Raw genomic sequence first — 56,420 nt, forward strand, 5'->3', positions numbered from 1 at the left:
GTACTGACCATCGGCCTGAAGGCCAAGAACACCATGTTCAGCAGCATCGGCGCCGTGATCCTCGTGATGCTGCTCGCCCAGTCCGGCTGACCGGGCCCCAGTACGGCTGACCGGGCTCCCTTCCGGAGGGGAGCCGGGAGCCCGGTCACGCCTCAGCCCCCGCACACCACCTACACCCACGCCACGGTGTGCGGGTCAACGTGAAAAGAGGAGCGGTCAGAAGATGTCCGGGCACCACGGCCGCCTGGACGTACGGAACAGGGCGTCGGCGACGGCGGCGGCGCCCGCCGCTACCTCCGTCACCCGGCCCAGGGCCGCCAGCCGCACCGCCGACTCGTCCCCCAGCCAGAGGGCAGCCAACTCCGCCACTCCCATGGCGAGTCCGGCGCTCTGCGTGGTCGGCGTGCACACGGCCCCGTCGGGTGACGCATCCAGCCGGTAGCGCCCGCCCACGAAACCACCGTCGTCGGCGATCTCCAGTACGAGGCTCGCCGACGACGCGTACGTACGCGCTTCCAGGGCCCGTACGACGTCCAGGATCCGCACCCACAGCCAGTCCGCCTGCGTGGTGATCGCGGCGGCCCGCGGGTCGGGCAGGACGTGGGGCAGCAGATCGTCCGGGGCGCGGTAGCCGCTCTTGACCGTGGTGATCCAGTCGACCGAGCAGACGTACTGCCATAGGGCGCGTTCGGCCGCCGGCGTCACCGCGATCAGGTCGCGCACCTTGGCCGTGTTCAGCGGCTGCTTGGCGTCGCCCCAGTGGTCGTCGGCCCGGTACGTGAGCAGGCCCTCCACCTCGCCGGCCGCCGAGCGGTACAGGGCGTGGAACGGCTCCGTCCACGAGACGCGGTCCAGGACGACGGCGCCCGTGTTGGCCTTCCACCAGCGCTCGTCGCGGTCGATCGCGCCCGGCTGTGCGCGGCGGAAGCGCTCGTGGAGGTCGGGTCCCAGTTTGCGTACGTCCTCGCCGTCCACGAGGTCGATACGGCCGCCGTCGTCCGGGCCCGACCAGCGGGGGTCGAGTCCCGTGCGCGGTACGTCGACGGTCCACTGGGCTGTGGAGGTGGCGGGGCCGAAGCCGTAGCGGCCGTAGATGGGGTACTCGGCGGCGATCAGCGTGGCGACGGTGTCGCCGCGCTCCTTCGCGGCCGCCAGGTCCGCGGCCATCATGCGGCTGAGCAGGCCGCGGCGGCGGTGGGTGGGGGTGACGGTGACGTTCGATATGGCGTCGGCCTGGACTGTGGCGCCGCCTACCGCGGTGAGCTGCTGGGGGAACGAGCGGAAGGTGGCCACGCAGCGGCCGGCGTCGAAGGCGCCCTGGGTGCGGGACGGGATGAAGTAGGAGTTGCGGTCCTCGATTTCCCTGTCGCTTACGGCCGGGGGGCGCAGGAAGCCGGTGTTGAGGGCGCGGATCCAGTCGGGGATGTCGTCTTCGGTTACGGGGCGGACCACTACGTCTGCGGGGCGGCTCATGCCGCCACGCTACGGTTGGCCACCGTGGCTGTCGCCCCAATTTGGGCGCCCCTACGTTTGACGGCACCCGCCGTCGTGGGTTGTGCCCACCCTCCCCCAGCTACCGCTGGGAGGTGCCCCCAGCCCTGCGGAACGCCTGCCCACAACGGGAACGGTCCGTGCCGCCACAACCCGCCCACCGACAATGGGCGAACCGACGACCAGCCGCAGGCTAGGCGCTCAGAACGCCGCGCGCACCGCCCCCACCTCGCGCCCCCCGCCCCACAGCGGCGCGTGGCCGATGCGGTCGAGTACCGGGGCGTCCACGCCCGCCAGGGTCAGGGCCCGCGCCAGTACCGGCCCCAGGGCTCGCGTCGCGCCGTCCTCGACCTTGAACGCCAGCGCGCGGCCGTCCGGCAGGGCGACGGCCTGGACGGCCTCGGCGCCCATCTTCGACAGGGCCCCGGGCACCTCACGCATCAGCCAGGTGTCGGGCCGGCGCGTACCGGCCACGTACTCGGGGTGGGCCCGCATCGCGTCCGCGACCCGCCGCTCGGCGGACCCTTCGGGCGCCAGCACGAAGTGGCGGAAGGCGCGCGCCAGACCGGCGAGGCTGATCGCCATCAGCGGCGCCCCGCACCCGTCCGTACCGACCGCGGCGACGGACTCCCCGGCCGCCTCCTCCACGACCGACAGCACGAGCCGCTGCAGCGGATGATCGGGGTCCAGATACGCGTCCGCGGACCACTCGTTCAGCCCGCACGCCGCCAGCATCGCCGTGTGCTTGCCGGAGCAGTTCATCGTGACCGGGTCCCGGACGAGGCCCGCGGCCAGATACGTCTCGGCCTCCGCCGGATCCAGCGGCAGATCGGCGGGACACTGCAGCTGCCCGGCCGTCAGCCCGTACTCGGCCAGCATCTTCTGTACGAGGTCGCGGTGGAACTCCTCGCCGGAGTGGCTCGCGGCGGCCAGCGCCAACCGCTCCCCCGACAGGTCGAGCCCGGCCCGCAGTACGGCCGCGGCTTGCATCGGCTTGTTCGAGGAGCGCGGGAAGACGGGCGCCGTCACATCGCCCAGCGCCAGCTCCACGCTGCCGTCCGCCGCCAGCAGCACGAGACTGCCCCGATGGTGGCCCTCGACGAAGCCGGACCGTACGACTTCGGCGAGGACCGGGGGTATGGCGGGCGCGGACGACGTGCCGGCGGCAGGCGAGGAGGACATGGGGTACGGCCTTCCAGGGCTGGACCGACCCGCCCCGGCCGAGGCCGCCGGGATCTCCGGCGGCCTCACGTTCACGCGAGCAGGTCGTCTACTTGTGCTTCGCCCTCACGGTACCTGCGGGCGATCTCGGCACTGCAATCGTCGGTCGTACGCTGGAACTGCCGGCGGCGCCGGGAGACCTCCTGCTCGTACTGCACCAGGCGGCTCATGGCGGTGTGCAGTTCCAGGTCGGTGCGGGCTTCCAGGTCCGAGAGCGCGACCTCGGCGAGCATGTCGGCGGCGAGCTGCCGGTACTCCTCGCTGTGGGGCGTGCCGAGTGTCACATGCCGGGCGGAGGAGCGGTTGCGGGCGGGCTGGTCGGTGAGGATCTCCGCGAGCCGGTCGACGATGGAGGACGAGGCCAAAGGGTCCGGCGCGGGTGTGCCCGCTGGGCCGCCTGGCCGTCCGGCATCACTGGTACCGGCCGATGAGCCGCCGCCCGCACCCGCGGCACCGGCACCGGCACCACGGGCAGATCCCCCACGGCGCGCCAGCTCCGCCCGCAGGATGTCGATCCGTCCCTGCAGCAGCCTCCGCACATAGCTGAGGTCGGCCTCGTGCCGCTGTGCGTCACGGCGCAGGGCGCGCAGCTCTGGCAGCCGAAGCATGGTCAGCTCGTGCGAAGTGCGGACCTGGGCCTGGGCCTCCGCCGGGCCGGGAGCGTGGGCCTCGGCCGAGCCTGGAGCGTGGGCCCGGAACGATCCGGGGACCTCGGACTGAGGGCTGCTGCCACCCCCGACGGCGGAAGTCGAAGCGGAAGTGGAAGTGAAAGGGCTGCCGCTGCGTTGCATCGGGGGCCGGAACGCCCCGTCGCCGCCCAGCGCCGCGAGGGCATGGGCGATGCTCGCGTCGCCGCCGCTCCCCCCGTCGTCCTCATGGCGGACCTGCCCCGCGTACCCCCCGTGGTCGGCGGGCGGGCTGCTGCGGGTCAGTGGCACGGGCGCGGCGGGCTGCCCGGTGCTAGGTGTGCTCATGCGTCTCTACCGTCCCCTCGACCGGCGAGGTGAGCGCGTGCGGCGCTCCGCACGTCTCACTGCGTGTGAGCATCGTGCCACCCCAGGTGGCAGCCATGGGGGCGAGTGCGCCCGATCCGCCCCGGATGGGCGCTTCGGGAGCATGCCAAGCGGAGGCCGACAACCCTAAAGGGGGGCTCTGCCGGCCGCGCGGCATGATGGTCCGTATGCGTGCAGTGGTGCAGAGGGTGGACGGCGCGAGCGTCGTCGTGGACGGCGAGACGGTCGGCGAGATCAGCGGCGAGGGCCTGTGCGTCCTCGTGGGGGTCACCCACGAGGACACCAAGGAGAAGGCGGCCCAGCTCGCCCGAAAACTCTGGTCGATCCGCATGCTGTCCGACGAGAGGTCGTGCAGCGACATCGACGCCCCGCTGCTGGTCATCAGCCAGTTCACGCTCTACGGGGACGCCCGCAAGGGACGCCGCCCCACCTGGAACGCCGCCGCTCCCGGCGATGTCGCCGAGCCGCTCGTGGACGAGGTCGTGGCCCAGCTGCGCTCGCTGGGCGCGACGGTGGCGACGGGCCGGTTCGGCGCGAAGATGCGCGTGTCGCTGACGAACGACGGCCCGTTCACGGTGCTCCTGGAAATCTGACCGCCAGATCCGGCCACCCGCACACAGGCTTACGGTCAGGGCTCGACGACGACCTCCTGGGCCGCGGCCGTCGTATCGGCGACGAGCCGCGCGTCCACCGGCACGTTCCGCTTCACGAGCGCCAGCGCGATCGGGCCGAGCTCATGGTGGCGTACGGAGGTCGTGACGAAGCCGATCTTCCGGCCGTCGGGGCCCTCGTCGGCGAGGCGGATGTCGGCGCCGTGCGGCGGCAGGTGCACCTCGCTGCCGTCCAGGTGCAGAAAGACGAGACGGCGCGGCGGCTTTCCGAGGTTCTGCACCCGGGCGACGGTCTCCTGCCCCCGGTAGCAGCCCTTCTGGAGGTGGACTGCGGTGCCGATCCAGCCCAGTTCGTGCGGGATGGTGCGGTGGTCGGTCTCGAAGCCGAGCCGGGGCCGGTGGGCTTCGACGCGCAGGGCCTCGTACGCGAGGATGCCGATCGCCGGGCCGCTGCGCTCGGCGTACGACTCCAGCTCCGACCGCGGCAGGAAGAGGTCGCGGCCGTGCGCGGTCTCGCGTACGACGACGCCGTCGGGCACGGCGGCGATCGAGCCGGCCGGCAGATGGACCACCGCGAACTCGTCGGTCCGGTCGGCGACTTCGACGCGGTAGAAGAACTTCATGGACTCCAGGTACGCGATGAGCGCGTCCTGCGTGCCCGGTTCGACGTGCGCCCAGACCGTCTCGCCGTCGTCGACGAGGTACAGCGCGTGCTCGATGTGGCCGTGCGCGGAGAGGATCAGGGCCTCGGTGGCCTGGCCCGCCGGGAGTTCGCTCACGTGCTGGGTGAGCAGCAGGTGCAGCCAGCTGAGCCGGTCCTCACCGGTGACCGTGACGACGCCGCGGTGCGAGAGGTCGACGAAGCCGGTGCCGTCGGCGAGGGCACGCTGCTCACGGAACAGGTCGCCGTAGTGGGCGGCTACGCCCTCGTCCACGCCCTCGGCGGGGACGGCGCCGGGCAGGGAGAGCAGAGGGCTGCGCTTCGATAGTTGCTGCATATCCACTCACAGTACGACCCGGTGGTCGTCTTTTTTATTTCTCGGCCTGGTTCTCGGCCTGGTTCTGCGCGGGGTTCTCCGCCGCGTTCCCCCTCGCGCTCTCCGCCGTGCCGCAGTCCCTGCACCGCCCGAAGATCGCGAAATGCTTCATATCGGTGTCGAAGCCGAAGGTGTCCCGCAGCTTCGCGGTGAACTCGGCCGCGATCGCGACATCGGCCTCGATGACGTTCGTGCAGTCCCGGCACACCAGATGGATGTGGTGGTGGCGGTCCGCGAGGTGGTACGTCGGCGCTCCGTGCCCGAGATGGGCGTGGCTGACCAGGCCGAGCTCCTCCAGGAGCTCCAGGGTCCGGTACACCGTGGAAATGTTGACCCCCGACGCCGTCTTCCGCACTTCGCAGAGGATGTCGTCGGGGGTCGCGTGCTCGAGGGTGTCGACGGCTTCGAGGACAAGCTGCCGCTGCGGCGTCAGCCGGTAGCCGCGCTGCCGCAGATCGCTCTTCCAGTCGGTGCTCACCACACCTGAAGTCTAGGACTACTTGAAGAAGGCGATGCCGTCGTCGGGCATGTCGTCGGGGAGGGCCTTGGCCCAGCGCTCGACGTCCTCGGGCGTGACGACCTTCTTCAGCTGCGCCGACATGTACGGCCGCAGCGGCACCTCGGGGGTCTGCTTCTCGCCGACCCACATCAGGTCGCCCTTCACGTACCCGTACAGCCGCTTGCCGCCGCTGTAGGGGCCGGAGGCGGCGGTGCGCGCGACGGCGTCCGTGGCGAGGTCGATCTGCGGCTTCTTGTCGGCCAGCTCGCCGTACCAGACCTCGACGACACCGTCGTCGCGGACCATCACGACCTCGACCTTGCGGTCCTTGTCGATACGCCAGAAGCCGTGCTCGGACTCCAGCGGCTTGACCTTGTTGCCCTCGGCGTCGAGGACCCAGGTGTGCGAGTGGTACGCGAGGAAGTCCCGCCCGTCGTGGGTGAACGTGACTTCCTGGCCGAAGTTGGCCTTCTCGCCACCGGGGAAGTCGGTGACGCCCGCGCCCGCCCAGTTTCCGAGGAGGAAGGCGAGGGGGACGAGGTCCTTGTGGAGGTCGGACGGGATCTCGATCATGAGCTGCTCAGACGTTTCCGGAGTGGGTTACGGGGCTCAGCGCTGACCCTGGTACAGCTTCTTCACGGTCAGCCCGGCGAACGCGAGAACGCCGACGCAGACCAGAACCAGCAGGGCTTCGAAGAAAACCTCAAGCACGGGGTGCTCCTCGGGTGAGCGGTGGATGCGGTCCCCCACTCGGCTAGGCCGAGTACGGGGTAAGGACAGGGGCCCGGCCCCACTCTAGTCGGGTGGGGCACTGGCCTCACGGCGAGGTCCCTGCGGACCCGGTTCAGCCGAGGAGTTTCTCAGCCGAGGAGCTGGCTCTGCAGGACGACCGTCTGCTGGAAGGGGACGGCCGCGGCCTTGCCCTTCCGCGACTGCACGACGAGCCCCAGGACGTCCCCGGCGGTGATGTACGCCTGCCTTGTCTGCTCGGCGCCGTACGGCTTGGCCTCGTCGTAGGGGTAGCGCCCCACGTCGCTCTGGGTGCCCGCCTGCGGGAACTTCTCGTCGTGCTGGACCTCCGTGGCGCCGCGCAGCTCGTACGTCGGCGAGTCGTAGCCGAAGAAGTCCTCCCGGATCGTGTCCACCACGGCGGCGGTGTTGAACTGCAGCAGATAGATCCGCGTGTGCGTGCCGTCCGGGGTGGTCCAGCCGCGGGCCGCGATGTGCCGCAGGCCGTGGTCGGTGAACAGCTGCCCGACCGTCTTCCGGTCCTCCTTGTCGTCGTACTCGGCCAGGAGGGTCTTGGTGGCCAGCCAGCCGTCCTCGCCGCGCAGCGCCGCATCCGCCTTGGCGCCCTTGGGCGCGGGCAGGACAAGGGCCCTGAGGTCCGCGTAGTGGGCACCGGCCGTGTTGGCGTCGTCGAAGGGGCCCGGGCTGCCGTCGGGCAGCGGCGGCCGCACGATCTCGGGGTACTCCCAGCGCCCGTCGGACTCCGTCGCCAGACCCGGCACGTCCGTGCGCTTCATCTGCGTGATGCCGTACGCGGCGGACGTGCCCACCGCCGCGAAGACCACGGCGGCGGCGGTCCAGCGGAGGACGGTGCGCAGGACGCGGCGGTCCTTCTTGGGGCGGGCGGCCGGGTCCTCGGGGTAGCCGGCGGTCGGGGGCAGCGGGGGTATGGGAGGCGCGGGTGCGGGCGCCTGCGCAGGCCACTGGGCGTGGGGCTGCGGCTGCGGCTGCGGCTGTGGCTGTGCCTGCGCAGGCCACTGAGCCTGCGGCTGCGCTTGGCCCTGGGTCTGGAACTGCTCGCTCATACCGCCTCCCCCGGCTCGCTGATGCGGTCGAGCTGCTCGGCCAGCATCTTCGCCACACTGCCCTTGTCCAGCGGCTTGACGCCGTACGCGGTGGCGGTGACCTGTATGTCGCCCACGTATGCGGAGCAGAGCATCATGTCGAGCTTCTCGTCCTTGTCCGTGGGCGGCAGGAAGCACTCCGCGTTCTTGTGGCCCTTGATCTCCGGCCCCTTGCGGAAGATCTTCAGGGCGTTGAAGAACTCGTTCTGGAAGGTGACGATCTCGCGGACGGCCTGCTTGTTCTCCATCTGGGACAGCACGACGCTGACGGTGAAGGCGCTGTCGGCGTAGGCGGTGGAGTTGTACGCGGCGTCGGTGCTGAGGTAGCTGCGCATCGCCATGCCCTGGATGCGCTGCTTGTCTATCTCCTTCTCCAGCTGTCGCCGCTGGGTCCGGGGGAGGTCGCGTATGGACTCCTTGTGCAGGGCGGTGGCCTTACGCCCGTTGAGCTCCGCGTCCGCGCCGAACTCGTCGATGTCGGGCCCGCGCGTGTAGCCGTCGGTGCCGTAGGGCAGCAGCATGTCGCCGAGTTTCGACGAGGACCCGGCCTTGTCGTCGCCCTTCTTGCCGGCAGCCTTCCCGTCGCCGCTCTTCTCCTTCGGGAAACGCCAGACGGGCGCCCCTGCATCGCGGTCGGCGGCGTTGACGGTCACGGCCGTGTACCCGATACCGCCGACGACCGCGGCGAGCGCCACGACGGAAGCGGTCACCACCAGCAGGCGTCGACGCAAAGCCGGCTTCTCCGGCCTCTCCTGCGACTCCGGCCCCTGCGGCTGCGGTGGCTGCGGTGGCTGCGGCCATCCCAGCGGCGCCTGGCCTGCCGCCCATACGGGCTCCGCCGGCCGCTGCGGCTCGACCGGCGGCCCGGGCAGGGGCTCTGAGCCCCGGAACTCGCTCACAACCGCCCCATCTGCCGCTTGGCCAGGTCCATGATCTTCTCCTTGGGGATCGGCTTGGTGTCGTAGACCCAGATCTGCATGGCGATGTCACCGCGCCAGGCGATCGCCTCGGCCTCGTACACCGGGAGGTAGCCGGGCTTCTGGTCGGGCTTGTCGTGGGCGTACACCATTCCGTCGCCCGTGCCGGGAAGGGCCTCGCTGCTGCCGCCCTCCTTCTCCGCCCAGTACATCTGTCCCTCGGCGGCGTCCGCGGCGGCGGAGCCGTTCTCCTCACCCCGGTACTGCACGAGCCGGATCTCGACGGTGTACGTACTGCCGACCCGCCAGCTGGTGACGGCCGCGCGCCGGAACTCGTCGGCGACGAGGTCGCTGAAGGCCTGGTCCGGCTTGGTGTACGAGTCCGCGTCCTCGATCAGCGACAGCCAGCCGTCGTGGCCCGACGGGTAGACGGCGTCCCGCGCCCCGCTGGGCCTCATGAGCAGCAGCTTGCGCAGATCGCCGTCGGTCTTCACCTTGCGGTCCTGAGCGGCGGACAGCGGCTCGGGCGCCTTGCCCTTGGACTGCTCGACCACCGGTTGCGAGAGCGGCGGGAGCGGGGTCGGCTTCCGGTCGGCCTGGACGAGGTATCCGGTGCAGATGCCGGCGACGGCTCCCAGAGCCGCGGCTGTCGCGATCAGCAGCGTCGTACGCCCACGCCGGCGAGCGGGTCGTACGCGCTCAGGCCCAGGTTCTTGAGGCGTTTCCTGTGCTTCCTGGACTTCCAAGACATGTCCTCACAGAAGTGAATCGCAGCTTCCGTAACTGCGCGCACAGGAGACCCACAGGCAACAGCCTTGGTTGTGCGGATCTTGATTACGATTCGAACATGGCGAAGAAGCTCGTGATCAAGGTGACCGCCGGGGCCGATGCCCCAGAGCGGTGCTCGCAGGCCTTCACGGTGGCGGCGGTGGCCGTCGCCAGCGGAGTGGAGGTCTCGCTGTGGCTGACCGGTGAGTCGGCGTGGTTCGCGCTGCCGGGGCGGGCCGCGGAGTTCGAGCTGCCGCACGCCGCGCCGCTGCCCGATCTGCTCGACTCGGTGCTGGCCGCCGGCCAAGTCACGCTCTGCACCCAGTGCGCGGCCCGTCGCGACATCACGGAGAAGGACGTGATCGAGGGCGTACGGATCGCGGGCGCGCAGGTCTTCGTGGGCGAGGCGATGGCGGACGACGCCCAGGCGCTCGTCTACTGACCAGGAAGCCGATGGCCAGGAGGCCGACGGCAGGTACCAGGAGGCCGACGGCAGGTGCCGGGAGGCCTGCCCAGGCCGGCTAGCGGTGCCGCTTCTTGCCGTCGAGTTCGTCCCACCACTCGTCCGACGTGGGGTCCCCGGACGGATCGTCCCACCAGCGGTCGTCCGGGCCGCGCCGGTTGGCGATCATCGCGGCGACCGGCGGGATCACCATCGCCACGACGCACATCCCCACCGCCACGGGAATCGACCAGAGGCGCACGACTCCCCAGGCCAGGACGAACAGGGCCAGACACGTGCCCATCATGGCGAAGTAGATATGGCGCCTTCGGGCGTACATAAGTCCAGCGTAGTGCGGGTCCGGCCGCCTCGACCCCGCCCGGCGCGGCCGCATGGAGCTCCGCGCCGCTGACATGCCGACCGCGGACAAGCCGAAGGACCGCACCCCGTCCAGTGGTGGCGTCCAACCCCCTGGGGTGCGGCCCTTCAGCCGTTCAGCGACCTACTCGTGCGCCGAGTGGCACGTCGAGTGGCTCAGACGGCGATCGCGACCTCGGCGAGGCCACCCGTCTGGGCGACGACCGTGCGGTCCGCGGTCGCACCCGGCACCAGGGCGCGCACGGTCCACGTGCCCTCGGCCGCGTAGAACCGGAACTGGCCGGTTGCCGAGGTCGGGACCTCGGCGGTGAACTCGCCGGTCGAGTCCAGCAGGCGCACGTAACCGGTGACGGGCTCGCCGTTACGGGTCACCTGGCCCTGGATGGTGGTCTCACCGGGCTTGATCGTCGAGGCGTCGGGGCCGCCGACCTGCGCTCCACACATGCGTTCTCCTATGTAAGTGAAAGTAGGCCGGGCGGCCGGGATTGAGGTTGCTGGTTACTTGTTGGCGCCGAGCTCGATCGGCACGCCGACGAGGGAGCCGTACTCGGTCCAGGAGCCGTCGTAGTTCTTGACGTTCTCCACGCCGAGCAGCTCGTGCAGCACGAACCAGGTCAGCGCGGAGCGCTCACCGATGCGGCAGTAGGCGATGGTGTCCTTGGCCAGGTCGACGTTCTCCTCGGCGTAGAGCTCCTTGAGCTCGCCGTCCGACTTGAAGGTGCCGTCGTCGTTGGCGTTCTTGGACCACGGGATGTTGCGGGCGGACGGGATGTGGCCCGGACGCTGCGACTGCTCCTGCGGCAGGTGCGCCGGGGCGAGCAGCTTGCCGCTGAACTCGTCGGGCGAACGCACGTCGACCAGGTTCTGGTTGCCGATCGCGGCGACGGCGTCGTCACGGAAGGCGCGGATGGAGGTGTCCTGGGCCTTGGCCTTGTACTCGGTGGCCGGGCGGGTCGGGACATCGGCGACCAGGTCGCGGGAGTCGAGCTCCCACTTCTTGCGGCCGCCGTCGAGGAGCTTGACGCTCTCGTGGCCGTACAGCTTGAAGTACCAGTAGGCGTAGGACGCGAACCAGTTGTTGTTGCCGCCGTAGAGGATCACGGTGTCGTCGTTGGCGATACCGCGCTCGGAGAGCAGCTTCTCGAAGCCGGCCTGGTCGACGAAGTCACGGCGGACCGGGTCCTGCAGGTCCTTCTTCCAGTCGATCCGGATGGCGTTCTTGATGTGGTTCTTCTCGTACGCGGACGTGTCCTCGTCGACCTCGACGATGACAACCTTCGGGTCGTCCAGGTGCTCCTGGACCCAGTCGGCGTCGACCAGGACGTCGCTGCGGCTCATGCTTCTTCTCCTCCGGGGCAGTTGCGGCGGGATGTTCGTCGGGTGGGCGTAAAGCGCGACCGGCGGGCCCGATGGCGGGCAGCGCTGGATGGCGGCGCGGATACGCGAAGGCTTCGAAGGGGCCTCGGGATACGGGAGTCGTGCTCCCGCTCAGAAGCTGCGACAGAGCATGGCGGCGACGCGGCACAGGTCTACTGCCCGCCGCTTCGTAAGATCCGCCTGGTGCTTCATGCGTCCGATCGTAGGGAGGTACGGGCGGACATGTCACCGGCGTGTCGGATAGTGAGACGCGATCGTCCGCATCGTGGATACACGAGTCGGTGAGAGGCGCTCGGCGCAGCCGGGGCGCCGGAGCGGGGAGCGTCGCATCTGCTGTACGGACGGCCTCGTCTCGCTCTTCGGACACCGGACACGCACGAGACGCACACGGGACACCACCCGTACGGAACGACGTCCGGTTTTCTCGCTACCCGGCGAGCTTCACATCCGAACCCGTCACGGAGATCTCGACGCCGTCCCCGGCCGCCTGCACCTTGTCCAGCTTGATGCCGCCGGGCAGCCCGTCGATCTTCTGCTCGAAGTCGGTGATCTCGCGGACGCGATCCTCGGCGACGGAGAAGGGCAGATTGGGCAGCGTGGTGGCGTCCACCTTCACGCTGTCGCCGTCGACCTTGACCGAGCTGAGCACCGACACCGACTCGGTGACCTTCTTGCCGAGCAGACTGCCTGTGAGCTCGATGCCGACCTTGATCCTGCCGTTGCCACCGTCGGACAGGCGGGTCACCTTGGCGGTGAGGCCCGGCATCACCTGGACGGGCTCGACCTGCGCGGCCTTGAGCAGCTCGTCGTAGGAGATGAGGGCGGTTCCGGAGGCCGTGTCGGCGGTCGCGGAACTGTAGTCGCCGGAGAAGGTGACACCGCGCATATGGGCGGACAGCTTGGCGATACGGATGGTGTCCGCGCCGCTGTCGTTGCCGTTCCCGTTGCCGCTGCCCGTGGTGGAGGCCTCGAAGTTCTTGATCCCGATCTCCACGTCGTCGAGCTTGCCGCTCGCGAGCTGGGTGAGGAACGGGAAGCCGTTGATCGACACGTCGGGGGTGCTGTCCAGGCCCTCGCTCGCGCGCAGCCGGTCCGCGGCCTCGTTCTCCGCGAAGGCGACAGCGACCCGGTCGGCGAGGACGAACAGGCCGCCGAGGATGACGGCGATGATGACGAGTACTCGGAGTGCGCGCATGGCTCGGTCTGTTCCCCCTGCCTCGGCGACAGCGGACCACGGCCCGGTCGCTGGCCGTGTCCCACTACCGGGAGCCCCGGTTCCGCCGAGCCTAACGCGGGCGGGCCCCCGGTCCGGGGGCCCGCAGAGGACTTGTCGATCAGCTGTGACGATGGGCGCGAGGCCCGGGCGATGGGCCGGAACCCGCAGCAGGGATCAGCCGAGCCCCCGCCCCAGCAGGTACACGGCAGGTGCGGCCGCCGCCAGCGGAAGGGCGACCCCGGCGGTCATGTGCACGAACCGCGACGGATAGTCGTAACTGGCCACCCGGTGCCCGATCAGCGCACACACCCCGGCGCCGAGCCCCAGCAACGCGACCTGCGTCCCGTCGGCACCGCCGGACAGCGACGCGATACGGCCCACGGCGACTCCGGCCCCGGCTGCGGCCGCCGACGCCAGTACGACGGAGATCACGGTAGGCACCGAAAAGGCCCGCAGGAGCGCTCTCACAAGCACGGCGGCGGCCACCGCGATCCCGCCCACCGTGACGGCGTCCGGCGCGGCCGCCAGATGTCCGGCCGCGACGATCGCGAGCGCCGCCGATGCGACGGTCGCCATCAGCCCGTGCATCCGCTCGTCCGGCGCGGCATGGCTGCGCAGCTGCAGGACGAGGGCGAGCAGCACCCACACGCCGAGCGTGCCGAGGATCGCGGCCGGTCCGTTCCCGCGCCCGGCGACCAGCAGGGCCGCGTCGGCGGCGAGGGCGCCCGCGAAGGCGAGCGCGATGCCCTGCCGGGCCGGCCACATCCCGTTCAGCCGGAACCACCCGGCAGCGGTCACGGCCTGCAGCACGACAAGCGGTACGAGCAGCGCGTACTGTCCGACGGCCGCCGCCCCGGAGAGCAGCAGCCCGAGCACGGCGGTGAGCGCGGCGGGCTGCAGCCCGGGCTCGATGATGGGCGAGCGCCCTTCGGCCCGCGCCCGCTGAGCGGCGGTGAGACTCGTCGTGGGCAGGCGTTCCGCTGGGCGGAACGGGTGGGCACGACCCACGTCGCCGGGCACCTCGGCGTGAGAGGGAACCCCCGACGAGGGGGCGCCATACGGTGCCGCAGAGGTCGGCACCTCCGGCGGCAACGGCTGCGAAGCCGCCCCGTACGCCTGCGGCGGCAGATACGGCTCGTACGTCTCGTACGGCTGATTGCTCATACTGCGGGTGTCACCCTCCTGCGAACGGTGGGAGCACCTCAACCGTGCCGCCCTCGGCCAGCCGTACCGTCTCATGCCCGCGGGTGCCCACGGGGTCCCCGTCGACGAGGAACGAGCACCGCTGAAGGACACGGACGAGCTCGCCGGGGTGGCGCAGACGTGCGGCGTCCAGCGCCTCGGCGAGCGTCTCCGCCTCGTACGGCTCCTCGGCGGTACCGGCAGCGGCCTTGGCGGCGGCCCAGTAACGGATGGTCCCCGCTGCCATGTGCGGCTCCTCTCAGCGGTCCCGGCGATCGTCTGCGTCCATGATGGCGCGTCCCGGAACGGCATCGTACGCAAGGGCGGGCCGCCGGGAAGGGGAGCAACCCGGCGGCCCGCCTGTCAGGGGGTGGTGGCGTCAGCTGACGTCGTCGGCGTCCAGGCGGTAGAGACCGCTGCTGGTGGACGTGGCGTTGGACGAGGAGCCGGCGGAGCTGGAGGAGCTCGAGGAACCGGAGCTCGACGAGCCGCCGTACTCCGAGGCCGAGACCGCCGTGCCGTGCTTCTGGACCCACTTGGAGATCTCCGAGCTGGTACCGCGGCCGCCCTCGCTGCTGATCATGATGTAGTGCAGCTTGCCCTCCTTGACCAGCTGCTTCAGCTTGGCCAGCGTCATGGCGTTGTCGCTGCCGCTCCAGCCGCCCATGGAGATCACGGGTTCACCGGACTCCAGGATGATCGAGGCCGCGGTCTGGTCGGTGGCGACGGCCACCAGCCACTGGGCACCGTCCTGGTTCTTCTTCAGGTACGTGATCATCTCGGAGCTGACGCTGCCGCCGCCCATGCCGCCGCCCCCGCCGGGAGTACCGCTCTGCGTCTCTCCGGACGCCGAACCGGACTGGCCGTCGGTCGCCGAACCGGACGTCGAACCGGAAGCCGAACCCGACTCGCTGCCGGACTGCGACCCGCCCGGAGCGGCCGGCGGCTGCCCCATCTGCCCGCCGTCGGACGACGAGGACGAAGACGAGCTGGACGAGGAGGAAGAGGAGGACGTGCCCGGCCCGCCACTCGGCCGCTGGCCGCCCATACCGCCACCGCCACCCCCAGGACCGCCCATCCCCGAAGCCGAGGCCCCGGCCGTCGGGTTCGTGCCGTTCGTGGACGAGGCGGCCGCCTCGACGCTGTACGCGGCCGGTCCGGCCAGCAGCGCGACGACCGCGGCGAGCGAGGCGAGCCCGATCAGGCGATGCCGCTTGCCGATCCGCCCGGCGACGAGCCCGAGCACGGAGACCGCGGCGAGGACACCGATGCCGGCCTCCAGCCACCCGTATCCGCCGTCCCGCTCGAGCAGGACGATCGCCCACACCGCGCTGACCGCGATGGCGGCGGGCAGCACCCATCCCCACTTCACGGCGGGGCGCTCACGGAAGGCCTGGTACAGGGCCACGCCGCCCGCGCCGCACAGCGCCGCGATGCCGGGGGCCATGGCGGTCACGTAGTACGGGTGGAAGGTGCCCTCGGCGAGCGAGAAGGTCAGATAGTGGATGACGAACCAGCCGCCCCACAGCATCAGCGAGGCGCGCTGCAGGTCCGTACGAGGAGCGCGGCCGCGCAGGATCAGCCCGCCGACGAGGGCGACGATCGCGAAGGGGATCAGCCAGGAGATCTGGCCGCCCATGATCTCGTTGAACATCCGGGCGATGCCGGAGGTGCCGCCGAAGCTGCCGCCCTGGCCGCCGCCGTTCCCGGAGCTCGAGCCGAGGATCCGGCCGAAGCCGTTGTAGCCGATGACGAGGTCCCAGACCGTGTTGTCGGTCGAGCCGCCGATGTACGGGCGGGAGTCGGATGGCCACAGGTCGACGACGAACATCCACCAGCCGCCGGAGACGACCAGGGCGCCCAGCGCCACCGCCAGATTGCGGATCTTCCTGCCCCAGCCTGCCTTCGCCGCGAAGACGTAGACGAGGAAGAACGCGGGCAGGACGATCAGGCCCTGCATCATCTTGGTGTTGAACGCGAAGCCGATCGCGACGGCCGACCAGACCAGCGGCATCAGCTTGCCGGTCCGCACCGCCTTGAGCAGCGCGGCCGCGCCGAGCAGCATGAGCAGGACCAGGATCGGGTCCGGGTTGTTGTCACGGGTGATCGCGACCGTGATGGGCGTGAGCGCCAGCACCAGGGCCGCGATCGTCGCGGCGACGTGCCCGAAGGAGCGGCGCACCATGCGGTACAGCAGCGCCACGGACGCCACGCCCGCGGCCGCCATCGGCAGCATCATCTGCCAGGTGCCATAACCGAAGATCCGGCAGGACAGGCCCATCACCCACAGGGCGAACGGCGGCTTGTCCACCGTGATGAAGCTCCCGGCGTCCAGCGCGCCGAAGAAGAAGGCCTTCCAGCTCTGCGTACCGCTGTAGACGGCGGCCGTGTAGAAGGTGTTGGCCTGGCCGATCAGCGAGAAGTTGACGAGATAGAGCGCGGCCGCGAGGGCGAGGACCGCCCACAGGGCCGGGCGCGCCCAGCGCGGGTCCTCGGGGCGTCCCAGGAAGACCCGCTGGACGCGGGAGGAGGAGTCCGGTGCGCCGGACCTGGCGTGGCGGCGAGTGGTCTCCCGCGCCGACGGCGGCGGGGCGAATTGGGTCGTCATGGGCACGACTGTGACGGCCCTGATTGGGTGACCACTGGGTCCGCCATGTGGGTTGCCTGTGAATTAGCGGATGCACAGGCACGTCACAGGAACGGAGGCGTCACGCCTCGGTAGTCACACAGCCGGAGGCGTCACGCCTCGGCAGTCGCGGGAACGGAGGCGTCACCCTGTACGGGCCGCAGCGCGGCCGTCGCCCACTCCCCGATCCGCGCCAGCAGCGCGTCGTCCGATGCGTGCTCCGCATGGCCCATGCCGGGTTCCAGCCACAGCTCGGCCGCATCGCCGGCCGCCTCCGCGAGGGAGCGCGGATGATCCAGCGGGAAGTACCCGTCGCGGTCGCCGTGGACGATCAGCAGCGGCGCGGGAGCGATCAGCGGGACCGCCTCGACCGGTGAGAGCGGGACCGGATCCCAGTCCCGGTGGTGAATCCGCGTACGCAGGCCGAACCGGCCGACGGCACGCCCCATCGGCCGGGTGACCAGCCAGTGCAGCCGCCGCATGGGGGCGGTTCCCCGGTAGTACCAGCGGGCCGGAGCGCTTACGGCGACCACGGCGTCCGTACGAGCGTCAGCATCCATACGAGAGTCACCCCCTGCACCGGAACCCGCGCTCGCACCCGCCCCGTCGCCGTACAGCGCCGCATGCCGCAGCACCACCGAGCCGCCCATGGAGAAGCCCACCGTCGCGATGCGCGTATGCCCCAGCTCGCGGGCCCACTGCACGGCGGCCGCCAGGTCGAGCACCTCCCGGTCGCCGACGGTGGAGCGTCCGCCGGACGCCCCGTGGCCGCGGAAGGAGAAGGTGATGACGGGCGCGTGCCGGCCGAGGACACCGGCGACCCGGCGTACATGGGGTCGCTCCAGATCACCGGTGAAACCGTGCGCGATCACAATCGCGGGCTCCTGGAACGCGCCCGACCCCGGCTCGTAAAGCGCGTCGATGACCACCCCGTCATCCGTATGGAGGAGTCCGCGCTGCGTCCCTCCCGTGACCCGGTGCACAGAAGATCGCGTGACTTGACCTGCCGGAACGGAACGCATGTGGGCTATTCTGCTGGACAGAGGATCCGGGCAGCGACGCCCCCGGGTCCTTTTGCGCTTTCAGACGTGTCGTATACGAAGCCGTATACGACCTGGCCACGGACCCCGTGGCGGCATGGAGGCGCAGCGGTTTCCCAGGGACGCGGGGACCCGCACAGTACGAAGCAGTGCCGCGCGTAATACGTCCTCGCAGGGACCGAGGAGGGAACCGACGTAATGGGCGAGCTGACCGTGCACGACGTAACGACGACCCAGGCAGGTGGGGCGCGATGAGTTCTCTGCTGCTCCTGACGAACGCCCTCCAGCCGTCGACGGAGGTGCTCCCCGCCCTCGGCCTGCTCCTGCACAACGTGCGAGTGGCCCCGGCGGAAGGACCCGCTCTCGTCGACACCCCGGGTGCCGACGTGATTCTTATCGACGGCCGACGCGACCTGCCACAGGTGCGGAGCCTGTGCCAGCTGCTGCGGTCCACCGGGCCCGGCTGTCCGCTGATCCTCGTCGTGACGGAGGGCGGTCTCGCGGCCGTCACCGCCGACTGGGGCATCGACGACGTACTGCTCGACACCGCGGGTCCGGCCGAGGTCGAGGCGCGGCTGCGGCTCGCCATGGGCCGCCAGCAGATCACCGCGGACGACAGTCCGATGGAGATCCGCAACGGCGACCTGTCGGTGGACGAGGCGACGTACAGCGCGAAGCTGAAGGGCCGGGTCCTGGACCTGACCTTCAAGGAGTTCGAGCTGCTGAAGTACCTGGCCCAGCACCCGGGCCGCGTCTTCACGCGCGCCCAGCTCCTGCAGGAGGTCTGGGGCTACGACTACTTCGGCGGTACGCGCACGGTCGACGTGCACGTGCGGCGACTGCGGGCCAAGCTCGGCCCGGAGCACGAGTCGCTGATCGGAACCGTCCGGAATGTCGGTTATCGGTTCGTCACTCCGGAGAAGGCCGAGCGCGGCGCCGACGGTGCCGTTGCCAAGGCTCCGACGCCTCCTGTGGAGGACGAGGCGGCCGAGGCGCCGCCCGTTCTGGAGGCCGAACCGGAAGAAGCAGCAGTACGCCCTGCCCAGAGGTAGGTCCATCCGCGTAGACTCCGCGCGTGGCCAAGGTAACCAGGGATGACGTGGCACGGCTGGCGGGTACGTCCACAGCCGTCGTGAGCTATGTCATCAACAACGGACCCCGGCCGGTTGCCCCGGCCACGCGCGAGCGCGTTCTCGCCGCGATCAAGGAGCTGGGCTACCGGCCCGACCGGGTGGCGCAGGCGATGGCCTCGCGCCGCACGGACCTCATAGGCATGATCGTGCCGGACGCGCGCCAGCCGTTCTTCGGGGAGATGGCGCACGCGGTCGAGCAGGCCGCCGCCGAGCGCGGAAAGATGGTGCTCGTCGGCAACTCCGACTATCTGGACGAGCGCGAGGTCCACTACCTGCGTGCCTTCCTCGGCATGCGGGTCTCCGGGCTGATCCTCGTCAGCCAGGGCCCCAGTGAGACGGCCGCCGCCGAGATCGACGCCTGGGACGCGCGCGTGGTGCTGCTGCACCGGCGGCCCGAGGCCATAGAGGACGTCGCCGTCGTCACGGACGACATCGGTGGCGCGCAGCTCGCGACCCGCCATCTGCTGGAGCACGGCCACGAGTACGTCGCCTGCCTCGGTATCACCGAGGCGACCCCGGTCGTCGGCGACCCGGTCGCCGACCACGTCGAGGGCTGGCGCCGCGCGATGCGGGAGGCCGGCCGGCCGACCGAGGGCCGCCTCTTCCAGGCCCCCTACAACCGCTACGACTCGTACAAGGTCGCGCTGCGCCTGCTGGCCGGGCCCGACCGGCCTCCGGCCATCGTGTGCGCCACGGACGACCAGGCGATCGGCGTGCTGCGGGCCGCCCGCGAGCTGCGTATCGACGTGCCCGGCGAGCTGGCCGTGGCCGGCTTCGACGACGTCAAGGAAGCGGCGCTGACGGATCCGCCGCTCACCACGGTCGCATCGGACCGCCCGGCGATGGCCCGCGCCGCAGTCGACCTCGTGCTGGACGACAGCCTCCGCGTCGCCGGCTCCCGCCGCGAGCGGCTGAAGCTGTTCCCGTCGCGGCTGGTGGTACGGCGCTCCTGCGGGTGCGCCTGATCGGTTGACGGCTCGCCACCGGTTCTGTGGGCAGGCGTTCCGCAAGGCGATGGGGGTACCTCCCATGCCCACGGCGGTGCGCCCGGATCCGCCCGGGCGACACCAGGTGGCCGGACTAGTAGCCGGTCGGCAGCGCCTCGGCGGTAGCCGGAGGCGCGGTCGCCGCGCCCGGTAGCCGCATCGTCGCCACCGTTCCGCCGCCCTCGGCGGGGCTGAGCGTCACCTCGCCGCCGGACTGCTGCACCGTGCGAGCCACGATCGACAGGCCGAGGCCGGAGCCGGGGAGTGCGCGGGCCGACGGGGAGCGCCAGAAGCGGTCGAAGACGTGCGGCAGCTCGTCGGCGGGGATGCCGGGCCCGCGGTCGCGCACCGTCAGTTCGCCCCCGTCGAGCACGACGTCGATGGTGGCGCCCTCCGGGCTGAACTTCACCGCATTGTCCAGGATGTTCACGATCGCCCGCTCCAGGGCCGCCGGCTCGGAGCGCACGTACCACGGCTTGAGGTCGGCGGTGATCGTCAGCTCCGGGCCGCGCAGACGGGCGCGGCGCAGGGCCTCATCGGCGATGTCGTGCAACGCGACGACCTCGGCCTTGTCCCCCTGCTGACCCGAGTCGGAACGGGACAGCTCCTGCAGGTCGCCGATCAGCGCGGCCAGCTCCGACATCTGCGCCGTCACGGACGCGAGCAGCGCCTTGCGGTGCTCCGGCGGGATGGCCCGTCCGGTCTCCTCGCTGCGGACGAGCAGCTCGATGTTGGTGCGGAGGGAGGTCAGCGGGGTACGGAGTTCGTGGCCCGCGTCCGCGATCAGCTGCTGCTGCAGATCCCGTGAGGACGCCAGCGCGGACGTCATCGAGTTGAAGGAGCGCGAGAGGCGAGCGATCTCGTCGTCGCCCTCGGCCGGGATACGGACGGTGAGGTCCTCGGTACGGGCCACGTGTTCGACGGCTTCGGTGAGGGTGTCGACCGGGCGCAGGCCGGCCCGCGCCACCGCCAGTCCCGCTGCGCCGGCGCCGACGACACCGATACCCGAGACCAGGAGGAGGACGAGGGCGAGGTCGTTGAGGGTCTTCTCGGTGTCCTGCAGGGGCAGGGCGACCAGAAGAGCATGGTTGTCGACCAGTGACTGCCCGCCGGGGCCGTTGTCGGCGATCAGGGGCAGGATCAGCACCCGCACGTCGTTGCCGTCGCTGTCGGTGCCGTTGCGGAACATCCCCATGCCGCGGGTCGTGCCCTTCGCCACTTCCTTGTCGGCGCCGACGACGTTCACCTTGCCCGCGGAGTACGGGAAGACGCACGGGGTGCCGTCGGACTTGATCACCTGCATGTAATAGGTGGACGGCTGGGGACCGAAATCGCCCTGCTCGGGCGTGGACTGACTGCAGTCGCCCAGGACCTCGCCGAGGAGGGAGGCCCGAACCGGGGAGTTCGCCGCCCGCAGGTCGTCCTCGACCGCGTCGTACAGCTTGCCGCGCACGATGAACCAGCAGGTCATCGACACGGCCGCCACCGCGAACGCCACCGCGGCGGCGACCAGCAGCGCCAGCCGCGAGCGAAGTGGCAGGGATCGGTATCGCTTGATCACTCGGCGCCACCCGACCTCAGGACGTACCCCACACCGCGCACCGTGTGCACGAGGCGCGGCTCGCCGCCCGACTCGGTCTTGCGGCGCAGGTACATGACGTACACGTCGAGAGAGTTCGAGGAGGGCTCGAAGTCGAAGCCCCAGACCGCCTTGAGGATCTGCTCACGCGTGAGGACCTGGCGCGGGTGCGCGAGGAACATCTCGAGGAGCGTGAACTCGGTGCGGGTCAGCTCGACGGGCCGCCCGCCGCGGGTGACCTCGCGCGTGGCGAGGTCCATCCGCAGGTCGGCGAAGGTGAGCGCGTCGTCCTCCTGCGCGCCGACCGCCGTGGCGGCGTACGTGCTGCGGCGCAGCAGGGCCCGGATACGGGCGAACAGCTCGTCCAGTTCGAACGGCTTGACCAGGTAGTCGTCGGCGCCCGCGTCAAGGCCGGTGACGCGGTCGCCGACCGTGTCGCGGGCTGTCAGCATCAGGATGGGCGTCGTCGTGCCCGCGCCGCGCATCCGGCGGGCCGCGGTGAGGCCGTCCATGCGGGGCATCTGGATGTCGAGGACGACGAGGTCGGGCTGGTACGCGGTGGCCTTCTCCAGGGCGTCCGCGCCGTCGACGGCGACCTCGGTGTCGTATCCCTCGAAGACGAGGCTCCGCTGGAGAGCCTCCCGCACGGCGGGCTCGTCGTCGACGATCAGAATGCGCTGCGGTTCGCCTTCGGCGGGGCTCATGCGGGTTTCTTCCTCGGGGTCCGGTTCGTCTTGGGGACAGGTAACAGCGTCGCATGGCGTGCGGGGCGTGTACGCACATGCCGGGGCGTGGGCCGCCCTCTTGGGGCTGCACCCACGCCGTACGACGCCCTAAGCCATGTTCACGCGCACCCGCCGTGGTGGGTTGTGCCCGCGGCAGTCGCTGGCCTGCGGTTCAGCACATTGCCAGGGTGAGCCGCTTCAGCGGGACCTTGCGGCGGTGGGGGCGGGCGGAGCTGGTGCGGAGGCCCATCAGCTGGGGCTGCGGGATCGCCACCTCCGGCGCCCGCACCGTCGACTGCGTCTGCGTCTCCGTCTGCGGAGCGTGGAGTTCGTACGCCACGGCCAGGGCCAGGGTGACCCCGGCGGGGACGACGGGGCCGGTCACCTCGTGCACAACCTGCTTGATCATGTCGTACTCCTTACCGGTGGTGGTGCAAGCTCAGCTCTGGGAGCCGGAGCGCAGTTTGTCCAGGTCGGACTTGACGGTGTTGATCGGGATCGCGAAGCCCAGGCCCACGCTGCCCGCGCTGGACGAGCTGCTCGACGAGGTCGGCGAGTACATGGCGGAGTTGATGCCGATGATGTTGCCGTTCATGTCGATCAGCGCGCCGCCGGAGTTGCCCGGGTTGAGCGAGGCGTCGGTCTGCAGGGCCTTGTAGGTGGTCGTGGACGAGCCGGTGTCGCCGTTGAACTGCTGGCCGCCGAACTCGAAGGGCCAGCCGCCGTCGCCGCTGCCTGGCTGCTGCTGCTGCCCCTGGCTCTCGTCCGTGGAGACGGTCACGTCCCGGTCGAGCGCGGAGATGATGCCGCTGGTCACGGTGCCGGTCAGGCCCTCGGGGGAGCCGATCGCGACGACCTCGTCGCCGACCTTGACGTTGTCGGAGTTGCCGAGCGAGGCGGTCGTCAGACCGGAGGCGTTCTCCAGCTTGATCAGCGCGAGGTCCTTCTTGCTGTCGGTCCCGACGACGTTCGCGGTGTACGTCTTGCCGTTGCTCGTCGTGACCTTGATAGACGAGGCACCGGAGATGACGTGGTTGTTGGTGATGATCTCGCCGCCGCTGGTGACGATCACGCCGGAGCCGGTGGACTCCCCGGCGTTCGAGGTGGCGCTGATCTCGACGATGCTCGGGCTGACCGCCTCCGCGACACCGGCGACGGTGCCCTTCTTGCTGGCGGCCACCACGCTCGTAGTGGAGCTGGTCGTCGTGGTGTCGTTGCCGGTCAGCCTCTGAAAGGCGTACGCGGTGCCGCCGCCCACGGCCGCGGCCGCTATCGCGACGGCGGCGAGCAGGGCCAGCGGGCCCTTCGCGCGGCGCCGGGGCGCGGGAGCAGGCTCGGCGGCGGCGGCGAAGGCGTGACCGTCGCCGATGCCGTTGCCGTCATGACCGCCGGTACCGCCCTGACCGGAGCCCGGCCACACCGTGGTGCCCGGCGCGACGGCGACCGGCTGCGCGGGCTCGTACGCCGGCGGAGGCGGCCACTCGGCCCCCGCCGGAGCGGCCTGGTACGGGGCCTGCTGCCCGGCGTCCGGCCCGTACTGGTACCCGGCACCCGGCGCGGGCTGGTGCGCCGCCTGCGCGAACCGCTGCGTGGCGGCCTCGTCGGAAGAGTGCTGCTGCTCGGGGTACGCGGACTGCCGGCTGTCGCCCTGGGGGTACTCGCCGTCGCGGCGGATGCTCTCGGTCATGTATCAGAGTGTTTCCGCGCCGCATGAGAGCTCCCTGAGTGCTCCCTGAGAAGCCCGACAGAAGTGCGTATGCCCGATATAAGGGCGGGCTGCCCCCAGAAACAGGGGGTTGCGGGGCGGTGATGTACGGGAAGCGGCGGAAGAACACTTGGCTACCCGCTGTGAAGGCAGTGTGCAGAGAGGTTTCCGAGACCTACGATCTCCGGGCCGGAGGGGGGCTCCGCGATTCCGCCTGTGAGTGTCTGCCAGGGGGTGTCTGCGTCGTATGCCCTGCTCGGGCCCACGATCACAGCACACCACCCCCAGGAGAACTGAGTGATACGTGCCCTGCGCGGCCGCAGTGGACGCCCCGTAAAGGCGGCGTCCGCGGCCGTTCTCGCACTGGCGCTGAGCTGCGCCGGTGCCGTCGCGGCACTGCCCGCGGCAGCGGCTGACCAGCCGCACCTGCCGAAGGCGGAGGCCCTGTCCCAGGCCGCTACTCCCAAGCCGACCGCCTCCGCCAAGCAGCTCCGCAGCCGGATCGTCAAGGCCGCCAAGAAGGTGGCGGCGGCCGACGACCAGACCCCGGCCGCAGAGCAGACCCCGACCGAGGAGTCCGCCAGGACTCAGACGCCGTTCATCATCGGCGGCACCGAGACCACCATCTCCAGCGCCCCGTGGATGGTCCAGCTCGGTTACTACGACGACACGACCGGCGAGGGCTACTTCTGCGGCGGCACCCTCGTCGCCCCGAACAAGGTCCTCACGGCCGCCCACTGCGTGGCGGGCCTCGACTGGAAGACGAACGGCGCCGTCCTCGCGGGCACCGCCGACCTCGACGACAGCACCACCGGCACCGTCGCGGGCGTGTGGAGCCAGTGGAGCCACCCGCGCTACAACGCGTCGACCGTGCAGAACGACATCGCGGTCCTCACCCTCGACCGCCCGCTCGAGCAGGCCTGGCTGCGCCTGGCCGCCTCGAACGACAGCGCGCTGTACACCCCGGGCACCACCGGGACCGTCTACGGCTGGGGCGTGACCTCCGGCGCGGACGGCGCCGAGCTGTCGTCGAAGCTTCGCAAGGTCAGCCTGCCGCTGGTCGCCGACTCGACGTGCAACAGCGCGATGCAGTCGGTCCTGGGCAGCGACGCGTTCGTCGAGGGCTCGATGGTCTGCGCGGGCACCCCGGCGACCGGCACCGACGAGGGCACCAAGAGCCCCTGCAACGGCGACTCCGGCGGCCCGCTCGTGGTCGGCGGCAAGATCGTGGGCGTGGTGTCCTGGGGCGTCGCGGGCTGCACCGCCGAGGGCGCGTACCCGGTGTTCACCAAGGTCAGCTCGTACACCTGGGCGGCCCAGCCGCGCATCGACGACGCCGACCAGTCGTACGACGGCCGGGCGGACCTGCTGGCCCGCACGCCCTCGGGCAACCTGTTCGAGCAGGACAGCAAGGGCACCTCGCTCGCCCAGCGGCAGTACCTCAGCAACGGCTGGGAGGGCATCAGCTGGGGCATCCAGGCCGACCTGGACCGCGACTGGTTCCAGGACCTGATCGTCCGGGACAAGGGCGACGGCAAGCTGTACCGGAGCTACCTGGACCACAGCAGCGGCGACTGGGCGTGGATGCAGATCAGCTCGGTCTGGGGCGGCTACAAGTCGTACGCGGTCCCCGGCGACATGACCGGTGACGCGCTGCCCGACATGGTCGCGGTGGACGCCGACGGCTCGACCTATCTGTACCCGGGCAAGGGCAACGGCCAGTTCGGCGCGCGGATCAAGGTCGTCAGCGGGGCCTGGAAGGGCTTCAAGGTCCTGGGCCGCGGCGACCTGTCCGGCGACGGCAAGCCCGACCTGCTGGTCCGCGACACGTCGAACACCCTGTGGCTGTACAAGGGCACGGGCAAGGCCTCGGCTCCCTGGTCGCCCCGCATCAAGGCGCGTACGGGCTGGAACTTCACCGCGCTCGTCTCGAACGGCGACATGACCGGTGACGGCATCTCCGACGTCCTGGCCAGGTCGTCGGACGGCACGCTGTGGCTCTACCCGGGCACGGACAAGGCCTCGACGGACCTGTTCGCGTCGCGCGTGAAGCTGGGCACCGGGTTCAACCAGTACAACCTGCTGTTCTGACACGGCCTGCTGTTCTGTTCTGACACTCACTGCGGCGTGGGGGTCTGACACCTTTCGCGAGGTGTCAGACCCCCACGCCCTTTCTATGCGCTGCGCAGCCGTGCGTACGCCCCGCCCCGCGCGAGCAGCTCCCCGTGCCGCTCTCCACGAGCCGGCCGCCGTCCACGACGAGGATGCGGTCCGCGTCCGGTGCCAGCGCCAGATCGTGCGTGATCATGATGGTCGTACGGCCCGCCATCAGCCGGCGCAGCGGCTGCACCACGCGCCGGGCGGCGAGCGCGTCGAGACCGGCCGTGGGCTCGTCGAGTACGAGGACGGGGGCGCCGCGCAGCATGGCGCGGGCGATCGCGATGCGCTGCAGCTGGCCGCCGGAGAGGGCGGTGGTGCCGGGCGCGATGCGGGTGTCGTAGCCGTCGGGCAGGGCGGTGATGAAGTCGTGGGCGGCCGCGTCCACGGCGGCCTGCAGGATCTCGTGCTCGCTCGCGCCGGGCCGGCCGCAGGCGATGTTCTCGCGGACGGTGCCGTGCAGGATCAGCGTCTCCTGCGGCAGCAGGGCGACGTTCTCGCGCAGGAACTCGAGCGGTATGTCGGTGAGCGGCACGCCGTCGAGGCGTACGGTGCCCGCCGAAGGGTCGTAGAAGCGGAGCAGCAGCTTGGAGAGCGTGGACTTGCCCGCTCCGCTGGGGCCCGTGACCACGACGAGTTCGCCGGGTTCGGCGGTCAGCGACACATCGGTCAGCGATTCCGCGGGGGCGTCCGGGTAGCGGAAGGAGACGCCGTCGAAGCTGATGCGGCCGTGCACGGGCCAGCTCGGCACGGGCGAGACGGGGTCGGTCACGGCGGGCTCGGCGTCCAGGATCTCCTGGATCCGTTCGGCCCCGGCCGTGGCGGCGGTGAGGGTGAGGCCGAGCTGGCCGAGGTTGCGGATCGGCGGGTAGAGGTAGCCGATGAAGGCCGCGAAGGCCAGCAGCTCGCCCAGCGTCATGCGGCCCGCTGAGATCTCCCAGGCGCCGAACCCGATGACGGCCAGCACGCACAGCGTCTCGATGACCTCGACGAACTGCTCGTACAGCTCGCTCGCACGGGCGCCCCGCACGGAGGCGCACATCCAGACGCGGGCCTCCCGGTCGAGCCGGCGTTCCTCGTCGCGGCGGCGGTTGTAGGCCTGGGTCAGGACGACGTTGCCGAGGGACTCCTCGACGACCGACGTGATCGCACCGTCGGCGGTGCGCTCGTCGCGGGCCGCCGACTTGATCCGCTCGGAGAAGCGGCGGGCGGCGACGAGGAAGAGGGGGGCGAGCAGGAAGGTGACGAGGGCGAGGTCCCAGCGCAGCCAGAGGGCCGCGGCCGCGTAGAAGACGGCGGAGAACAGCGCGGACACGGTGCCGACCACGCCGGAGACCACCATCTGCTCGATGGCCTCGACATCGCCCGTGAGCCGCTCGACGAGATCGCCCCGGCGGTGCTTCTGGAAGAAGTGCGGCGGCAGCCCCTGCACATGACGGAACACACCGGCCCGCAGCCGCATGACGAATCTCTCGGCGGTCCATACGGCGAGCGAATTTCCGGCATAACCGACGGCGGCACCGAGCACGGCGACACCGAGCCACTGCCCGGCGGGTCCCCAGAAGGCCGAGAGCGAACCGGCGTTCAGCGCATGGTCGGTAAGATCGGCGAATATCAGGATCGAGGCGGTCTCGGCGAGCGCCGCGACCACGACGAAGAAAACAATCAGGACCAGCCATCTGCGGTCCCCCCGCGTCAGCGGCCAGAAACGCCGGAACACCTGAAGAGCGTTCGTGCCGTCCTTACGCTCCCTCAACTCCCCAACTCCCTTCATCCCAGACCGTGACACGGCCTTCATCCGGACCGATGACACGGCCGAGGCGGGCCCCCGACATGCACCGGGAGCCCGCCTCGATGGCAGCGATCAGCTGATCAGCAGTCCTTGGCGGCCTTGTTGCCGACCGGACGGCGGCGGGGCTTCTGCTTCGGCTCGGCCTTGTGCGCGGCAGCCGGCTTCACGGCGGGCTTGCGGGTCTGCTTGACGGGGGCGATCTTGTGGAAGCTCATGGGGTTGTCCCTTTCTCCGTGATGCTTTTCCGTTTGCCGTAAGCCCTGTTCGGCTTCGACACGGAAAACATTACGCGAGCTCGGGGCCGGAAAAGACCAAATCCGATGAGACCTCCATTAGTTGCCACTGAGTCGGTTTCTCATCGATTTTCAGGAACTGGACGGGTACTCACACAGAATTTATCCGTGATTACGCGACCCGCGTTCTTTCGCTATTCACACAGAACTTACCTATATTCGGCGACGGAAAGAGAGAGGGGCGGTCGGCGAACCCTCGGGTCCCGCCGACCGCCCCTCAGCCGTCGTCAGTTCTTGCTTGTCCTTACTTGACGATCGTGATCCGGTTGGCGGCCGGCACCGGATACGGCGTCGCGGCCGAGGAGTTCGCCGTCAGATACGACTCGAACGCCGCCAGGTCGTCGCCGCCGACGAGTACGTTCGCGCCCTTGCCGAGCTCGGCGAAGCCGTCGCCGCCGCCCGCGAGGAAGGAGTTCATCGCGACGCGGTAGGTGGCGGCCGGGTCGATCGCCGCGCCGTTCAGCTTCACGGAGTCGGTCACGACCCGGGCGGCGCCCGCCTTGGTCAGATCGAGGGTGTAGGTGAGGCCCGCGGACACTTGGAGGATCTTCGGCGATGCCTCGTTGCTGCCGCTGACCTGCTGCTGAAGTGCGGTGATCACCTGGGCGCCGGTGAGGTCCACCAGATTGACGGTGTTGGAGAACGGCTGGACCGTGTACGCCTCGCCGTACGTCACCACGCCGTCGCCCTCGCTGCCGGTCGCCGCGTACGTGAGCGGGGCGCGGATGCCGCCGGGGTTCATCAGCGCCAAGTCGGCCTCGGGATCGAGGGACTTGGCGTAGGCGAGCTGGGCGTCGGCGATCATGTCGCCGAGCGGGGACTCGGTGCCGGTGTTGCCGATCTCGCCCGCGATGTAGCCGATGGGCTTGCTCGCGACGGGGGCGGCGAGCGCCTTCCAGCGGTTGATCAGCTCCGTCATGTCCGCGGCCTTGGCGACGTCACGGGTCACGACGTGGTTCGCGGACTTCACGGCCGTACGCGCGATGTCGCCGGTCCAGCGGTCGTACGTCAGCGTGGTGTCCGTGTACAGCCGGCCGAAGGAGGCGGCCGAGGTGACCGTCCGCGGGTTGCCCGCCGGGTCGTTGATCGTGCACGCGTACGCCTGGTGGGTGTGGCCGGTGACCAGCGCGTCCACCTGCGGCGTGACGTTCTTGGCGATGTCGACGATCGGGCCGGAGATGCCGTCGCCCGGCCCCGGGCTGTCGCAGTTGTAGTTGTACGCCCCCGAGGCGGGCGCGCCGCCCTCGTGGATCAGCGCGACGATCGACTTCACGCCCTGCTTCTGCAGCACCTTGGCGTACTTGTTGATCGTCTCGGTCTCGTCACCGAACTTCAGGCCCTTGACGCCCTCGGCGGAGACGATGTCCGGGGTACCCTCCAGGGTCACGCCGATGAAGCCGATCTTGACGCCGTTCTTCTTCCACACCCAGTAGGGCTTGAGGATCGGCTTACCGGTCTTCTCGTCCGTCACGTTCGCGGCGAGGTAGGGGAAGTTGGCGCCCTCGAACTCCTCGCTGTCGTTGTAGCAGCCGTCCTCCGGGTGGCAGCCGCCGTTCTGCAGGCGGGCCAGCTCCTTGGCGCCCTCGTCGAACTCGTGGTTGCCGACCGAGGTGACGTCGAGGTCGAGGCCGTTGAGCGCCTCGATGGTCGGCTCGTCGTGGAAGAGCCCGGAGATCAGCGGCGAGGCGCCGACCATGTCGCCGGCGGCGGCCGTGATCGAGTACGTGTTGCCCTTGCGGGCCTCGCGCAGATGGGTGGCGAGGTACTCGACGCCGCCCGCGTCGATGGTCTTGGTGGTGCCGTCCTCGTTGAGATGCGTGACCCGGCCCGAGGAGCCGGCCGGGGGCTCCAGGTTGCCGTGCAGGTCGTTGAAGGACAGCAGTTGCACGTCCTGGTAGCGGCCGGTCTTGGCGGCGCCGGTGTGGGTCTCTCCCGCGTTCGCGGGGATCGCGGCGATCAGTGCCCCGCTGGTCGAGAGCACCGCCGCGGCGACGAGTATCCGGCGGGCGGCCCTCTTCTTCTGGGGTCTAGCGGACATGTGTCCCCTTGTTGGCTCAGTTGGCTCAGCGTGAAGGGTCTGGCGAGTGTGAGCCGCAGCCTAGGGTCAACGCGCGTAGCACAACAGGGGGTTCGTGGTTACGGACTGGTTTCCGAACCGCGTGCCTGCACGGTTCACTGCATGCGTCACGAGCGGAACCTGCACCCCTCACAAGCGGAACCTGACCACGCACGAGCAGCACCGGCACCCCGCACGCGAAGCAGGACCGCCCCGACGAGACGGAACACCCTGCCGGGAACCGTTTGCCGCCCGTCAGGACCGCCGTACTCTCGTATCCATGACCAGCGACGACGCCCTTCCGCCCGCCTTCCTCCGCCGCATCGAGACGCACAGCGCGCTCACTCCCGACCAGGCAGAGGCCGTGCTCGAGCTGATTGCGGAGGCCGCCCGCGCCGACGGGCAGCAGGCGGTGTCCGAGCAGGGCCGGCTGCAGCTCCGCGGCGGCCCCCGCGAGGGCGTACGGCATCTTCTGCTGCTCCTCGAGGACGAGCTCGTCGGGTACGCGCAGCTCGAGGACACCGACCCCGTCGAGGCACCGGCCGCCGAGCTGGTGGTCCATCCGGCGCACCGCGGCCACGGGCACGGCCGCGCCCTCGGCACCGCACTGCTCGCCGAGTCCGGCAAGCGGCTGCGCATCTGGGCGCACGGCGGGCACTCCGCCGCCCGTCACCTCTCGCAGGTCCTCGGCCTCACCCTGTTCCGCGAACTGCGCCAGATGCGGCGGCCGTTGGCGGACCTCCGTCTTCCGGAGCCGGTTCTGCCGGAGGGCGTCCGGATGCGTACGTTCGTGCCTGGCGAGGACGACGCCGCCTGGCTCGCCGTGAACGCCGCCGCCTTCGCCCACCACCCCGAACAGGGCTCCCTCACCCAGCGCGACCTCGACGACCGCAAGGTCGAACCGTGGTTCGACCCCGAGGGCTTCTTCCTCGCGGAGCGCGAGGACGGCGAACTGGTCGGCTTCCACTGGACGAAGGTCCACGCGGAGGAGCAGCTGGGCGAGGTGTACGTACTCGGCGTCGCACCCGAAGCCCAGGGCACCGGTCTGGGCCGCGCCCTGACCACCATCGGGCTGAACCACCTCGCGGCCTCCGGGCTGCCGACCGCGATGCTGTACGTCGACGCGGACAACAAGGCGGCGCTGCGGGTGTACGAGCGGCTGGGGTTCGTCACGCACGAGGTGGATCTGATGTACCGCACGGAGCTGTAACGGGCGGGCAGCGGAGCGCCCCTGACGGGACATCACCCGCTGCCCCTCACGTCACACCCCTCCCTGAGGCCACACACCCGGATCTTGACGCCACGGCCTCCGTACGTCACCCTTTCACTACTCAATTAGTGAAAGGGTGGTTGTACGAGTGGTCGAGTACCGCATCGACCGGCGCAGTGGCGTCGCCACCTATCTGCAGATCGTCCAGCAGACCAAACAGGCCCTGCGCCTGGGCCTGTTGGAGCCCGGCGACCAGCTCCCCACGGCCCGCGAGGTCGTGGAGGCCACAGCCATCAATCCGAACACTGTGCTGAAGGCCTACCGCGAGCTGGAGCGCGAAGGGCTGGTCGAGGCCCGCCGCGGCCTCGGCACTTTCGTACGCCGCTCGCTGGGCGCAGCGGCCGCCGGTTCGCCGCTGCGGTCCGAGCTCGCGGCCTGGGCGGCCCGGGCACGCGCGTCCGGGCTGGACAGGGACGACGTGGCGGCGCTCTTCGCCTCCGTACTGGACGAGCAGTTCGCCGAAAAGATCAACGAAACCGAGGGGGACAAGGCATGACGGACACCGCCATCGAGGCGGCCGCACTGGGCAAGCGGTTCGGGGGGCCGTCGCGGGGCGGCGGCTGGGCGCTGCGCGACTGCAGCTTCCGGCTGCCGGCCGGCCGCATCTGCGCGGTCGTCGGCCCGAACGGGGCGGGCAAGTCGACGCTGCTCGCCCACGCGGCCGGGCTGCTCGAACCCACCGAGGGCACCCTCGCCGTGTTCGGCGCCCACCCGTCCGCGGCCCGCGAACGCATGGCGTACGTCGCCCAGGACAAGCCGCTCTACCCGCAGCTCACGGTCGCCGAGACGCTGCGACTGGGCCACGAGCTCAACCCGGGACACTGGGACGCCGCCCTCGCCGCGAAGATCGTGACGGACGGCGGCCTCGACCCGGCGGCCCGGATACGGGACCTGTCCGGCGGTCAGCGCACCCGGGTCGCCCTCGCCCTGGCCCTCGGCAAGCGCCCCGAACTCCTCCTGCTCGACGAGCCGATGGCCGACCTCGACCCCCTGGCGCGCCATCAGCTGATGGGCACGCTCCTGGCGGAGGCCGCCGAGCACGGCACGACGGTGGTGATGTCGTCGCACATCCTCGGCGAGCTCGCGCACGCCTGCGACTTCCTCCTCCTCGTCGGCGACGGCCGCATCCGCCTCGGCGGCGCCATCGACGAACTGATCGCCGCGCACCGGCTGGTCACCGGCCACGGCCCGCTCACCGACGCGCTCGCCCCGCACACCATCGTCGAGTCCCGCGCCTCCGGCCGCGGCCTCACCGCCCTGATCCGTCCCGCGGGGCCGGTCGCGCCCGGCTGGGAAGCCGCGGAGCCATCTCTGGAGGAGATCTTGCTCGCCCATCTGCGCTCACCGGACGCACCGGCCCTGCTCACGCCGAGCGCGACCGCCCGTTCCGCCACTTCTGACATGTCCGCGGCGGTGACCGCATGAGCGCATCGGCAACCCTGCGGCGCAGCTCGGGCCGCCGCCTGCGCGGCCCGTACTGGACGACGGTCCGCCTCCACCGCTCCATCCTCTGGACGGGACTCGCACTGGTGATCGCGGCGGCGGCCGTCGCGGTCTTCCTGCGCGTCTCGGCGGAGGTGTTCCCCGAACAGACGGACTGCGTCGGCCCCTGCACCGACACCTTCCTCGGATTCGCCAGCGCCAGAGTTCTCCTCGGGAACTTCGCCGACTACTACGCCATAGCCCTGCTCTTCCTGCCGTTCCTCATCGGCGCCGTCGTGGCGGGCCCGGTGATCGCCCGCGAGTTGGACAACGGCACGTACCGGCTCGCCTGGACCCAGTCGGTCTCCCCGGCGCGCTGGCTCGCCTCGAAGCTCACGGTGGCCGCCGTCGCGACGACGGCCCTGGTGCTCGCTCTGGTGGGGATCTTCCAGTTCGCCAGGGCTCCCTTCACGGGCGCCGTCAACCAGCGCTGGGTGGACCGGGGCGTCTTCGAGGCGTACGGCCCCGTACTCATCGCGTACTGCCTACTCGCCGTCGCCATTGGAGCGCTCGTCGGCCTGCTGGTGCGCCGCACGCTCCCCGCGATGGCGATCGCAGGGGTGGTCTCGCTGTCCATGCCAATGGCCGTGGGCTCGGTGCGCTGGGACGTGTTCCCGGTACGCACGATCACGGCCACGGGCACGGGCACCTACCAAGAGCGGTGGACAACCATCGGACTGGACTCCTTCCTCATGCAGTCCGGCTACGTCACCGCCTCCGGAAAGCGCCTCCCTTACAACGCCTGCTGGGTGCGCACCCACGACTTCGACAAGTGCCCCGCCGACCTCAACATCACCGGCTGGTACGTCGACTTCCACCCCCACTCCCACTTGTGGTGGGTCCAGTTCGCCGAGACGGGGATCATGCTCGCGCTGGCCGCCGCAGCCGCCTGGGCCGCCTTCCGCCTGCTGCGCCGCGCCACCGCATGACGTAGTGTGCCGTCGCCCCGGGGAGGGGCATCGGCACACGGGCCCCCGGCGCCCCAAGTCGCCCGGGGGCCGCCCGCCGCTATCCCGCACGTCATGTCGCCGTAACCGACGATTCAGACGGGCTTGCGACGCTCGGTGAATGACGCCCGAGGTGCCCGACCCGCCCCCCAGCTCCCGGAACGGGAGGCTTCGCCTCACCTCCCCTTTGGAGCCCGCACTCTCTGACGCGCCCGTAACGCTCTCGGCGCGGAACAATGGTTCCATGAACCAGCCCGACACCAAGGCAGAGGTCCAGCACGCGCAGCCCTCCGTGGGCTCGATCGCCGCGCACCGCCCGCACACGCTTGCGGCTGCCGTCTCCGAACTGGAGCCGGACATCGACTCGGTCGATGCGGACCTGGATGCGTATGAGCAGAAGGGCTACGACGGCACTGCACTGCCGGAGGGCCGGTTCCTGGACCGCGAACGCAGCTGGCTCGGGTTCAACGAACGCGTGCTGGAGCTCGCCGAGGACCCCCACACGCCCCTGCTCGAGCGCGCCAACTTCCTCGCGATCTTCGCCAGCAACCTGGACGAGTTCTTCATGGTCCGGGTCGCCGGCCTGAAGCGCCGCATCGCGACCGGTGTCGCCACCCGATCCGCCTCCGGCCTGCAGCCGCGCGAGGTGCTGGAGATGATCTGGGCCCGCTCGCGCGAGCTCATGGCCCGGCACGCCGCCTGCTACCAGGAGGACGTGGCCCCGGCGCTGGCCGAGGCGGGCATCCACCTGGTCCGCTGGAGCGAGCTGACGGACAAGGAGCAGGCCCGCCTGTTCACGCTCTTCCGGCACCAGATCTTCCCCGTGCTGACGCCGCTGGCCGTGGACCCGGCGCACCCGTTCCCCTATATCTCGGGCCTGTCGCTCAACCTCGCGGTCGTCGTCCGCAACCCGGTCTCGGGCCACCGCCACTTCGCCCGCGTCAAGGTGCCGCCGCTGCTGTCCCGCTTCCTGGAGGCGTCGCCGCAGCGGTACGTCCCGATCGAGGACGTCATCGCCGCGCACCTGGAGGAGCTGTTCCCGGGCATGGAGGTGCTGGAGCACCACATGTTCCGCCTCACCCGGAACGAGGACCTGGAGGTCGAGGAGGACGACGCCGAGAACCTGCTCCAGGCCTTGGAGAAGGAGCTCATGCGGCGCCGCTTCGGGCCTCCGGTGCGCCTGGAGGTCGAGGAGTCGATCGACCGCTACGTCCTCGACCTGCTGGTGCGCGAGCTGAAGATCAGCGAGGCCGAGGTGTACCCGCTGCCGGGCCCGCTCGACCTCACCGGCCTCTTCGGCATCGGCAAGCTCGACCGGCCCGAGCTGAAGTACCCGAAGTTCATCGCGGGCACCCACCGCGACCTCGCCGAGGTCGAGTCCGCGTCGGCGCCCGACATCTTCGCGGCGCTGCGCGAGCGGGACGTGCTGCTGCACCACCCGTACGACTCGTTCTCCACCTCCGTGCAGGCGTTCCTGGAGCAGGCCGCAGGCGACCCGGACGTCCTCGCGATCAAGCAGACCCTGTACCGCACCTCCGGCGACTCGCCGATCGTCGACGCGCTGATAGACGCGGCCGAGTCGGGCAAGCAGGTGCTGGTCCTCGTCGAGATCAAGGCGCGCTTCGACGAGCAGGCCAACATCAAGTGGGCCCGCAAGCTGGAGGAGGCGGGCTGCCATGTCGTGTACGGCCTGGTCGGCCTGAAGACCCACTGCAAGCTGTCGCTGGTGGTGCGCCAGGAGGGCGACTCCCTCGTGCGCTACAGCCATGTCGGCACGGGCAACTACCACCCGAAGACCGCACGACTCTACGAGGACCTGGGGCTGCTCACCGCGGACCCGCAGGTCGGCGCCGACCTGTCGGACCTCTTCAACCGGCTGTCGGGCTACTCGCGCCGAGAAACGTATCGCCGCCTTCTCGTCGCTCCGAAGTCCCTCCGCGACGGCCTGGTCTCGCGGATCAACAAGGAGGCCCAGCACCACCGCGCCGGGCGCCCCGCCTACGTACGCATCAAGGTCAACTCGATGGTCGACGAAGCGGTCATCGACGCCCTGTACCGCGCGTCGCAGGCCGGCGTGCCGGTGGACGTGTGGGTGCGCGGCATCTGCGCGGTGCGGCCCGGCGTCCCGGGCCTGTCCGAGAACATCCGCGTACGGTCCGTCCTCGGCCGCTTCCTCGAGCACTCCCGTGTCTTCGCCTTCGGCAACGGCGGCGAACCGGAGGTGTGGATCGGCAGCGCCGACATGATGCACCGCAACCTCGACCGCCGGATCGAGGCACTGGTCAGGGTCTCCGACCCGGCCCACCGGGCGGCCCTCAGCCGGCTGCTCGAAACCGGAATGTCCGACACCACGTCCTCCTGGCACCTGGGGCCCGACGGAACCTGGGCCCGGCACTCGACCGACGGCGACGGCCAGCCCCTGCGGAACGTCCAGGAGATGCTCATAGACGCGCGGAGGCGCCGGCGTGGCACAGCAGCAACACCATGAGCGCGAGGCAGCTCCCGCAGGGGAGGTCCTTACGGCTTATCTGCAGGCTCAGGCAACGGAGTTCCTGCGCTCCCTGCGGCTGCACAGGGAGAGCGGCGGCTCCGGCGGAAGCTCGAACGGGGGTTCAAACGGGGGGTCCAAGGGGGGTTCCGGCGCGGCCGATGAAACGGTCGACGCGGTGCGCGCCCTGCGCCGCTCGGCTCGCCGCATCAGCGGCACCCTGCACACGTTCCGGCCGCTGCTCGACGTCGAATGGTCCGACGCCCTCCGCCCCGAACTGGCCTGGCTGTCCGGCACCCTGGCCCGCGAACACGCCTACGCCTCCCGCCTGAACCGCTTGCTGACAGCACTGCAGCGCTTGTCGGGGTCATCGCTGACGGCCGCGATGACGGGCAGCCGCGCCACCACCGCCGCGTCCGCTTCCGCTGTGGGCGGCCGCGCCACCGCCGCCGCCTCCGCTGTGGGCAGTCGTTCCGCTGGGGCGGAACGGGTGGGTACAGCGGACCCCGGCAACGTCGGCCCGCAAACGCCACCCCCGAGCACCCCGGACCGCGGCACCCTCACAGTGGGCGCAGCCAAAGCAGGCGCCCTACTGGAGCGCCAGCTCACCCTGGCCCGCACAAGGGCACACTCGGCAGCACTGGAAGCCCTGGGCTCCTCCCGCTTCCACGCCGTCGCGGACAGCGTCGCCGTACTGGCCAGCGAGGTCCCCCTCGCCCCTACCGCGGCACGGACCGACGCCCTCAAGCCGCTCGCCGCGGCCGCGGAGGACCGCCTGACCGAGGCGGTGAAGGCCCTGCCCCTGTACCGGGCAGGCCACCCCTACAACGCGGAGGCCCTGATCCACGGCCTCGCGGCCGACCCGTCGCCGCAGCCGCAGGACGCCCCCTGGCACCAGGTCCGGCTGCTGCTGCGCCTGCACCGATACGCACTCGAGGTGCTGCACGGCGAGGAGGGCGTCGACGTACGCCTCCTCGAAGCCGGGCAGGCCCTGGACCAGCACCGGGACGCGGCGGAGGCGGCTGCCGCCGCGGCCGCCGCGGCCCGGACTCCCCGGATCGCCCCGGCGACGGCTTACGCGCTCGGGGTACTGCACGCAGATCAGCGACACGAGGTCGAGGCGGCCCGGTTCGCGTTCCAGCGGGTCTGGCTGCGGGAGGCGGTGAGCACCACGTGAACAACGATGTCGTACGGGCGGCGGGCTGCGTCCTGTGGCGGCGCTCCCCCGCCGAGGGGGATCTGGAGATCTGCCTGGTGCACAGGCCGAAGTACGACGACTGGTCGCACCCGAAGGGCAAGGTGAAGCGCGGCGAGGACCTGGCGGCGTGCGCGGTGCGGGAGGTCGCGGAGGAGACGGGCCACGAGTGCGTCCTGGGTCCCCGCCTCCCCACCCTCCAGTACATCGCCAACGACCGCCCCAAGCTGGTCGCCTACTGGGCCGCGGAAGCGGGCGAAGGCCACTTCACCCCCACCCGAGAGGTCGACCGCCTCCTCTGGCTCCCCCCGGACCAGGCCCGCCCCCACCTGACCCACCCCCGAGACCAACACCTGGTAGACGACCTACTAGCGGCCCTACACCTCACGTAGAGACACGGCCGGTAGGCACCGCTGCGGGCAGCAGCCCTGTACTGCTGTGGCCCCGTGGGGCACCCGTGCCCCACGGGGCACCCCAAAACCGCAAAAGGCGCCCACGCCAGAAGAGCGCGCCCCTGCCAGAAGCCGTAAGCATTCCGTGACCTCACCGCACCGTCCACCGAGGTTCACCCCTCGTTCACTTACGCCCTTCGGCCACGTCACCTGTTCTGCCTAATTTCGGGCCTACCGGGTGCGTGCCGCTCACGCGAGTGGCAACCCGGCCCGCATAGCTGAACAGGACGCTGCGCAGCAGAAACCGCTGCCGGCCCCACCGGGCCCCACCCCGGAGCAGCCGCACCACCCGATATCGCACGCCGCCCCGGACGGGCGGCTCCTGGAAGGAACTCCTGAAAGTGAAGCTTCAGCGCAAGAACCGGCTTCGCGCCCTCTCCCTCGGTGCCGTCGCCGTCTCCGGCGCCCTGGCCCTCACGGCGTGCGGCTCCGATGACACGGGCAACACGAGTGGTGGCAGCACGTCGGAGACCACCGCCGCAAGCTCCAACATCAAGTGCGACGACGCCAAGGGCCAGCTGCTGGCCTCCGGCTCGTCCGCGCAGAAGAACGCGATCGACGCCTGGGTCAAGGCCTACACGGCCGCCTGCAAGGACGTGAAGATCAACTACAACCCGACCGGGTCCGGTGCCGGTGTCACCGCGTTCCTGCAGGGCCAGACCGCGTTCGCCGGTTCTGACTCGCCGCTGAAGCCCGAGGAGATCACGGAGTCCAAGAAGGTCTGCACGGACAGCCAGGCCATCGACATGCCGATGGTCGGCGGCCCGATCGCGGTCGGCTACAACGTGCCGGGCGTGGACAGCCTCGTCCTGGACGCCCCGACCCTGGCGAAGATCTTCGACAACAAGATCAAGACCTGGGACGACGCGGCCATCAAGAAGCTGAACCCCGACGCGAAGCTTCCCAGCACCAAGATCCAGGCGTTCCACCGCTCCGACGAGTCCGGCACCACGGACAACTTCACCAAGTACCTGAAGGCCGCGGCCCCGAGCAACTGGAAGTACTCGGGCGGCAAGGCCTGGCAGGCCAAGGGCGGCCAGTCCGCGCAGGGCTCCTCCGGCCTGGCCCAGCAGGTCACCCAGACCGAGGGCGCGATCTCGTACTTCGAGCTCTCCTACGCCGGTGACAGCATCAAGACGGTCGACATCAAGACCGAGGCCGCCGAGCCGGTCAAGGCCACCGTCGACAACGCCTCCAAGGCCATCGCCGAGGCCAAGGTCGTCGGCGAGGGCAAGGACCTCGCGCTGGAGCTGAACTACAAGCCCACCGCCGAGGGCGCGTACCCGATCACCCTCGTCACGTACGAGATCGCCTGCGAGAAGGGCAACAAGGCCGACACCCTGCCGGCCGTCAAGTCCTTCCTCACCTACATCGCCAGCGAGGACGGCCAGGCGCTGCTGAAGGACAACAGCTACGCCCCGCTGCCCACCGAGATCGCCACCAAGGTCCGCGAGACCGTCGCCGGCCTGAGCTGACGCAAGAGTGCGGGCGGACCGCCTGGTCCGCCCGCACCGTCCGGTGCACCGCCGCCTGGAGCCGCCCGAAAAGCGGCCCCGCAGACCGGAGATCCTGATGGACATATCAACTAAGAACCCCAAAGAAACCGCCGCGCCGGAACCTCTCCCGGCCGCGCAGAAGCGCGCTGCCCGCGGCGCCACCCGCCCCGGTGACCGGATCTTCCTGGGCATGTCCCGGGGCTCCGGCATCCTGCTGCTGGTGATCATGGCCGCCATCGCGGCCTTCCTCGCCTACCGCGCCTCGGTCGCCATCTCCAAGGACGAGGGCAACTTCTTCACCACCTTCGAGTGGAACACCAACGTCAACCCGCCGGTCTTCGGCATCGCGGTCCTCGCCTTCGGCACGGTCGTCTCCTCGGTCATCGCCATGGTGATCGCGGTCCCGATCGCCGTCGGCATCGCGCTGTTCATCACGCACTACGCACCGCGCAAGCTCGGCGGTCCCATCGCGTACGTGATCGACCTGCTGGCCGCTGTGCCGTCCATCGTGTACGGCCTGTGGGGCGCCCTCTTCCTCGTGCCGAACCTGACCGGCTTCTACAGCTGGCTGAACGACTACTTCGGCTGGACCCACATCTTCGAGTGGCAGCTCGGCGCCGCGCGCTCCCTGCTCACCGTGGGCATCCTGCTCGCGATCATGATCCTGCCGATCGTGACGAACGTGAGCCGCGAGGTCTTCCGCCAGGCGCCGCAGATGCACCAGGAGGCGGCGCTCGCCCTCGGCGCCACGCGCTGGGAGGTCATCCGCATGTCCGTGCTGCCCTTCGGCCGCTCCGGTGTGATCTCCGCGTCGATGCTGGGCCTCGGCCGCGCGCTCGGCGAGACGATGGCCGTCGCCACGGTCCTCTCGCCGACCTTCGAGATCAACGCCAGCCTGCTCGACCCGGGCGGCGGCACCTTCGCCCAGAACATCGCCAGCAAGTTCGGTGAGGCCACCGAGCAGGGCCGTGACGCGCTGATCGCCTCCGGTCTGGTCCTCTTCGTCATCACCCTGCTGGTCAACGGCGCGGCCCGGGCCATCATCGCCCGCCGCAAGGAGTACTCGGGGGCCAACGCATGAGCCACGCAGTCATGGACAAGCGCCCCGGTTCCCTGAGCGCTGCCCGCCTCCCCCGCTGGTCGCCGTATGCGATCGCCGTCGGCTCCATCGCCGCCGCCTGCGCCATCGGCCTGGGCGCCGGGCTCGACAGCCGCATCCAGTGGGGCCTGATCGCCGCCATCCTCTTCGTCCTCGGCTCGTACACGATCGCCGCCAAGGTGGAGGGCCGCCGCCAGGCCAAGGACCGGGTCGCGACCAGCCTCGTCTGGGTCGCCTTCCTCCTCGCGGTGATCCCCCTCGCCTCCCTCGTCTGGGAGACGCTCAAGCGCGGCGTGAAGGTCTTCGACGTCTACTTCCTCACCCACTCGATGGGTGTGGTCAGCGACAGGGAGCCGGGCGGCGGCATCTACCACGCCATCATCGGCACCTTGGAGCAGGTCGGCCTCGCCACCCTGATCTCGGTGCCGGTCGGCCTGCTGACCGCGATCTACCTCGTCGAGTACGGGCGGGGCAAGCTCGCCAAGGCCGTGACCTTCTTCGTCGACGTCATGACGGGTATCCCGTCGATCGTCGCGGGCCTGTTCATCCTCAGTTTCTGGATCATGATCCTCGGCTTCGACTTCTCCGGCTTCGCCGGGGCGCTCGCGCTGTCGATCCTGATGATGCCCGTGGTGGTCCGCTCCACCGAGGAGATGCTCAAGCTCGTCCCGAACGAGCTGCGCGAGGCCTCTCTCGCGCTGGGCGTCCCGAAGTGGCGCACCATCCTCAAGGTGGTCCTGCCGACCTCGCTCGGCGGCATCACGACCGGTGTGATGCTCGCGGTCGCGCGTATCACCGGTGAGACCGCCCCGGTTCTGCTCCTCGTCTGGGGCAGCAGCTTCATCAACAACAACCCCTTCGAAGGCGCTCAGGCCTCGCTGCCGCTGTACATCTACCAGCAGTACAGCGCCGGCAACGCCCCGGCGTACGACCGCGCGTGGGCGGCGGCACTGGCCCTCATCGCCTTCGTCATGATCCTCAACCTGGTGGCCCGCGGCATCGCCCGCTGGAAGGCCCCGACGACCGGTCGCTGACGCGGCCACAGCGACCCGAAAGAAGCAGTGATCCCCATGGCCAAGCGAATCGACGTATCGGGCCTCACCGCCTACTACGGCTCCCACAAGGCGATCGAGGACATCTCGATGACCGTGGAGCCCCGCTCCGTGACCGCCTTCATCGGCCCGTCCGGCTGCGGCAAGTCGACGTTCCTGCGCACCCTGAACCGTATGCACGAGGTCACCCCCGGTGGCCGCGTCGAGGGCAAGGTGCTCCTGGACGACGAGGACCTCTACGGCTCCTCGGTCGACCCCGTCGCGGTGCGCCGCACGGTCGGCATGGTCTTCCAGCGCCCCAACCCCTTCCCCACGATGTCGATCTTCGACAACGTGGCGGCGGGCCTGCGCCTCAACGGCTCGTACAAGAAGAGCCAGCTCAACGAGGTCGTCGAGCGGTCCCTGAAGGGCGCGAACCTCTGGAACGAGGTCAAGGACCGCCTGAACAAGCCCGGCTCGGGCCTGTCCGGCGGTCAGCAGCAGCGCCTCTGCATCGCCCGCGCGATCGCCGTCGAGCCCCAGGTCCTGCTCATGGACGAGCCCTGCTCGGCCCTTGACCCGATCTCGACCCTCGCCATCGAGGACCTGATCGGCGAGCTGAAGGAGCGCTTCACGATCGTCATCGTGACGCACAACATGCAGCAGGCGGCCCGCGTCTCCGACCGCACCGCGTTCTTCAACCTCTCGGCGGTCGGGCAGCCCGGCCGGCTCATCGAGATCGACGACACGGAGCGCATCTTCTCCAACCCGTCCGTCCAGGCGACGGAGGACTACATCTCGGGCCGCTTCGGCTGATCCCGCCGGACCCCTTGCGGTGCTGCATGGCGGTGCCACCGCAAGGAAACGGGCCCGCCCCCTGGCTCCCGGGGGGCGGGCCCATTTGCGTACTACCGCTGTTACCGCTGTGGGCAATCGTTCCGCTGGGGCGGAACGGGTGGGCACAGCCCACGACGTACGGACGAACTAGGGCACCCCGCAGGGGCCGTCACCCAAAGGCGAGCAGCACGACCCAATAGCTGAGCGCAGCAACAACGGCAGCCGCAGGCATAGTGATGAACCAGCCAAGAACAATGTTCTTGGCAACCCCCCACCGCACGGCATTAACCCGCTTCGTAGCCCCCACACCCATGATCGCCGACGTGATCACATGCGTCGTCGAAATAGGCGCATGAAAAAGAAACGCCGTACCAAACATGATCGACGCCCCCGTCGTCTCCGCGGCAAACCCCTGCGGCGGATCCAACTCGATGATCTTCCGCCCAAGCGTCCGCATGATGCGCCACCCACCGGCATACGTGCCAAGCGAAAGCATCACCGCACAGACGATCTTCACCCACACCGGAATCGGATCGCCGTAATCCTCGACATCGGCGATGACCAGCGCCATCACCACGATGCCCATGGTCTTCTGCGCGTCCTGCAGACCATGTCCGAGCGCCATGCCGGCCGCCGACACCGTCTGCGCTATACGGAATCCGCGCTTGGCCTTGTGCGGATTGGCCTTGCGGAAGATCCACATGATTGCGCACATCACGAGATAACCGGCGATAAGCCCGACGACCGGCGACAGGAACATCGGAATGATGACCTTGTCGACGACCCCGCTCCAGTACACGGTGATGCCACCCGCGAGCGCCGCGCCCACCATGCCGCCGAAGAGCGCGTGCGACGAGGACGACGGCAGCCCGAAGTACCAGGTGACCAGGTTCCAGATGATCGCGCCGACGAGCGCGGCGAAGAGGATGCCCATCCCCTTGTCGCCCTTGGGCGTCGAGATCAGGCCCTCACTGACGGTCTTGGCGACCCCGCTGCCGAGAAACGCACCCGCGAGGTTCATGACCGCGGCCATCGCGAGCGCCGCACGCGGCGTCAGCGCCCGCGTGGACACGGATGTCGCGATCGCGTTGGCCGAGTCGTGGAAACCGTTCGTATACGTGAAAAAAAGCGCGACCCCAATGGTCACGACCAGCACAAACGTGTCCACGAAGCCTCAGGACTCCTTGACCGCGATGGTCTCCACCGTGTTGGCCACGTGCTCGAACGCGTCTGCCGCCTCCTCCAACACATCCACGATCTGCTTGAGCTTCAGCACCTCGATGGCGTCGTACTTGCCGTTGAAGAGGTGAGCCAGCAACTTCCGGTGAATCTGGTCGGCCTGGTTCTCGAGGCGGTTGACCTCGATCCAGTACTCGGTGAGGTTCTCCATCGTCCGCAGATGAGGCATGGCCTCCGCGGTCAGCTCCGCAGCGCGCGCCAGGACCTCGATCTGCTGCTCGACGCCCTTCGGAAGCTCTTCTACCTGGTACAGCACGACCAGGTCGACGGCCTCCTCCATGAAGTCCATGATGTCGTCGAGGCACGAGGCGAGGGAGTAAATGTCCTCACGGTCGAAAGGTGTGATGAAGGAGGAGTTCAGCTGATGGAAGATCGCATGGGTAGCGTCGTCTCCCGCGTGCTCCGCGGCCCTCATCCGCTCCGCGATCTCGGCCCGGGCGGAGGCGTCCGCCCCGAGCAGTTCCATGAGGAGCTTCGAGCCCGTGACGATGTTGTCCGCGGAGGCGGCAAACATGTCGTAGAAGCTCGTCTCCCTGGGGGTCAGACGAAAGCGCACGTGGGATCCTCGGGGTGCTTTGGTTTCGGGTCGGTGCTCTGATGTCGGTCAGGGTGATGCTAGGCGCATCATCCGGCCACGGCGAACCGGCGTTTCCCAGTGTCGCCCATGAAGCACAGTGGTCAGCACGGGGTCCCGTCAACCGTTCAGTACCCAGGAAAATTCGGTACCATATACCCAGTAGGGGTATATGGAACAAGCCAGACCAGCAGGAGGACGCGATGACGACCGCCAAGGCCGACGCGACGACCGGCGAAGCGCCCTCCGCCTCCACCGCCGCCACCGGCGCCCCCACCGTGACGGACGCGACAGCCGCGAGTGGCCAGATCGTGACGGACCACGACCGCGGCATCCACGGCTACCACAAGCAGAAGGACGAGCACCTCAAGCGCCTGCGCCGCATCGAGGGCCAGATCCGCGGCCTGCAGCGCATGGTCGACGAGGACGTCTACTGCATCGACATACTCACCCAGGTCTCGGCGTCCACCAAGGCCCTGCAGTCCTTCGCCCTCCAGCTCCTCGAGGAACACCTCCGCCACTGCGTGGCCGACGCGGCCCTCAAGGGCGGCGAAGAAATCGACGCAAAGGTAGAAGAAGCCACAAAGGCAATCGCCCGCCTACTGCGGACCTGACTCAGACGCCCCGAAGTCAGAATCCCGCTCAGCGACCCGCAACACCTCATCGATGCGGTCAGAACTAAGCCGCTCCTCCCGCGAAGCGGACGCCGCAATGATGAGCTCCCCGCACAACTCGATCTCGGCAAGGGCAACGTGGTCCTGAACAGCCGTACCGCCGCACAGCGGAGCCACGTTCATCACCTCTTCCTGCCGCCCGCCGTCACCAACTTCCAAGAGTAGGGAGAGCCCTACTCCCCGCGCATGGCACGGAAGGACCATTTGCAGCCGCCCGAGCGGGGCACCGAGGCGGGGCACCGAGGCCGCGCCGGCCCCTACTCCTCGGCGATCTTCCCCGCGAAGATGTCCTCCGCGTCCGGCAGTTCCACACGCACAGGCGCCCCGAAGTCGTACAGCAACGTGGTCGACGCCACATCGACGTCGCTCTTCTTCCCGCCCTCGCCCCGGTTGTTGGCGAAGCTGAACTGGTGCCGGACCTTGCGGACCCGCCCCTGGTCGTCGAGGTACGCGTCGAACGGCACCTCCCCCTTGGGGAACCCTTTCGCCGCCGCCTTGAGCGCAGCACGGTGACCGGCCGACGCCCGCTTCGCGGCCCGCTCCAGAACAGCGGTGCCCCGGTAGTGCCGCACGGGAGTCCCGGCGACCTCCGATTCCCCCACATACTTCACATCCTGCGCACCACGCAGGAGTTCGGCGGCGGCGAGCGGATCGGTCGCCCCGCCGGTGACGAGATTGCCGTCGGACAGAGTGGTGGTGTCCACGCGCACCCACTTGTCCGCGGGCACGCCCGCGCCCCGGTTCTTCATATACAGCGCGCCGGGTGCGAGCAGTTCGGTGATCGGCCGGTGCTTGTCGACCCCGGCCGGGTCCTGCGGCAGCACCACCTTCAGCCGCCCCAGCCGCGCCCTGTAGTCGTAGACGCCCTCGCCACGGATGGTCACACGCGTGCCCCCGGTGGCCATCTCCATCGACGTACGCGCCTTGGAGGTGCCCTGCTGGACCAGGATGTCGGCGGCCTGGCGCATGGCGTCGACGGGATCGGCGGGGTGTTGGCTGTCGGCGGCGGCTCCGCTGCCGGAACAGCCGGTGGCGCCGGACACCAACCCCATCGCCGCGGCGGCCGCGGCGAACACCGTGCCCCTCCTCCTGTGCTGCTGCACCACCATCGCCTGCCGACCCCCAAGCCTGTCTGTGCGTGTCGGACCCCCTGTCGTTCCGCTTAACGACGGGTAGGAAAGGTCGTCACGCGCCTGGAGTGCACGGAACGCGCCGGGTTCACAGGGGCGCTCGGTACCGTATATCCGTGGCGCAACAGCAACAGGCCGCCGAGCCCGTACCTGACGAACACCGCACGACGACGGTCGAGAAAGGCCGTTTCTGCGTCGCGCACTGCACGTGTGGCTGGCGCGGCCCGGCCCGAAGAGCCCGCAGCCTGGCCCGTACCGACGCGGAGTCCCACAGGACGGCCCCCTGAACACGTGCCCCTGAACACGTGGCGCGGCCGTGGAACCCCCGGCGCTCAAGCCCCGTCTCGTTCCAAGAGAGACCACGGGGAGGGCGCACATGTTGCGGCGTACGTTCATCACGGCGGTGCCGGCCGCGCTCACCGCGGGAGCCGCCACGGCATGCAGCGGCACGAACGGCGACGGCAGCAACGGCGACGCCTCCGCGGCCACGGACACGACCACGGCGTCCTCCGCCGCGCCCACAAGATCCGCGGACGCAGACTGGAAGGCGCTCGCCAAGGACCTCGACGGGCCGCTCGTCCGGCCCGGTGACTCAGCCTGGGCAACGGCCCGCCAGCTCTACAACACCCGCTTCGACACCCTGAAGCCCGCCGCCGTCGCCTACGTCGCCCACGCCGACGACATCCGCACAGTCCTCGCCTACGCCCGCGCCCACAAGATCCGCGTCGCCATCCGCAACGGCGGCCACTCCTACGCCGGCTGGTCATCGGGCGACGGCCGCATCGTCCTCGACGTGTCGAAGCTCGCCACGGTCCGCGCCTCCGCCGGAGAGGCCGTCATCGGCGCGGGCGCCAAACTCATCGACGTCTATCGCGGGCTCGCGGCGAAGGGCGTGACGATCCCCGCCGGCTCCTGCCCCACCGTCGGCGTCTCGGGCCTCACCCTCGGCGGCGGCCACGGCGTCGTCTCGCGCGCATACGGCCTGACCTGCGACAGCCTCACCCAGGCCACGCTGATCACCGCCGACGGCAGACAACTCGTCGCGAACGAGAAGGAGAACAGCGACCTCTTCTGGGCCCTGCGCGGCGCCGGCAACGGCAACTTCGGCGTCGTCACCGAGCTCCGTTTCCGTACGCACCCGGCGCCCCAGGCCGTCACCGCCTACATGACCTGGCCCTGGTCGCGGGCCGCCGCCGTCGTGACGGCATGGCAGGAGTGGGGTCCCGACCAGCCCGACGAGATCTGGTCGTCCTGCCATCTCGAGAACTCCGCGGGCGGCACCCCGACCGTCTCCGTCAACGCGTTCTCCCTCGGCACCTACGGCGAGCTGCAGAACGCCGTCGACCGGCTGGCCTCCGCGATCGGCGCCTCGGCGAGCAACGTCTCGCTGAAGCGCCGGTCGTACGAGCAGTCGATGGAGGTCTACGCCGGCTGCTCGGCATACCCGGAAGACGCGATGTGCCACCTCCCCGGCTCCACGCCCGGCCGGAACCAGCAGGGCGCGCTCGGCCGCGAGACGTACGCCGCCGCGTCGGACTTCTTCGACCGGTCCATCTCCGCGGCCGGTGTTCAGACGCTGCTGAACCGGATCGGGTCCGTCAGCGGCGGCACGGGCAGCATCGCCCTCACCGCCCTCGGCGGCGCCGTGAACAGCGTCGACCCGACGGCCACCGCCTTCGTCCACCGCCGCTCGCGCATGCTCGCGCAGTACATCGCGGCCTGGCGCGCCGGCACCTCGGGCGCGGCGGCCCGCTCCTGGCTCGCCGACACCCACCGCTCCATGGCCCCGCACGCCTCGGGAGCGGCCTACCAGAACTACACGGACCCCACCCTCACCAGCTGGCGCAAGGCGTACTACGGCGAGGCGGCTCCCCGCCTCGCCAAGCTGAAGACCAAGTACGACCCGGACAGGTTCTTCACGTACCCCCAGGCGCTGTAGCCCCCGCCAGGCCCGCGCCAGGGGGCTACAGCGAGGCGCCTAGCCGCGCCCGATCACCAGCCCGTACTGCAGCGCGCTCGTCGACGACGGCAGCCCCAGGCTCTTCGGCGTCAGGGCCCTGGAGCCCGTCGCCGTCGGGCCCTGCGCGGTGCCCGGCAGGAGCCAGACGCCGCCCTTGGCGGAGTTCTCGCCGGGAGCGCCTGCCGCGAGGTCCGCGTACCCGTCGGCGTCGTAGTCCTGCAGACGGACCGAGGCGCCGAACCGGTCGCCCCACTCCGCGGTGCCCGGGACGCCGCTGCTGTTCTGGGTGAAGCCGAGGCTCATCGCCGTACCGGCGGAGGTCAGCAGGCCTGTGGCGGTGCCGCGTACGAGGGTCACCATGCCCGCGTTCTGCTGCGAGCCGACCGCCTCGTACTCGTCGCCGATCGCGAGGTCGGCGTAGCCGTCGCCGTCGATGTCGCCCGCGGCGACCGCGGTGCCGAGGCGGTCCTCGGACTCGGCGGTGCCGGCGATGCCCTGGGTGTCCTGGTGGATCTCGTGGGTGCGGGCGCCGAAGCCGTCGGACTTCGAGCCGTACGCGACCTTCACAAGACCGCCCTTGAACACCTCGGCACGGCCCGTGGAGTAGTCCGCGCAGTCCGGGGTGTCGCCGGACTCGTAGTTCGGGTAGCAGTAGCCGAGTGCCAGGTCGTCCGTGCCGTCAGCGTCGAAGTCGCCGGCGGCGAGGGAGACGGCGGAGGCCGTGGTGCTCCACAGCCGCACCGGGGCGCCGTCCTGCCAGCTGTAGACCTGGACGAATCTGGACTCCGTCGCCGAGACGGAGACCGCGAGGTCGTCGTCGCCGTCGCCGTCGAAGTCGCCAGTGGTCAGGGCGCTCACGCCGCCGAAGTCCGCCCCGGTGATCTCCCCACTCAGGGTGTCCGGGGAGTCCGCGGTGAGCGGGCCGGGACGCAGCACCGCGCCGCCGTGCTCCTCGTCGCTTCGGCTGAGCACCAGATCGGTGATGCCGTCGCCGGTCACGTCCCCGGCGGCGACTGTCGCGCCGATCCTGGAGAACTCGTTCACGCCCCGCGCGACCGTGTAGCCGCCGCTGGTGAAGCCGGAGGCGGAGCCGCGCAGCACGGTGACGGTGCCGTGTTCGGCGTACTTGTCCGAGGAGAGGGACTCGCTGGAAGCGCCCACGACCAGGTCGGCGTAGCGGTCGCCGTCGACGTCCGCGGCGGTGACCGCGGAGCCGAAGAAGTCACCCGCCTCGGGGGTGCCCGGCACTCCCTTCGTGGCCTGGCTGATCCGTACGGAGCCGTACTTGCCCGGGCCGTCCGGACCGCCCCACAGGACGTTCACGTATCCGGCCTTGGCCTTGTCGCCGACCTGCGCGGAGGGCACGCCCACCGCCAGGTCCGGGTATCCGTCGCCGTTGAAGTCACCCGGCACCGCGGCCTCGGTGGCCTGAGCGGCGGTGGGCGCGGTCACGCCCAGCAGGGTCGCCGCGCAGACCACCGCCGCGGAGAGGATTCTGTTGCGCATCGTTGTCGGAACTCCTCGTGGTATTCAGGGAGTCGGCGTGAGCCGGTGTGGATCAGCGGGCGAAGACATCCGCGAACTTGCGGCCCTTGACGACCGGGTAGCCGAAGTCCGTCGCGTTGAAGGCGGTCGCGTACGTCGACGTCAGGCCCGAGGTCGCGCCGCGCAGCACCCACGCGGCCCCGTCGTCGTACCCGCCGGACACCACGTCCTCGCCGAACGCGCCGATCGCCAGATCCGCCCTGCCGTTGCCGTTGATGTCGCGCAGCCGCAGCGAGGAGCCGAAGTGGTCGCCGGCCTCGGCGGCGCCCGGCACGCCAGACGTGGCCTGGTGGAAGGACTGGGCACCGCTCGTGGTCAGTCCGCCGGAACCGCCCTTGAGGAACACGATGTTGCCGACGCTGCGGTGGCCGTCCACGGTCTCGTACGTGGCGCCGACCGCGACGTCCGCGTAGCCGTCGCCGGTCGCGTCGCCCACCGCGACGGCGGCGCCGAAGGAGTCGTAGTCCTCGTCGGTGCCCGGCACACCGGGGCTGGCCTGGGTGTACGTCGTGCCCGTGGCGGGCAGTCCGGCCGCCTTGCCGTACCGCACGGTGAACGAACCGCCCTTGCCGACCGCCGTGTTGCCGGTGACCAGGTCGTCGTATCCGTCGCCGTTGATGTCGCCCGCCGCGACGGCCCGGTCCCAGGAGGCGGTGCCGGCGGTGCCGCCTTCGGCCAGCACCGAGTAGGAGGAGCCGATGTCGCCGGGACCGCCGCGCAGCAGGCCGACATAGCCGCCGCTGACGGAGCCCGTGCTGTCCGTGCGCTGGCCGTGCAGGACGTAGTCGCTGCCGTCGGTGCCGGAGAAGTGGCCGGCGACGACGCCGTCCAGGCGTACGCCCTCGGGCAGGAACCCCACCTCCGGCGCCAGCGCCCCGTCCTGGGTGGGCTTCCCGTCGGCGTACCACCAGAAGGTGTTGGCCCCGACGACGACCAGATTGCCGGTGCCGTCCCCGTCGAGATCGGCGAAGGCGGTGCCCGTCCCGAACTGGAAGGCCTCGGCGCTCGGGGCGGTGAGCATGGAGCCGCCGGACGTGAACGGGTTCGCTCCGCCCCAGACAATGGTGACCGCGCCCCTCGGCTTGCCCGTGATCTCCTCGTAAGGCGCGCCGACGATCAGGTCCGCGTAACCGTCGCCGTCGACGTCACCGCTGGTCACGTTCTCGCCGAACTGGTCCACGGACTCCGAGGTCCCGGGAACGCCCGGGGTGTTCTGGCTGATGTTCACCGAGCGGGCGGGGCTGACCCCGGAGGCCGAGCCGAAGAGAACGGTGACCGTGCCACCGCTCGCCTTGGGCGTGCCGATGGCGAGATCGCGATACCCGTCCCCATCGAAGTCGTCCCACAGCCCGGAGGGCTCCGCGACGGCAACGGGGGCACCAAGCCCGGCAACGCCAAGAACAGCAGCCACAGCAACGGCAAGGGTACGTGCGCGCAAGGTCATGCTCCCGTCAGAGAACCGAGGCTTCAGTGACCTACGACACGCATGGTGAACAAAGGGTTGTACACGACAAAGCACAAGGTGAACGCGCACCACCGCCGCTACCGCTGTAGCACCACGACGACGGGCCACCCGACTCGTCACAGTCCCCCGTACGGCCTCATCCCCAACCCGTACGGCTCCCCCAACCGGGGCCCCCACTGGCCCGCCGCAGGCGACTGGCGTGCCCTAAGAACATGGACTCCGCAAGGAAACCCCTAATAGCAGCGGCCCGAATAGCGACCGGCACCGCGGCAGCAGCAGCGACTCTGACACTGGCAGCAACAACCGCCGCCGTCCTGGAAAAGGACGGCACCCCCCACCCTGAATCAGGCCCCCTGGCCCTGACCTCCGCAGCGCTAGCAGCGGCAGCCGGCGCAGCCGGCCTCGCACTGATACGCAGAGAGCGCAGACAGCACACCCAAAGCGAGCGCGCCCAAAGAAAACCCGCGGCTACGCCGCAAGATCCCGCTCGGAATCCCCACCCGACAAGCCCGACCCCGGCTCAGCCCCCGACCCCGAGTCCGACTCCGGCTCAGCAACCCCCAGGGACCCCCGCGCCCACACCAGCCACCCAGCCCGCGCCGAGCCCCCCATAGCCTTCGCCACAGGCGTCAGCAACGCCATCGCCACCGGCGACAGCAGCAGCGCGACCGCTGTGCCGAGCGCGAACCCACCGATCACGTCTGTCGGGTAGTGGACCCCCATGTAGACCCGGCAGAACCCCTCGAGGACCGCGAGAGCGATCCCGGCGATCCCGATCTTCCGGTTGGCCACGAACAGCCCGACGCCCATCGCCATGGCGAGCGTCGCGTGATCACTCACGAACGAGAAGTCGTTCTTGCCGTCGATGAGGACCTCGAGCCCGTCATGATCGACGAAGGGCCGCGGCCGCTCGACGAACCCGCGGATCGGGATGTTGATCAGGACAGCGATCCCGGCGGCAAGCGGCGCCCAGACGATCGCGGCCAGGGAACTGGCCGCGTCGTCGAGCGTCGCGGCCCGCCGCCGCATGGTCCACCAGCACCACAGCACCAGCAGCACCATGCCGAGCAGCAGCCCGTACTCACCGATGAATTCCATGATCCGGTCGAACCAGCCCGGGGCGTCGTCGGCCAGGCCATTGATGTCGTACAACAGGCTGACGTCGGGGTTCGACCCGGATGTAGCGAGTCCAGCCATCGTGCTGCGGCCCCTTCGTCCTTCCTGCGGGCGCACCCTTGCGTACGCCTCTCCACCAACCCCCGTGGTCGTCGATCCGCTTCAGAAAAGGAACGCACACTCCCACCGCATCCGTTCCATCTTCCACGGAATGATCACTCAGACGTTATCCAAGAGAGACCCGTCTTCGCAGCTCAGGGCCGGTGTCGACGGACACTTCCAGCCACGCCACGGCTTGGATCACGGCTTGAATCACACCTCTGGCGCCTGCGTCGGCAGCGCCTTCGCGCCGTCTTCCGTGACCCGTGTCGCACCAAAATAGTCGGGCGTGTCGATCGGGTCGAAACGGATCACCGCGCCCGGCCTCGGCGCGTCGATCATGTACCCGCCGCCCACATAGATTCCCACGTGCCGGATGGCCCGCGAATTGGTCAGGTCGTCCGAGAAGAAGACGAGGTCTCCCGGCAGCAGCTCGTCCCGCGCGGGATGCGGCCCGGCGTTGTACTGGTCGTTGGCGACCCGCGGCAGCTTGATCCCCACGGTCTCGTACGCCGCCTTGGTCAGGCCCGAGCAGTCGAAGCGCCCGCCCTCGGCGGCGGTGCCGTCCCCGCCCCACAGGTACGGCGTCCCGAGCTTCTTCTGCGCGAAGTAGATCGCCCCGGCCGCCTGCCGCGACGGCGAGACCCGCCCCACGGGCCTGGCGAAACTCTTCTCCAGCGTCGTGATCGTCTTCACATAGTTCTGCGTCTCGCGGTACGGCGGCACCCCTCCGTACTTGATCACGGCATACGCACCCGCGTTGTACGCCGCGAGCATGTTCTCGGTCGGGTCGCCCGGCGCGTCCTTCACATACGAGGCCAGCTTGCAGTCGTAAGAGGCCGCGGAGGGGATCGCGTCCGCCGGGTCCCAGATGTCCCGGTCGCCGTCGCCGTCCCCGTCGACGCCGTGGGTGGCCCACGTGCCCGGGATGAACTGCGCTATGCCGCGTGCGTCGGCCGGGCTCTTCGCGCTCGGGTTGAATCCGCTCTCCTGGTACAACTGCGCGGCCAGCAGCGCCGGATTGATGGCCCGGCAGAGGTTGCCCCATTTCTGCACCAGCGACTGGTACGCGGCCGGCACAGCACCCTTCGCGAGCCCGACGGCTCCGCCCGCGAGCCCGCTCGCCAGGCTCCCGGCCGCCATGTACGTCCCGACGACGAGCAGCGCTACGAAGCTCAGACACAGCCCGATCCCGATCCCCGAGACCACCCAGACTTTGCGCACCTATCAACTTTCCCCCATCCGCGCCCCGTTCAAGGCCGTTTCGGCCGACTGTGGCCGAGCCGCATGGCGGCCGCACTCGGCCCACAGCAGCTTTCCGCCGCAGGCGTTCGCCGCGTCGGCCAGCACGTACGCGCCCCACGCGTCCGCGCAGGCCCGTACGAGGTGCAGGCCGCGGCCGCATTCCGCGTCCTCGGGCGGTACGCCGCCGAGGGCCCCCGGCGGGCCGCCGAAACCGGGCGGGATCGTCGGGTCCGAGTCCCATACGGCGACCCTGAGCCGGTCCGGCTCGGCCGAGCGGAGGCGGAGCGCGCACGGCCCTTGCGTGTGGCGGTACGCGTTGGTGAGCAGCTCGGCGGCGAGCAGCTCCGCGGTGGCGGTGAGCTCGGCGAGGCCGTGAACGGCGAGGACGGCGCGGAGGGTTGTACGGGCTACGCCCGGGGCGCGAGGGTCATGAGGAAGTTCGAGGGTGTAGGTCCAGGGCGGGGATACGGTTGACATTGGAAGTCTCCGTTGATGGACGGCAGTTGGACATTTGCCCAGTGACCACAGCCGCTCCGTCGAGCGGGGTACTTCTGAGCTAGGGCGCCCGTTAAGAAGGTACCCGAGCAGAGATAAGCTCTTAACTGATTCGCCGAAAGGCCCGGTACTGCCACCCATGTGGGTGACCAGCCAGAACAAGGAGGGCGGGCTCGCCCATGAGGAACAACCCGACGGGTCGCCAACTCCGACTGGGCACCGAGCTGCGTAAACTTCGGGAACGCGCAGGCCTGACCTCCACCCAGGCGAGTCAACTGCTGGGCGTCAAGCAGCAGAACCAGATCAGCAACATGGAATCCGGACGGCTCGGTGTCAGCCCTGAGCGGGTTCATACGCTGGCCTGCCACTACGACTGCTCCGACAAGGCGCTCGTCGCAGCTCTCGCCGAGATGGCCGCCAGCCGCAAGCGCGGCTGGTGGGAGGAGTACCGGGAGATCCTCCCCGCAGCGCTCCTGGACCTCGCTGAGATCGAGCACCATGCCACGTTGTTGCGGTCAGCCGTCACCGTGCACATCCCCGGGCTCATCCAGACCACTGACTACGCCCGGGAGATCTTCCGCCAGGACGTACCCGAGCTCTCACCCCCGGACATCGAGCACCGGGTGTCGTTCAGGATCAAGCGGCAAGCCGTGCTCTTCAGGGACGACCCGACCCCGCACCAGGCGATCGTCCACGAGGCCGCCCTGCGCATGCAGTTCGGCGGTCCTGCCGTCACCAGGACGCAGCTCAAGCACCTGCTGGACATGAGCGAACGGGACCACATCACGATCCACGTCATCCCGTTCAGTGCCGGAACCTTCCCCGGCTCAGGACAATCGATCTACTACGCCAAAGGCTCGGTGCCGCAATTGGACACCGTGAACCTCGACCAGTCCCACGGCCCCGTCTTCCTCGATGCCGAGGCCCAGCTCGACAAGTACCGCGTCCTACTCGACCGCATGGAGACCACGGCACTGTCACCCAAGGAATCGCGGGACTTCATCCACAAAGTCGTTCAGGACCTGTGAGGGAACCAGGATGCCCAAGCTTACTTGGCAGAAGTCGTCGTACTGCGCACAGGGCAACTCCTGCGTACACGTCGCCGCAAGCGCAGGAGCGGTCCATATAACCGAAAGCAGCGACCCCACCCGAGCCATACTCGCCACCGACCCCCACGCCTTCGGCGCCCTCATCCGCACCCTCAAACTGAAGGAGACCCGAACCCGTGGCTGACATCCCCCCGAACCTCGACTGGGTCCGGGCCGCCCCGGAGGACGCCATCGGCCCCGGCCCCTGGATCGAGATCGCCTTCGGCGAGGACGACGCGGTCTACATCCGGGAGACCAGCGCCCCGGACAACGTGGTGACGACGACGCAGAAGAAGTGGGACGCGTTCGTACTCGGCGTACAGGCAGGCGAGTTCGACCACTTCGTGGAGGACGCCGTAACCGATTGACGGACCCCCCGTCTCGGCGGATCGTAGGGGGCAAATAAAGACGGCTGGGGGGAGCCGAAAATGGGGGCTTGGGGACCGTACGACGGCGGCAACGCAGGATGGACCGTACCGCCACCGCCGCAGCAGCCGCCGACCGTGGGGATGCCGCCCGCGGAGGCGGAACCGTGGCGGGCCGTCGCGGTGGGCCTGCTCAACCTGACCGGCCTCGGCCTGGGCTACGTGCTGCTGGGCCGCTGGCTGTCGGCGGCCGCATGCTGGGTGGCGACGGCCGTCCTGCTGCTGGTCGCGCTGCCGGCGGACGTCGAGGGCGTACCGGGCGGGGCCCTGGTCGCGTACGTCGTGGTCGTGGTGCTCGCCGCGGCCGACGGGGCGCGCAGCGCGCTCCGTACGCGCCTGCGCCCGGCTCTCAGCGCCCCCATCGCGGCCGTACTCGGCCTGGTCCTCCTCGCCGTACCGGCGGGCGGCGCGGTGGCGTACGACAGGGCGCACGACGAGGCCGTCGAGCAGATGCTGCTGGACCGGCTGGCCAAGACCGACAAGCTGGTCGCCGCGGCGTCCGAGAAGGACTTCTCCGCCGCCGAGAAGGACTACCGGTCGGCGCTGTCCGCGTATCGCGCGCTCGGCGACGACCACCCGGACTCGCGGGCGGCGAAGCTCGTACCGGACCGCCTGAAGACGTACTACGAGGCCGTCGCGACCCCGTACGGCAAGAAGGAGTACTGCGACGCCGTCGAGCCGCTGACGTATCTGCGGACGCTGCCGAAGAGCATGGGCAAGGACCGGCTCGGCTCCCTGGCCGGCTGGCCCGACGACCGACTGGCCACCTCGCTCTACGAGTGCGGGGTCTCCCGCCTCGGCGCGGGTTCGGGCTCGAACGGCGGCGACCTCGGCGAGCTGCTGCGGACGTTCCCCGAGTCCGAGCAGGCCGGGAAGGTCGGGCCGGCCGTGCGCGACGAGATCGAAGAACGCTCCTCGGCACTGGACGGGGACGAACCCTGCACGGTCACCGAGGCGCTGCGCCAGATCGG

Annotated in this window: 56 protein-coding genes and 1 pseudogene (2 of these 57 running past the window's edge); 23 read left to right on the plus strand and 34 right to left on the minus strand. The window is 70.0% G+C overall.

Translation table 11 applies throughout. The features are described 5' to 3' along the window. Positions 1–90 carry the 3' portion of a hypothetical protein gene (locus ABT009_RS35615; protein ID WP_351304716.1) on the plus strand. The gene continues 96 nt to the left of window position 1, outside the view, so only the last 90 of its 186 coding nucleotides appear in the window; its start codon lies beyond the left edge, outside the window; it ends in the stop codon at positions 88–90. A gap of 126 nt (positions 91–216) precedes the next feature. Here ABT009_RS35615 and ABT009_RS35620 read toward each other — a convergent pair whose 3' ends face one another. The 3 genes from ABT009_RS35620 to ABT009_RS35630 all read right to left on the minus strand — a co-directional run bounded on the left by ABT009_RS35620 (position 217) and on the right by ABT009_RS35630 (position 3,503). Further along, the gene (locus tag ABT009_RS35620) at positions 217–1,473 is read right to left on the minus strand and encodes a GNAT family N-acetyltransferase (RefSeq protein WP_351304719.1); all 1,257 of its coding nucleotides are present in this window, start codon (positions 1,471–1,473) and stop codon (positions 217–219) included. A gap of 219 nt (positions 1,474–1,692) precedes the next feature. Next, the gene (locus ABT009_RS35625) at positions 1,693–2,673 is read right to left on the minus strand and encodes an asparaginase (RefSeq protein WP_351304722.1); all 981 of its coding nucleotides are present in this window, start codon (positions 2,671–2,673) and stop codon (positions 1,693–1,695) included. Positions 2,674–2,744: 71 nt separating this feature from the next. After that, positions 2,745–3,503 (minus strand): RsiG family protein, encoded by a 759-nt coding sequence (locus ABT009_RS35630; protein ID WP_502990029.1) that lies wholly within the window; start codon positions 3,501–3,503, stop codon positions 2,745–2,747. A 389-nt stretch (positions 3,504–3,892) separates the two neighbouring features. Here ABT009_RS35630 and dtd point away from each other — a divergent pair, with 389 nt between their 5' ends. Next, entirely contained in the window at positions 3,893–4,318 is a 426-nt protein-coding gene (gene dtd / locus ABT009_RS35635) for a D-aminoacyl-tRNA deacylase (RefSeq protein WP_181658238.1), read from the plus strand. 35 nt (positions 4,319–4,353) lie between these two features. On the opposite strand, the gene ygfZ is transcribed toward dtd, so the two are convergent. From ygfZ to ABT009_RS35665, 6 genes are all read right to left on the minus strand, one after another. Beyond that, positions 4,354–5,334, minus strand: a complete 981-nt coding sequence (ygfZ, locus tag ABT009_RS35640; RefSeq protein ID WP_351304724.1) for a CAF17-like 4Fe-4S cluster assembly/insertion protein YgfZ — start codon at positions 5,332–5,334, stop codon at positions 4,354–4,356. 34 nt (positions 5,335–5,368) lie between these two features. Beyond that, complete coding sequence (locus ABT009_RS35645) at positions 5,369–5,854, minus strand: Fur family transcriptional regulator (protein ID WP_351304727.1); 486 nt, start codon at positions 5,852–5,854, stop codon at positions 5,369–5,371. 15 nt (positions 5,855–5,869) lie between these two features. Next, entirely contained in the window at positions 5,870–6,445 is a 576-nt protein-coding gene (locus ABT009_RS35650) for a heme-binding beta-barrel domain-containing protein (RefSeq protein ID WP_351304730.1), read from the minus strand. A 287-nt stretch (positions 6,446–6,732) separates the two neighbouring features. Next, entirely contained in the window at positions 6,733–7,686 is a 954-nt protein-coding gene (locus tag ABT009_RS35655; protein WP_351304732.1) for a hypothetical protein, read from the minus strand. After that, positions 7,683–8,456 carry a hypothetical protein gene (locus ABT009_RS35660; RefSeq protein ID WP_351304734.1) on the minus strand — a complete coding sequence of 258 codons (774 nt, stop codon included), beginning with the start codon at positions 8,454–8,456 and terminating at the stop codon, positions 7,683–7,685. Before ABT009_RS35660 ends, ABT009_RS35655 begins: the two co-directional genes overlap by 4 nt. Before the next feature lie 164 nt (positions 8,457–8,620). Beyond that, positions 8,621–9,388, minus strand: coding sequence for a hypothetical protein (locus ABT009_RS35665; protein ID WP_351304737.1), 768 nt, complete (start codon positions 9,386–9,388; stop codon positions 8,621–8,623). A 101-nt stretch (positions 9,389–9,489) separates the two neighbouring features. Between ABT009_RS35665 and ABT009_RS35670 the strand changes: the two genes are divergently transcribed. Then, positions 9,490–9,852 carry a DsrE family protein gene (locus tag ABT009_RS35670; protein ID WP_351304740.1) on the plus strand — a complete coding sequence of 121 codons (363 nt, stop codon included), beginning with the start codon at positions 9,490–9,492 and terminating at the stop codon, positions 9,850–9,852. A 79-nt stretch (positions 9,853–9,931) separates the two neighbouring features. Here ABT009_RS35670 and ABT009_RS35675 read toward each other — a convergent pair whose 3' ends face one another. The 9 genes from ABT009_RS35675 to ABT009_RS35715 all read right to left on the minus strand — a co-directional run bounded on the left by ABT009_RS35675 (position 9,932) and on the right by ABT009_RS35715 (position 17,653). Then, on the minus strand, positions 9,932–10,192 hold the full coding sequence (locus ABT009_RS35675; protein WP_351304743.1) for a DUF3099 domain-containing protein: 261 nt from the start codon (positions 10,190–10,192) through the stop codon (positions 9,932–9,934). A gap of 194 nt (positions 10,193–10,386) precedes the next feature. Beyond that, positions 10,387–10,674: a DUF1416 domain-containing protein gene (locus tag ABT009_RS35680; protein ID WP_351304746.1), complete on the minus strand. Its 288-nt coding sequence runs from the start codon at positions 10,672–10,674 to the stop codon at positions 10,387–10,389. Positions 10,675–10,728: 54 nt separating this feature from the next. Beyond that, complete coding sequence (locus ABT009_RS35685; RefSeq protein ID WP_351304749.1) at positions 10,729–11,568, minus strand: sulfurtransferase; 840 nt, start codon at positions 11,566–11,568, stop codon at positions 10,729–10,731. A 150-nt stretch (positions 11,569–11,718) separates the two neighbouring features. After that, positions 11,719–11,799 (minus strand): Ms5788A family Cys-rich leader peptide, encoded by an 81-nt coding sequence (locus ABT009_RS35690; RefSeq protein ID WP_351304903.1) that lies wholly within the window; start codon positions 11,797–11,799, stop codon positions 11,719–11,721. A 235-nt stretch (positions 11,800–12,034) separates the two neighbouring features. Beyond that, entirely contained in the window at positions 12,035–12,802 is a 768-nt protein-coding gene (locus tag ABT009_RS35695) for an LmeA family phospholipid-binding protein (protein ID WP_351304752.1), read from the minus strand. Between the two features lie 195 nt (positions 12,803–12,997). Next, positions 12,998–14,062, minus strand: a complete 1,065-nt coding sequence (locus tag ABT009_RS35700; protein ID WP_351304755.1) for a hypothetical protein — start codon at positions 14,060–14,062, stop codon at positions 12,998–13,000. Next, positions 13,998–14,252 carry a MoaD/ThiS family protein gene (locus ABT009_RS35705; RefSeq protein ID WP_351304758.1) on the minus strand — a complete coding sequence of 85 codons (255 nt, stop codon included), beginning with the start codon at positions 14,250–14,252 and terminating at the stop codon, positions 13,998–14,000. The genes ABT009_RS35700 and ABT009_RS35705 overlap by 65 nt, the downstream gene beginning before the upstream one ends. Positions 14,253–14,384: 132 nt before the next feature. Then, on the minus strand, positions 14,385–16,613 hold the full coding sequence (locus ABT009_RS35710; RefSeq protein WP_351304761.1) for a mannosyltransferase YkcB-related protein: 2,229 nt from the start codon (positions 16,611–16,613) through the stop codon (positions 14,385–14,387). A 131-nt stretch (positions 16,614–16,744) separates the two neighbouring features. After that, positions 16,745–17,653, minus strand: a complete 909-nt coding sequence (locus ABT009_RS35715; protein WP_351304764.1) for an alpha/beta hydrolase — start codon at positions 17,651–17,653, stop codon at positions 16,745–16,747. Positions 17,654–17,922: 269 nt separating this feature from the next. On the opposite strand from ABT009_RS35715, the gene ABT009_RS35720 reads away from it, so the two are divergent. Together ABT009_RS35720 and ABT009_RS35725 are read left to right on the plus strand one after the other, a co-directional pair. After that, positions 17,923–18,723 (plus strand): winged helix-turn-helix transcriptional regulator, encoded by an 801-nt coding sequence (locus ABT009_RS35720; protein ID WP_351304767.1) that lies wholly within the window; start codon positions 17,923–17,925, stop codon positions 18,721–18,723. Positions 18,724–18,746: 23 nt separating this feature from the next. Beyond that, positions 18,747–19,769 carry a LacI family DNA-binding transcriptional regulator gene (locus ABT009_RS35725; RefSeq protein ID WP_351304770.1) on the plus strand — a complete coding sequence of 341 codons (1,023 nt, stop codon included), beginning with the start codon at positions 18,747–18,749 and terminating at the stop codon, positions 19,767–19,769. Positions 19,770–19,884: 115 nt separating this feature from the next. Here the strand turns inward: ABT009_RS35725 and ABT009_RS35730 are convergent, their stop codons facing one another. The 4 genes from ABT009_RS35730 to ABT009_RS35745 all read right to left on the minus strand — a co-directional run bounded on the left by ABT009_RS35730 (position 19,885) and on the right by ABT009_RS35745 (position 23,781). Further along, complete coding sequence (locus tag ABT009_RS35730) at positions 19,885–21,351, minus strand: sensor histidine kinase (RefSeq protein WP_351304772.1); 1,467 nt, start codon at positions 21,349–21,351, stop codon at positions 19,885–19,887. Further along, a complete protein-coding gene (locus ABT009_RS35735) occupies positions 21,348–22,073 on the minus strand; it encodes a response regulator transcription factor (protein WP_351304775.1) in 726 nt (241 codons plus the stop codon). The genes ABT009_RS35730 and ABT009_RS35735 overlap by 4 nt, the downstream gene beginning before the upstream one ends. Positions 22,074–22,266: 193 nt before the next feature. Beyond that, positions 22,267–22,503: a hypothetical protein gene (locus tag ABT009_RS35740; RefSeq protein WP_351304777.1), complete on the minus strand. Its 237-nt coding sequence runs from the start codon at positions 22,501–22,503 to the stop codon at positions 22,267–22,269. A 30-nt stretch (positions 22,504–22,533) separates the two neighbouring features. Further along, entirely contained in the window at positions 22,534–23,781 is a 1,248-nt protein-coding gene (locus tag ABT009_RS35745) for a S1C family serine protease (RefSeq protein ID WP_351304780.1), read from the minus strand. A 315-nt stretch (positions 23,782–24,096) separates the two neighbouring features. Here ABT009_RS35745 and ABT009_RS35750 point away from each other — a divergent pair, with 315 nt between their 5' ends. After that, entirely contained in the window at positions 24,097–25,890 is a 1,794-nt protein-coding gene (locus tag ABT009_RS35750; RefSeq protein WP_351304783.1) for a trypsin-like serine protease, read from the plus strand. A gap of 83 nt (positions 25,891–25,973) precedes the next feature. Here the strand turns inward: ABT009_RS35750 and ABT009_RS35755 are convergent. From ABT009_RS35755 to ABT009_RS35765, 3 genes and pseudogenes are all read right to left on the minus strand, one after another. After that, a pseudogene (locus ABT009_RS35755) lies at positions 25,974–27,730 on the minus strand (ABC transporter ATP-binding protein). A gap of 98 nt (positions 27,731–27,828) precedes the next feature. Next, entirely contained in the window at positions 27,829–27,963 is a 135-nt protein-coding gene (locus ABT009_RS35760; RefSeq protein ID WP_351304786.1) for a hypothetical protein, read from the minus strand. Between the two features lie 322 nt (positions 27,964–28,285). Beyond that, the gene (locus ABT009_RS35765; protein ID WP_351304789.1) at positions 28,286–30,079 is read right to left on the minus strand and encodes a bifunctional metallophosphatase/5'-nucleotidase; all 1,794 of its coding nucleotides are present in this window, start codon (positions 30,077–30,079) and stop codon (positions 28,286–28,288) included. A gap of 298 nt (positions 30,080–30,377) precedes the next feature. Between ABT009_RS35765 and mshD the strand changes: the two genes are divergently transcribed. From mshD to pstB, 11 genes are all read left to right on the plus strand, one after another. Then, entirely contained in the window at positions 30,378–31,307 is a 930-nt protein-coding gene (gene mshD / locus ABT009_RS35770) for a mycothiol synthase (protein ID WP_351304792.1), read from the plus strand. A gap of 148 nt (positions 31,308–31,455) precedes the next feature. Further along, complete coding sequence (locus tag ABT009_RS35775; protein ID WP_351304795.1) at positions 31,456–31,863, plus strand: GntR family transcriptional regulator; 408 nt, start codon at positions 31,456–31,458, stop codon at positions 31,861–31,863. Next, a complete protein-coding gene (locus ABT009_RS35780; protein WP_351304798.1) occupies positions 31,860–32,792 on the plus strand; it encodes an ABC transporter ATP-binding protein in 933 nt (310 codons plus the stop codon). Before ABT009_RS35775 ends, ABT009_RS35780 begins: the two co-directional genes overlap by 4 nt. Further along, entirely contained in the window at positions 32,789–33,778 is a 990-nt protein-coding gene (locus tag ABT009_RS35785) for an ABC transporter permease (RefSeq protein ID WP_351304801.1), read from the plus strand. The genes ABT009_RS35780 and ABT009_RS35785 overlap by 4 nt, the downstream gene beginning before the upstream one ends. Positions 33,779–34,040: 262 nt before the next feature. After that, on the plus strand, positions 34,041–36,284 hold the full coding sequence (locus ABT009_RS35790; RefSeq protein WP_351304804.1) for an RNA degradosome polyphosphate kinase: 2,244 nt from the start codon (positions 34,041–34,043) through the stop codon (positions 36,282–36,284). Beyond that, positions 36,262–37,461 (plus strand): CHAD domain-containing protein, encoded by a 1,200-nt coding sequence (locus ABT009_RS35795; protein WP_351304807.1) that lies wholly within the window; start codon positions 36,262–36,264, stop codon positions 37,459–37,461. Before ABT009_RS35790 ends, ABT009_RS35795 begins: the two co-directional genes overlap by 23 nt. Then, positions 37,458–37,871 (plus strand): NUDIX hydrolase, encoded by a 414-nt coding sequence (locus ABT009_RS35800; RefSeq protein WP_351304810.1) that lies wholly within the window; start codon positions 37,458–37,460, stop codon positions 37,869–37,871. Before ABT009_RS35795 ends, ABT009_RS35800 begins: the two co-directional genes overlap by 4 nt. A gap of 401 nt (positions 37,872–38,272) precedes the next feature. Then, complete coding sequence (gene pstS, locus ABT009_RS35805; RefSeq protein WP_351304813.1) at positions 38,273–39,406, plus strand: phosphate ABC transporter substrate-binding protein PstS; 1,134 nt, start codon at positions 38,273–38,275, stop codon at positions 39,404–39,406. A 97-nt stretch (positions 39,407–39,503) separates the two neighbouring features. Then, positions 39,504–40,508, plus strand: a complete 1,005-nt coding sequence (gene pstC, locus ABT009_RS35810) for a phosphate ABC transporter permease subunit PstC (RefSeq protein WP_351304816.1) — start codon at positions 39,504–39,506, stop codon at positions 40,506–40,508. Beyond that, positions 40,505–41,560: a phosphate ABC transporter permease PstA gene (gene pstA, locus ABT009_RS35815; protein WP_351304819.1), complete on the plus strand. Its 1,056-nt coding sequence runs from the start codon at positions 40,505–40,507 to the stop codon at positions 41,558–41,560. Before pstC ends, pstA begins: the two co-directional genes overlap by 4 nt. A 36-nt stretch (positions 41,561–41,596) precedes the next feature. Further along, entirely contained in the window at positions 41,597–42,373 is a 777-nt protein-coding gene (pstB, locus tag ABT009_RS35820; RefSeq protein ID WP_351304822.1) for a phosphate ABC transporter ATP-binding protein PstB, read from the plus strand. A 190-nt stretch (positions 42,374–42,563) separates the two neighbouring features. Here pstB and ABT009_RS35825 read toward each other — a convergent pair whose 3' ends face one another. Next, a complete protein-coding gene (locus tag ABT009_RS35825) occupies positions 42,564–43,562 on the minus strand; it encodes an inorganic phosphate transporter (protein ID WP_351304825.1) in 999 nt (332 codons plus the stop codon). A 6-nt stretch (positions 43,563–43,568) separates the two neighbouring features. Continuing rightward, positions 43,569–44,189 (minus strand): DUF47 domain-containing protein, encoded by a 621-nt coding sequence (locus ABT009_RS35830; RefSeq protein WP_351304828.1) that lies wholly within the window; start codon positions 44,187–44,189, stop codon positions 43,569–43,571. Between the two features lie 221 nt (positions 44,190–44,410). On the opposite strand from ABT009_RS35830, the gene ABT009_RS35835 reads away from it, so the two are divergent. Beyond that, positions 44,411–44,821 carry a metal-sensitive transcriptional regulator gene (locus tag ABT009_RS35835; protein WP_351304831.1) on the plus strand — a complete coding sequence of 137 codons (411 nt, stop codon included), beginning with the start codon at positions 44,411–44,413 and terminating at the stop codon, positions 44,819–44,821. Here the strand turns inward: ABT009_RS35835 and ABT009_RS35840 are convergent. Beyond that, positions 44,807–45,004 carry a hypothetical protein gene (locus ABT009_RS35840; RefSeq protein WP_351304834.1) on the minus strand — a complete coding sequence of 66 codons (198 nt, stop codon included), beginning with the start codon at positions 45,002–45,004 and terminating at the stop codon, positions 44,807–44,809. The two genes, ABT009_RS35835 and ABT009_RS35840, sit on opposite strands and share 15 nt — an antisense overlap. 134 nt (positions 45,005–45,138) lie before the next feature. Beyond that, complete coding sequence (locus ABT009_RS35845; protein WP_351304837.1) at positions 45,139–45,990, minus strand: SCO4651 family lipoprotein; 852 nt, start codon at positions 45,988–45,990, stop codon at positions 45,139–45,141. Between the two features lie 397 nt (positions 45,991–46,387). Here ABT009_RS35845 and ABT009_RS35850 point away from each other — a divergent pair, with 397 nt between their 5' ends. Further along, entirely contained in the window at positions 46,388–47,950 is a 1,563-nt protein-coding gene (locus ABT009_RS35850) for an FAD-binding oxidoreductase (protein WP_351304840.1), read from the plus strand. Between the two features lie 39 nt (positions 47,951–47,989). Here the strand turns inward: ABT009_RS35850 and ABT009_RS35855 are convergent, their stop codons facing one another. The 5 genes from ABT009_RS35855 to ABT009_RS35875 all read right to left on the minus strand — a co-directional run bounded on the left by ABT009_RS35855 (position 47,990) and on the right by ABT009_RS35875 (position 53,918). Then, positions 47,990–49,477, minus strand: a complete 1,488-nt coding sequence (locus ABT009_RS35855; RefSeq protein WP_351304843.1) for an FG-GAP-like repeat-containing protein — start codon at positions 49,475–49,477, stop codon at positions 47,990–47,992. A 52-nt stretch (positions 49,478–49,529) separates the two neighbouring features. Then, on the minus strand, positions 49,530–50,927 hold the full coding sequence (locus tag ABT009_RS35860) for an FG-GAP-like repeat-containing protein (RefSeq protein WP_351304846.1): 1,398 nt from the start codon (positions 50,925–50,927) through the stop codon (positions 49,530–49,532). Between the two features lie 522 nt (positions 50,928–51,449). Then, positions 51,450–52,178, minus strand: coding sequence for a phosphatase PAP2 family protein (locus ABT009_RS35865; RefSeq protein ID WP_351304849.1), 729 nt, complete (start codon positions 52,176–52,178; stop codon positions 51,450–51,452). A 231-nt stretch (positions 52,179–52,409) separates the two neighbouring features. Next, positions 52,410–53,420 (minus strand): bifunctional lytic transglycosylase/C40 family peptidase, encoded by a 1,011-nt coding sequence (locus ABT009_RS35870; protein WP_351304852.1) that lies wholly within the window; start codon positions 53,418–53,420, stop codon positions 52,410–52,412. 3 nt (positions 53,421–53,423) lie between these two features. Continuing rightward, positions 53,424–53,918: an ATP-binding protein gene (locus ABT009_RS35875; RefSeq protein ID WP_351304855.1), complete on the minus strand. Its 495-nt coding sequence runs from the start codon at positions 53,916–53,918 to the stop codon at positions 53,424–53,426. 197 nt (positions 53,919–54,115) lie between these two features. Between ABT009_RS35875 and ABT009_RS35880 the strand changes: the two genes are divergently transcribed. The 4 genes in view from ABT009_RS35880 to ABT009_RS35895 are tightly spaced (at most 60 nt apart) and all read left to right on the plus strand, a layout consistent with a single transcriptional unit that may run on beyond the window. Then, positions 54,116–54,964, plus strand: a complete 849-nt coding sequence (locus ABT009_RS35880; protein WP_351304858.1) for a helix-turn-helix domain-containing protein — start codon at positions 54,116–54,118, stop codon at positions 54,962–54,964. 10 nt (positions 54,965–54,974) lie between these two features. After that, a complete protein-coding gene (locus ABT009_RS35885) occupies positions 54,975–55,169 on the plus strand; it encodes a DUF397 domain-containing protein (RefSeq protein WP_351304861.1) in 195 nt (64 codons plus the stop codon). Continuing rightward, complete coding sequence (locus tag ABT009_RS35890; RefSeq protein WP_351304864.1) at positions 55,162–55,392, plus strand: DUF397 domain-containing protein; 231 nt, start codon at positions 55,162–55,164, stop codon at positions 55,390–55,392. Before ABT009_RS35885 ends, ABT009_RS35890 begins: the two co-directional genes overlap by 8 nt. 60 nt (positions 55,393–55,452) lie before the next feature. Further along, positions 55,453–56,420, plus strand: the 5' portion of a protein-coding gene (locus tag ABT009_RS35895; RefSeq protein WP_351304867.1) for a hypothetical protein. Its footprint extends 634 nt past the window's final position; 968 of the gene's 1,602 nt are visible here — the first part of the coding sequence; its start codon is at positions 55,453–55,455; its stop codon lies beyond the right edge, outside the window.

Origin of the sequence: Streptomyces sp. NPDC002896 (genome assembly GCF_040295225.1) — a bacterium.
Lineage (GTDB): Bacteria > Actinomycetota > Actinomycetes > Streptomycetales > Streptomycetaceae > Streptomyces.

Bases quoted from the DNA above. Each gene is read 5' to 3' on its own strand.
- ABT009_RS35840 (WP_351304834.1), bottom strand. From the start codon at position 45,004: ATGAACGTGGCTCCGCTGTGCGGCGGTACGGCTGTTCAGGACCACGTT.
- ABT009_RS35790 (WP_351304804.1), top strand. From the start codon at position 34,041: ATGAACCAGCCCGACACCAAGGCAGAGGTCCAGCACGCGCAGCCCTCC.
- pstB (WP_351304822.1), top strand. From the start codon at position 41,597: ATGGCCAAGCGAATCGACGTATCGGGCCTCACCGCCTACTACGGCTCC.
- ABT009_RS35765 (WP_351304789.1), bottom strand. From the start codon at position 30,079: ATGTCCGCTAGACCCCAGAAGAAGAGGGCCGCCCGCCGGATACTCGTC.
- ABT009_RS35855 (WP_351304843.1), bottom strand. From the start codon at position 49,477: ATGCGCAACAGAATCCTCTCCGCGGCGGTGGTCTGCGCGGCGACCCTG.
- ABT009_RS35630 (WP_502990029.1), bottom strand. From the start codon at position 3,503: ATGCAACGCAGCGGCAGCCCTTTCACTTCCACTTCCGCTTCGACTTCC.
- ygfZ (WP_351304724.1), bottom strand. From the start codon at position 5,334: ATGCAGCAACTATCGAAGCGCAGCCCTCTGCTCTCCCTGCCCGGCGCC.
- ABT009_RS35785 (WP_351304801.1), top strand. From the start codon at position 32,789: ATGAGCGCATCGGCAACCCTGCGGCGCAGCTCGGGCCGCCGCCTGCGC.
- ABT009_RS35675 (WP_351304743.1), bottom strand. From the start codon at position 10,192: ATGTACGCCCGAAGGCGCCATATCTACTTCGCCATGATGGGCACGTGT.
- ABT009_RS35845 (WP_351304837.1), bottom strand. From the start codon at position 45,990: ATGGTGGTGCAGCAGCACAGGAGGAGGGGCACGGTGTTCGCCGCGGCC.
- ABT009_RS35780 (WP_351304798.1), top strand. From the start codon at position 31,860: ATGACGGACACCGCCATCGAGGCGGCCGCACTGGGCAAGCGGTTCGGG.
- ABT009_RS35885 (WP_351304861.1), top strand. From the start codon at position 54,975: ATGCCCAAGCTTACTTGGCAGAAGTCGTCGTACTGCGCACAGGGCAAC.
- ABT009_RS35735 (WP_351304775.1), bottom strand. From the start codon at position 22,073: ATGAGCCCCGCCGAAGGCGAACCGCAGCGCATTCTGATCGTCGACGAC.
- ABT009_RS35880 (WP_351304858.1), top strand. From the start codon at position 54,116: ATGAGGAACAACCCGACGGGTCGCCAACTCCGACTGGGCACCGAGCTG.
- dtd (WP_181658238.1), top strand. From the start codon at position 3,893: ATGCGTGCAGTGGTGCAGAGGGTGGACGGCGCGAGCGTCGTCGTGGAC.
- ABT009_RS35700 (WP_351304755.1), bottom strand. From the start codon at position 14,062: ATGAGACGGTACGGCTGGCCGAGGGCGGCACGGTTGAGGTGCTCCCAC.
- ABT009_RS35875 (WP_351304855.1), bottom strand. From the start codon at position 53,918: ATGTCAACCGTATCCCCGCCCTGGACCTACACCCTCGAACTTCCTCAT.
- ABT009_RS35740 (WP_351304777.1), bottom strand. From the start codon at position 22,503: ATGATCAAGCAGGTTGTGCACGAGGTGACCGGCCCCGTCGTCCCCGCC.
- ABT009_RS35835 (WP_351304831.1), top strand. From the start codon at position 44,411: ATGACGACCGCCAAGGCCGACGCGACGACCGGCGAAGCGCCCTCCGCC.
- pstC (WP_351304816.1), top strand. From the start codon at position 39,504: ATGGACATATCAACTAAGAACCCCAAAGAAACCGCCGCGCCGGAACCT.
- ABT009_RS35685 (WP_351304749.1), bottom strand. From the start codon at position 11,568: ATGAGCCGCAGCGACGTCCTGGTCGACGCCGACTGGGTCCAGGAGCAC.
- ABT009_RS35850 (WP_351304840.1), top strand. From the start codon at position 46,388: ATGTTGCGGCGTACGTTCATCACGGCGGTGCCGGCCGCGCTCACCGCG.
- ABT009_RS35680 (WP_351304746.1), bottom strand. From the start codon at position 10,674: ATGTGTGGAGCGCAGGTCGGCGGCCCCGACGCCTCGACGATCAAGCCC.
- ABT009_RS35690 (WP_351304903.1), bottom strand. From the start codon at position 11,799: ATGAAGCACCAGGCGGATCTTACGAAGCGGCGGGCAGTAGACCTGTGC.
- ABT009_RS35655 (WP_351304732.1), bottom strand. From the start codon at position 7,686: ATGAGCGAGCAGTTCCAGACCCAGGGCCAAGCGCAGCCGCAGGCTCAG.
- ABT009_RS35670 (WP_351304740.1), top strand. From the start codon at position 9,490: ATGGCGAAGAAGCTCGTGATCAAGGTGACCGCCGGGGCCGATGCCCCA.
- ABT009_RS35760 (WP_351304786.1), bottom strand. From the start codon at position 27,963: ATGAGCTTCCACAAGATCGCCCCCGTCAAGCAGACCCGCAAGCCCGCC.
- pstA (WP_351304819.1), top strand. From the start codon at position 40,505: ATGAGCCACGCAGTCATGGACAAGCGCCCCGGTTCCCTGAGCGCTGCC.
- ABT009_RS35720 (WP_351304767.1), top strand. From the start codon at position 17,923: ATGAGTTCTCTGCTGCTCCTGACGAACGCCCTCCAGCCGTCGACGGAG.
- ABT009_RS35710 (WP_351304761.1), bottom strand. From the start codon at position 16,613: ATGACGACCCAATTCGCCCCGCCGCCGTCGGCGCGGGAGACCACTCGC.
- ABT009_RS35695 (WP_351304752.1), bottom strand. From the start codon at position 12,802: ATGCGCGCACTCCGAGTACTCGTCATCATCGCCGTCATCCTCGGCGGC.
- ABT009_RS35715 (WP_351304764.1), bottom strand. From the start codon at position 17,653: ATGCGTTCCGTTCCGGCAGGTCAAGTCACGCGATCTTCTGTGCACCGG.
- ABT009_RS35620 (WP_351304719.1), bottom strand. From the start codon at position 1,473: ATGAGCCGCCCCGCAGACGTAGTGGTCCGCCCCGTAACCGAAGACGAC.
- ABT009_RS35865 (WP_351304849.1), bottom strand. From the start codon at position 52,178: ATGGCTGGACTCGCTACATCCGGGTCGAACCCCGACGTCAGCCTGTTG.
- ABT009_RS35705 (WP_351304758.1), bottom strand. From the start codon at position 14,252: ATGGCAGCGGGGACCATCCGTTACTGGGCCGCCGCCAAGGCCGCTGCC.
- ABT009_RS35745 (WP_351304780.1), bottom strand. From the start codon at position 23,781: ATGACCGAGAGCATCCGCCGCGACGGCGAGTACCCCCAGGGCGACAGC.
- mshD (WP_351304792.1), top strand. From the start codon at position 30,378: ATGACCAGCGACGACGCCCTTCCGCCCGCCTTCCTCCGCCGCATCGAG.
- ABT009_RS35625 (WP_351304722.1), bottom strand. From the start codon at position 2,673: ATGTCCTCCTCGCCTGCCGCCGGCACGTCGTCCGCGCCCGCCATACCC.
- ABT009_RS35650 (WP_351304730.1), bottom strand. From the start codon at position 6,445: ATGATCGAGATCCCGTCCGACCTCCACAAGGACCTCGTCCCCCTCGCC.